The following is a 57,044-nucleotide window of genomic DNA, read 5'->3' as shown; positions in this document are numbered from 1 at the left end:
CTTCCACCAGCCTCTGGGCGTACGGGCGGTCGAGGCGGGCCCAGAGCAGCTCCACCGGCTCGAGTACGGCCCGCAGATCCGCTGGCGGACGTGGCACCGCCGACCGCCGCGCACCGCGAGTTGTCGCCCCGGCTGCTGCAGGCCGCGGCGCCGAAGGTGCTGCGGCCCGCCTATTGCCAGCGACGACCTCCGACTTCTTCGGCTTGTCCCCGCGTAGCGGGCGGCCCTTGCCGAGGACCGGAGTCAGCGGGGCACGGGCATCACCCTCCGGTGCGTGGTCTTCGCGCGCACCCGCGCGGTCCGGCAGACCACGGTCACCCCCACGGCCTGCGCCGGAAAAGCCACATCCATGTTCAGCTCGACCGGCTTGAGGTTCCACGGAAGCGTGGAGAGCGTGGTGGTGTGCAGCAGTGGCGAGGTCCGCGAACTCGCCGTCGTGGCCACCGACCTGCTCAAAATCCCCAGCTCCGCCAGCGCCTTTGAGAGGTCCGGCTGGGGAAAGATCTCTGGATGCAGTAGCAGGGAGGTCTGCGGCGACAGTCGCCGCGGCCTGGCGGTCGGTCCTGGCGCGGTGGTAAGCCACGGCAACTGGCAGGACTCGCACGCGTGACTTTCCGTGCAGCCCGGAGGCGGTCTCCTGGCGCACGACCTGCGTGACACCGTGCGACTGCAGGCGCGCGACGACCTTCGCGCCGGTTGCCGGCGAGCAGCCCAGCAGCCGCGCGACGGTCGTCGCCGGGCGTCCCCTGTCCGAATCGACGGCTCCAGGACAAAGCCGCAGCCAGCCACGGGAGTTCGACGAGAGGACCATCAGTAGCAGCGCCAGCCGGTCTGTGGCGGCCCCCCGGCCTCTGCGGCTTGCAAACAGTCCCGGCGGGATCGGCGCCCGGTCTTTCGGCGCCCACCCGGGACCGAAGAGGGACTCGCACAGGCGTAACAGCACGGCGAGTTCCGTGCGCGTCAGCGCGAGCGGGTGCCGCCGGTCGCCGGCCTGCTGCGCCCGGTACATCGGTACGACCCAGCAGTCCAAGCCGGTCGTGTGGCCGGCCGAGTTCGTCGTGGCCCTCGAGCCGACGATGCCCGCGCGGCGCAGCTCGGGCAGCACGGTGTGTGCCACGGTCGATTGGGACACGCCTAGCCAACGGCCGAGCTCGGCGGCCCAGATGGACGTCGCGTAGTTGGCGGAGGCCTTGGCCTTTGCTGTGAGGACCACGGCTGCCAGCCGGGCGGCGTCCGACGCGCCTCGAAGGGCCGGATCGGTGACGAGTTCCCTGACAGCCCCAAGCAGTCGGCCGCGCATCGTCTCGGTCAGCCGCATCGGGTTGCCGATCGGCAGGCACACCACCGGACCCGCCTCGCCCGAGTCGCGGCGCCTCGCCTGGCGGCGCTTCGGCGTGCGCGCGTTCATGGCGGCAACTCCCGCTGCGGCGCTCACTCAAGCTCCGGCTGAGGGCAGGCGGGGAGCTGACTGATGAGTCCGGTGGCCGGACTGTGGCTGTCGTGAGAAGAGGGCGGCTGAGGCGGTCGGATCGGAAGTACGCGGGCACGCCAAAGCTGGCGACCCGGGCACACGTCATGCATGATGGGGCCGTCTTCCTCTCTTGGGTGAAGGCACAGCGAAGCCCTCACACGGTGCTTCGTGGTTCTGGGCGAACCAGATGTGTGAACCGTTCGGCCGGCGGCGAACCGGTTGGACGATCCCGTCGGAGGGCTGGCGAAGCTCTCCGGTGATGGATGGGCGGCGGCCTGGGTGACGGCGAATCACCCGGGCTGCACAGCCCGAGCGGCCCCTCCTTGAGGTGCCGTCTTATGTGGCTAGGTCATGGCTCTTCCTCTCTTTCTTCAGGCCTTCTGTAGCGCGGTGGTGTAGTAGTGCGCGAGAACGGCTTCGGCGCCTGAGCCCTGGCTGGTGGCAATGCGCTGGTAGCGGGCAGACCTCAGGTCGCCTGCGATGTGGATTCGGGGGTGCTGGTGTTCGGGCGGGCAGTAGCCGTCTTCTCCGCGTGCGAGGCCCTCGAGTGCTGCCGGCTTGTTGCCCAGGTTGCTGAGCAGGGTCGTGGCCATGTAGGTCGTTCGGTCCCCCGAGCGTTGCTCGACCTCTACCAGCCAGCCGTCTCCGTACGTCGGTCGGGCGATCGCTACATGTGCCACGGGCACGATGCGAATGCGGTCGTCTCTTGCGACCTCCTCGACCTTGTAGTCATCGGTGGGAGGGCAAAGAACGTGGAGCGTCGTCGACGCCTCTGGATGGGCGCGCAGCCAGGTGCCCAAGGGTCGGTCGCCGCCGATGACGTACGTCTTCCCGGCGAGATCCTGTGGGGCGGCACGCCACAGCGATGGCGCAGAGAACTGGGCGGGGGTGCTGACCCAGTCGACGTCGGGTGGCGTCAGGGCGGCGACGCCGGTCGCAACAACGACGGCTTGTGCGGACACGAGGCCGCCGCCTTCGAGGGTGAGCTCGGCGTGGTCGTCGAGGCCGCACACGCTCACGGCGTATGCGCGAATCACGGCGCAGCGCCCCGCTTCGGTGAGACGTTCGAGGTCGGCTGTCAGGGCTTCGGCCAGTTGAGGGCCGTTCGACCAGCTTCCGGAGACGTTCTCCAGGGCCCCGATGGTGTGGAGTTTGCCGCCGACGCGGCCGGGCTCCACCACGATGGTGCGCAAGTTGAGGCTGGCTGCCATGACGGCGGCAGCGACTCCGGCCGGTCCGGCCCCGACCACGACAACGTCCGTTTCGTACTGGGGCTTACTCATGCGCGGGCCTCCTGGGTCCCGGTGAGTCGGGCCAGCACGGTGTCGCTGGTGACGAGGTGGTCGGGGCCGATGTTCCGGCCGGCGAGAAGCAGTGCCGCGTCATGGTATTCGGAGCCTCCGGTGGAGGCGCAGGCGTCGGTGACGATCCAGGGCCGGTAGCCGTGCTGGTAGGCGTCGACTGCAGAGTCGTAGACGCACGCGTCGGTGTCGATGCCGCACAGCACGAGGTCGCTCCAGCCAGCGGCGCGGATCAGCTCGGTGCCCTCAGGGGTGAAGAGCGACGACTGCCCTTTATCGAGGACGGCAGCCGCGTTGCTGATGTACGGAGCGAGCTCTGGCACGAGAGCCTGCTCTTCTGGCGTGCGGAGCTTGGTCCACCCGGTGATCGTCTCGTATGGCGAGCCCGGCTCATTGTGGAAGCGGGTCAGCACCACGGGAGCGCCGGCGGCGTGCCATCCGCTGACGAGCCGCATGACGGCTGGCAGAGCGCCGCGGCTGTGCTGGTTGACGAAGCCCTGCTGAACGTCGATGACCAGCAGCGCTGTCGAACGAGGGTCCACTCGGTCTGCCTTCCTCTACGGGTTGGTGTCTCGAAGCACGTCCTGGGCGGCGCGCAATCGATCGGGCAGTTCACTGGTCGCCAGAATGGCCTCGCGCATCATGCGGTGCTGGGCCGATTCGGTCGGGCGAGCCGTGGTGAGTCGGAAGAAGGCACTGCGCAGGTAGCGCCAGCTGTATTCGCCCGGCATCACGGGATCGTGCCCGTCCTCGATCATGTGCAGGACGTAGGCGGACAGGGCCCACAGTGCCTGTACGTCGAGCTCCAGGGCAATGATCTGCTGCATGGTCAGCGCCCGTTCGTCTGACTGCGGGTGGTAGGAGACTCCTGACCAGCCGGCCACGCCGCGGGATACCCCTCCGCCGAATGGCACCGCTTCGGGGTGTGCCCAGCCCTCTCGAAATTTCGCGTCTTCCACGCCGGTACCGAGCGGCACCACGTGAGCCGGGTTCTGCCGGTCGACGAGCACAGACGGTGTGGTGAGGAGTTGGAGGGCCGTATCGAGGCCTGCGTCCTCCCAGGCATGCTCGCGTAGTTCGTACGCGGACAGCATGTACTGCGGCACCGGGGAAGGTCCTGCGACGGGTCCCTGGCTGTGCTGCGCCATGAGCAGCGAGAGTCGTTCGCCGACCCACTTGGGTTCACGCAAGTAGGTCCGATAGCGCCATACAGCGAGCTCAGTAATCGAGTTGACGTGCTTGTGCTCTTCCAGGTGGGCCACGGCGACGCCGCATGCGTAGATGTGCAGGGTCGAAGCGTGAGCTGAACGGTGGCCGGCGGGCAGCACTCGGCGCTCCAGCCCGCCGGGACCGGTTGCCCGAGGGGCAGCAGCTGCGAACAGAGAGGCGCTCCGCTCGCCGATGTACACGGGCAGGAACTTGTGCGAGACGACCGTGCATGCTGCGGGTCGCGCAGGGACATTGCCCGCGACGGGGGCGGGTTCGCCGCGCAGTGCCGCCAAGCGCACGCGGAAGGCCTCCTGCTCCTCCGGCGTGCACTGACGTAACGTCAGGTCCAGGACCTGAGCCATAGCCGGACGGCACACCCTGCGGGGGTTCTGCTTCCACTTCGACACCGTTCGGGGATCGATCCCCAAACGACCGGCGAAGTCCCGCACCGAGTCGCGCATCACCGAGCGCAGGAGCGTCGCTTCCTCGCCTGTCCAGTTCTCCACGGCGATCACTACACACCCCCTAGGCGGTCATTCGACAGGCCGAAGTGGCCCGAGTTCCACGCTGGTTCCACACCAGTTCCACGGTCGGGCCTCTCACGAAAGCACCGCGCCCAGGAAGCTATTGGTGTTGATCAGAATCCGGACGAGCAGCCCGTTGGAAGAAGGCCATGCCCGAAGCATCTCGATCGCCCGACTACTGCATCCCGCGCGCTACGACCGCTCAGCGGACAGACGCGTCAGCTGTCCGTACTGGTCCGGTCGTGCTCGAGGCGCTCCAGTCGAGTGGTCAGGTCGGCCACCTGCTCTTCGAGTCGTTTGATGGCCTGCGTGGTCGGATCAGCGACCACTTCGGCGGCCGACTCGCGGATGTAGCTGCCGCGACCCTGGTGGGAGTAGATGATGCCGCCGGTCCGAAGCTCCGCAAGGGCACGTTGCACCGTGCCCTGCGCGACCTGGTACTTCTCCGCCAGCACACGCGTGCTCTCCAGCTTTTGGCCACCTTTAAGGTGGCCGAGCCGGATCCGATCGCGAACGTCTTGCACGATGCGCTGGTAGGGCTGGATGGACTCGTCCGTCATGAGCCACATGGTAGGTCCACCTCATCCGGATAGATACGTTGCTCAACTTGGTTGACACAGAACTAACTGTATCAGCTAACCTATGTATGCCGATGAAGTTGTAGATCGTCGGCATCGGTCTCCGACGTCGCTTTGCCAGGGCTACGAAGGCCGGAACTGCAGGGACGCAGAACAGCGGTTGCCACCGTCTCGGCGGCGGCCTGGGGTTGAGCTTTGGCTCCTCCGGTCGAGGCAGCTGTACCGAATATTGCGCACCACCGAACTACCTCTGAACAGCGCTGCTGCGCTGTCTGTCTGCCGGGCTGGCCCCTAGTTGCCGCCCGGCAGGCGGAGAAGGCAGCACCGCACCTCAACCCACGGGAGGCCGGCATGTCCAGGAACGGAACCCGCACCAAATGCACGAACGGCCGGCCGGCGCTCCTGCTCAGCACGGTGGCCGCGGAAGACTTCAACGTCCGTCCGACTGAGACCAAGTCGATCGTCTGCCCGGACTGTGGCACCTGGAGACGCATCATCGGCGACACGAGGCTGAAGATCCGGGAGCACCCCGGCTTCGGCAAGGTCACCGGGGGCGAGAAGCCCGCGAGCTGCCCTGGTAGCTATCAGCTCGTCGTCATCGACATCGACGTGCGGGCGTGGCAGGCAAGGCAGGACTGGCTGTTGCGGGACGCGATGCCAGCGGAGAATCGGCGAGCGGGACGGCAGTTCTACAAGCCGCTGTCGGACCCGGCCGTCCCGATCCATCGCATCAAAGCCCGGGTCACGCTCGACAAGGCGCGGCAGATCTACCTCGCTCACCGCACTGCGTGTGCGGCCTGCACCGGTCGGTCGCACTGCGACAGCGGATTGCAGCTCGCAGACCTCTACGTCCAGCGCCTCCAGGAGGAGCCGCAGCGCCAGGAGCACCGCGCTGGTGTGGCGCGGTACGAGCGGCAGGCGGAACGCAGCCGGACTCGGTCCTTCCCGCGACGCCGGGCGGCCGAGTGGGACCGGGTCCGATGGTCCGTCGCGGCGACGGATGCGCAGCGCGGCCAGGTACCTGACGGCACTGCGCCGGCGGAGGGCCCTGACGTGCCACTTGAGCCCCTCCGCGTCCGACGCTGAGGCACAACTGAACGAACGCCCACGGCCGCGGCCCTGCTCCTCGCATCGGGGAAGGGCCGCGGCCGTGGCTGCTCGTACGGCAGCCGGCTCCCAGCTGGGAGCCGCAGGTAAAGGCGACAGCCCCGGGGTCTGCACCCCCGGGGCTGTTCTGCAGGACCTTCTGGGAGGCCCGGTGAGCATCGTACGCACACGAACTGCCTTATCCCCCACCGCAGGTGTCACCGACGACATCGAAGCCGAGGACGACGCCCGCGGTCCCGAACCCGAGGAACACCACGGCGTCGCCGCTGACCTGATGCTGCGGATGTCGCGACAGACGGACAGCCGCATCCCGCTCGAGCGCCGGGCCCGCCGAACCCTCGGGCAGATGATGCCCGGCAGCGCCATGCTGGCGCTGCTGTCCTTCGCTACACGCTCCACGACGCCCGACATGGCGAACACGAGCGTCCGTCCGACGGGGACCGACGCTCAGCGACGGTGCACGGTGTGCAGGGGGAAGTGCGGACGCATGGCCGACACGAGCAGCGGCGGGGTCACCCGCCAGACCTGGCACCAGTGCAGCTCCTGTCGCGGATCGGGGGTCGCTCGATGAGCCCCATCGCCACCGGCGCGGCAACCATGTGCGCGCTGGGCGAGCCGCCGCCGGAACTGCCCGCGTCGAAGCCCGGCTTCTTCTTGCGCCCCCGCGCCGAGGGATTCGTCGCCCACATCACTGCATCGCCCGAAGCGCTGAAGGCCGTACGCCGTCTGACGGGAACGGTGCTGGAAGCGGTGGGCGCTGGCTCCGATGCCGCGTACACCGCGCAGCAGGTCTTGTCCGAGCTGGTTGGGAACGCCATCGCGGCCGTCGGCCCTCATGCTCCGCTGGTAGTGGAGGTGTTCCGCACGATGAGCGGCGTCGCTGTGCGGGTCCACGACCCGCTGCCCGGCCTCCCGACTCGCCGGGGTGTACCGCTGGACAGCGATGAGGCGGAGTCCGGCAGGGGGCTCGGCTTGCTGGACCTGTACGCGCCCGGCTGGTCGATCCGGAAGTCCCCGATCGGCAAGCAGATCGCCTGCCACATCCCCGCTCGCTGACGGGCGGGGGCGGAAGGTCAGCTCACGGACGTGCGCAGAACCGCACTCCCGAAGCCGGAGATCACCGCCCCCGCTCCCGCCACTCGTGCACCGCCACCGGCGAGGAGCGAACGGCACCGTGCCTGACGACCTCTACCAGCGCTACATGCGCGCCTACCAGGACGCAGACGAACACACCCGTGGGTGCGCAGCCTGCCAGCCCAACGATCACTGCCCTACGGGCAAGCCGCTGCACGACCGGCTCGCCCGCCTTCAGGAGGCCTACAACGAGCGTCTCCGGCAGCGGCGCCGCTGACTCCCCTACGCCACAGACCTTGGAGAGAACGACATGAAGAACGTCACCATCGGCCACAGGCCCGACGTACCGGCCCCCACCCCCTTCGACTGGCGCAACCTCGCGGCCTGCAGGGAAGAGGACCCCGAGCTGTTCTTCCCCATCGGCAACACCGGGCCGGCGCTGCTGCAGATCGAGGAAGCCAAGGCCGTGTGCCGCCGCCGGTGCCCCGTCATGGAGACCTGCCTCAACTGGGCCCTGGAGACGCGTCAGGAGGACGGCGTCTGGGGCGGACTGTCCCAGGACGAGCGCCGCGCCGAGAGGCGCCGGACCGCCCGGGCGCGTGCCCGCCGCGCCAACTGATCCAGCGACCTTGCCCTCATGCCCGGCACAGCCCATCGGTCCCGCCCCTCTGGTGCGGGGCCGATGGAGAGCGTCGGGATCCGCCCCGCTCTGAACCGAAGGAGACGACACACATGAACAAGAACTTCGGCGCGCCCTCGAAGGCCTCCGAGAACGACGAGGACACCACCACGCGCATCCCGCTGGACGAGGTCTAAGCCTCTTCATCGCCCGGCCCGGCTGACCCCGGGCCGGGCGACGGCAGGGAGATCAAAGCTCCGATTACAGACACGACCGCCCAGGAGAGACCCGTGCACGCTACGTTGCCCGCTCGCGAGCTTGACCCCACCGGCCGTGCCTGCCAGAACTGGCCAGAGGGCATGGTCGCCCGCTACCTCACCGTCGCTGGGGCCACCGTAGACATCACACAGCGCGCGTCGGAGGCCTACACCAGCACTCCGCCCGAGAAGCCCGAACTCATGCGCTACTACCGCGCCCACCAGGTCGTCGACCTCACCTTCACCGCTGTCTGCCAGGGCTGCCGGAAGAAGGACATCAGCGAATACGCAGAGATCGACGCCGACCGCGTGGAGACCTTCCTGGATGAGCAGGCCGACAGGTGCCGCAATCCTCAGGGTTGGGCGCAGAAGCACGCCGCACAGTGCCGGGCGCTTCCTCGGCCATAGCCGCTCCGGCCGTCAGGGCGCCCGCGGCCGGAGATCAACTGGCCGGAGACCCGGACGCTCCGACGCTCGTAGACATTCCTGCTCCCATGGCCAGTCGCCCCCAGCCGGGCGGCTGGCCTTCCGTATGTGCCCAGGGTTCGCAGCTGCGTCCGGGCATGACTTGGAGGACCCCCATGGCCAGCACCATCACTCTCGCGCACGCTCTCGACGACTCACACCTGCGCCGCTCCCTGCCTGCCGCGTCGGCCGCATCGGTCGACATCAGCGGCCACCATCACCCGCGCTTCGTCCGGTTCGAGCCGGCCGAGCGGGACGGCGGTGGCACCTACCACTTCTCCCCGTTCACCGGCTGCGAGCCCGAGCCGAAGGTTCCCGCGGCCGTCTACGCCGACCGCGCCTTACCCCGTGAACAGAAGCGGGAGCTCGAGTGGCAGTACGAGGCGGCCCGGGCGGTGTGGTCCAAGGCCCGCCTGCGGCGGCAGGCCAGCCCAGTGCTGCGCCAAGCGGTGCCGATGTGGGACGCCTGGACGAACGCGCGGGATCAGCTGCGGGCGACGTTCGACGCGTTCTGGCAGACCCCGGACGAAATGTGGCGGGCGCAGGTACTCCGCCTGACGGACGCGCAGCAGGCCGCGAAGAGCGCGGCCGAGGCGTGGGACGAGATCGCCGGCCGCCTCGCGAACCTCGCCTCCGACCAGGTGCACATCGCCGGTGAGGAGCACGAGCTGCTCCTGACCGACGTCGCGGTGGAGCTCGGCCTGGACGCGACGCACTGGTGGATCGACCACGCCTCCGCATACGCGCCGACCCCCTACTACCGGATGGACACCCCGCTGGTCGCCGACCTCACGCGGGAGATCGACCAGCAGCGCCAGCGGCTGCTCGACGTCGCACATCTCGTCGCCGACCGCGCACTGGCCCACGAACTCACCTGACACATCCGGCACGCCCCGCTTTCGAGGAGGACCAGCGTGACCAGCCCCCCGAACACCCACCCGCCCCGGGCCGCAGTGCCGGTTCAGCCGGTGCCCTTGTCGAAAGAGGAAGGAGGAGAGATGAACCCGTCGCACCACCCCGCCCCGCGGCCGTCCGCGGCGGATGAGGGCGCCCAGCACCCCGCGCTGCACTGGTCACGCGGGGAGAAGGCCCTCCTGGTCCTCGGGATCCTGTCCGGGATCGGCGTCGGCACACTGGGCCTGGCCTCGTCCTACCGGGCGCTCGAGGAGAAGGCCGCCAAGACGGCCGCCCAGGGCGGCTGGGGCTGGGGCACCTACGCCTGGATGCTGCCCGTCGGCGTGGACCTCGGCATCCTGGTCTTCTCGATCGTCAACCTGCTCCTGGTCAAGGCCGAGAAGCCCCTCGCGTGGGTCAAGTGGATCCCACGGCTGCTGACCGTGGTGACGATCGTCCTGAACTGGCAGACCGGCGCCACCCTCGAAGGCAAGCTCGGCCACGCCGCGCTCGCCGCCCTGTGGGTGGTCCTGTCCGAGATCGCCGCCCACCTGTACGCCGCGCACATCGGCCGGCTCAAAGGCCGCAGCGAGATGGAGCGCATCCGCTTCTCCCGCTGGCTCTACAGCCCGGTCGGCTCGGCCCGGGTGAACCGGCTGATGAAGACGTGGGAGATCACCTCCTACGAGACAGCACTGCAGCGGGACCGCGCGCTCATGGTCTACCGGTCGCAGATGCGGGCTGAGTTCGGCCGGCTGTGGCGCTTCAAAGCGCCGGAGGAGAAGCTTCAGCCGCTGAGGCTCGCCGCGTACGGCATGACGATCGAGGAGGCTCTCACCGAGCCGGAGCGTCAGGCCGACGCGAAGGATGAGCGGGCCCGCCGGCGACGGCTTCAGCAGGCCGAGGGCCGGGTTCAGGAAGTTGAAGCGGAATCTCAGGTGAAGGCGGCTGAGCTTCAGGCGCAGGCTGCCGAGCTTCGGGCGGCGGCTGACCTGGAGGCGGCGAAGGCCGAGTCCGAGGCGGCTGCTTCAGTGCGGGCTCAGCAGGCTGAAGCGGACCTTCAGGTGCGTCAGGCGGAGGCGGACGCCGCGATCAAGCGCCTCACGGCCGAGGCCCGGGCGCGCGTGGCGGAGCTGGAGGCCGAGGAGGTCGCCCGCCAGGACGAGCTGGCCCGCAAGCGGGAGAGGGACCAGCTCATCTGGCAGAGCGAGCGTGAGCGCCTGCTGACCGAGCAGCAGGATGAAGCACGGCGTCGGGAGGCTGAAGCCCAGCAGCAGGTGGTTGAAGCCGAGTTGAAGGAGAGCGCCGAGGCGGCCACCGCGCGCCGGATCGCAGCCCAGGAGGAGCAGGCGGCCGCGGAGGCCGAGCAGCACGCTGCTGAAGCCCGTCAACGTGCTGCTGAAGCAGAGCTGAAAGCCCAGCAGGATCTTCAGGCTGCGGCAGAAGCGGAATCCCGGACGAGGGTGCTGGAGCGTCAGGCTGCCGAAGAGGAAGCGGCTGCCGCTGAAGCCCGGTTGAAGGCCGCTGCCGACGCGCTGAAGGCTGCGGACCTGGAGGCTGAAGCCCGGCTGACGCCGATGGAGCGGGAGGCCCGCCAAGTCGCCGACATGATCCGAGACGCCGGCTACGACGTCGAGGCGGTCAAGCTCAGCCACATCGAAACTGTCCTCGGTGTGTCCCAGGGCACCGCCTCCGGCCGGCGTAAGCGGGCCGTGCAGATCCTCAGGGACAACAAAGAACTGCCCGTCACCGCCCAGGCTGCCGCCCGCGTTTGACCCGCACGAACCACCGGTCCGGCGGTTCCACCGGCCCCCGAGATGCTGACGACACCTCGGGGACGCGGTGAAGGCGCCGGAGCGCCGTACCAAGCATTGCAGCAATGCATCCCTCACCACTGTTGAACAGCCGGAAACAGTCAAGAGCCTTGCTGCCAGAACAGATCCGACCCCTATCGGAGGACCCCGTGAACACCGAAGAGACCGGTAAGCCCTTCTTCGAAGACCCGAACGCGGCGCTGCGCGAGATCGCGCAGAATCCCGCCGCCTACGCGCACTACCTCGCGGACTTCCACCGGGTCGTGCTGGACATGGCGGCCAAGCTGGAGGTTCTCCAGCTCGAGACGCGTGTGCACTGCCGCGGGACCCGGGTGGAGGGCGACAAGATGGGCCAGGCCTTTCTGCGGTCTTTCCCCGTGGAAAAGTCCCTGAATGACGTTCTCAAGAACCTCAAGAGCGTCTCTGCTGGCCTGGAAAAGAGCGCCCATAGGCGTCACGCCCACGACGAAAAGGTGAAGGAGGTCAGGAAGCAGCGAAAGGAAAGGGCGCAGCTCCAGGGGAGGAAGAACAAGCCGACACTCCAGGCCGCCCCTGAACGCTCCCCGGAGGGGGGCGAAAAGGACTCGAATGCGGGCTATGGTGGCCCCACGTCGATTTACAACCTGGACCGCAGGGAGTCGGCGTGAGTGCAGGTCGCCCGCTCACGAGAGCAGAGCGGAGGAAACTGAACCGTGCGGAACACGAGCGCAAAATAAAACAAGATATGCTCGCCATGCACGGTAATGAGCTCGGCACCTTCTACTACTGGCTCCGAATTATGAATATCCGGGGCACCCAGGCTTATCGCGACGGCGACACGGCCTTCATCCGTGACGTCGCGCTCGCCCTGGAGAACGTCTACCGCCGCCACGCCGGCTAGCTCTCCGCGTCCCGTACGAAGGGCCGCCTCCGATCCCCGGGGGCGGCCCTTCGGCGGCCCCAACGCGTGCCGCGCGTGCCGCGTGCCGCGCACGCGCGTACGCGAGGCCGGTGCCGATTGTCAAGCCCAGGAGGAGGGAGTCGCGTGTCCAACGACACCGACAGCAACGTGGTTCACCTCCCCACTCGGGGCAGTGATTCCGGCGGCATGCCGGACGCTCCCGATGGTGGGGATCTCTTTTATTCGGAACCGTCCGACAGCGGTGCGGGCGGCGGCGTCCCCCCGGAGTCCCCAGCGGAGACGACAATAGAACTCCCGCCTGTGCGCGGCCCTATTTCCCCGGAAACGGTTTTGCGGGAAACAGGAATTCCCGGCCCTCCGGAATGTGACGACGGAGAATATGAGGAAGGCGAATACGTTCAGCCTCGCTCTCTCGCAGATCGGCTCGGTGACTGGCTGGAATACAGGCTGGAACTGGCGCGGGATCGGCACGCCGGAGAAGCGCCGTTCCGTGAGGCGGAAATAGCATGCAAGGCGGCACTCTTGGAGGCCCGCACCGCTCAAGAAGTCGCAGCGATGGAGCAGAACAGCAAGCTCCACACGGCGATGATGAAAGCGAAGGCCGACAAGACGGCGGCACGCGGCAAGGCCGACGCCGACCGCTCGCGGTCCTCCAGCTCCGGCATGGGCACCGACAAGGGCCGCGCGAAGGCCGGCGGCGGGGGCGGCGGTAACTCCGGCGGCTCAGGCCGGGGCGGCACCGGCGGCGGCCGGGGTTCGGGAACGAACAGGTCCGGCGGCACCGGGCGTGGCTCCAGCGGCGGCAATTCCCCCAAGGGCACCGGGAGGGGCTCTGATCGCTCCGCTGGCGGCCGTGGGGGCGGCTCGAAGGGCAATGAGTCGGCCGGGGGCTCCAAAGGCCGCCAGAACGGCTCTGGAGGCTCCGGCAAGTCTGGTACTGGCAAGGGCAGTTCGGGCGGCTCCGGCGGCAAGAACGGCTCGGGCAGTTCGGGCTCTGGCAAGGGTTCGAAGGGCGATGGCGGCAGGACGCAGAACTCGCCGGCCGTCAGCCCCCGGGCCGAACGGGCCCGCGGCCGCCAGGAACGCGCCGCCGCCCGCCAAGCCGCCCGGCACCAGCGGCGCAGTGCCAACCAGGCTGCCAACCTCGCCGACCGCAGCAAGGACCGCGACCAGGACCGTGCCAACCGGCAGGCGGCGCGGGAGGAACGCCGCGAGGCGAAAACCGAGCGGAAGGCCGAGAGGAAGGCGAAGCGGGAGGCCGCCAAGGCCGCCGACGACCGCACCACCCTCGGTGAGGCCGTGGCGGAGGAAGCGCAGCGCCGCTGGGACAAGCGCCGCCCGGCGGAGAAGGACAAAGCCGCGAAGGACGACGGCAAGGCCAAGGACTCCACCAGCGACAAGGACTCCGAGGCCACCACCAAGAAGATGTCCAAGGACGGCCCTGGACCGGCCGCTGACGACCCGAAGGACGACTCCGCGACCAAGGAGCCGGACGACGGCAGGAAGACCGGCGAGAAGCCGTCTGACGGCACCAACACGGATCCGAAGGACGACACCGGGACGGACGACGGCCCCAGGCCCGACGACGTCAAGGACCCGCCGAGCGCTGACGACAGCGGCAACGGGCGCTCCTTCAATGAGCGGCTCAAGGACTTCTTCGCGACGGCCGGCGAGGACACCACCCCGCCCGGGCCGGAGGAGCCCTCAAGGCTTCGACCCGAAGACCTCAAGGTCACGGTGGACCGCCCTGACCGGCCGACCCGGTCCCCGAAGTCCGAGCCGGTTGAGGAAGAGATCCCGGACGCGGTCATCGTCGACGACCCGTCCGACCCCTTCGGGGCGCACGTCCGGGGCCCGGCGGGCCTCCCCCGGGCCCCGGAGCCCCACACCCAGCGTCCCGGCACCACCCGACCCACTGCACAGGAGGACCCCGTGGCATCGGAGGTCAGGAAGCCCGCGTCTGGCCAGGCCCGGATGGCGGCCCAGCACCGCACCGACATCACCTTCGGCGAGTACCTGATGGAGATGGTGAACATCGCGATCGCCGCCGCAGCCGACAAGGACCGCGCTCAGGAACTGGCGGTCGCGCTCGGCAAGGTCGCCGACGCCCTGCGGGACATGGCGGCTGATCTGGTCGGTGACCACAACGTCGCCACCGAGGTCGTCGACCAGATCACGGACCTGGCCGACGCCGCGACGCGCATGAAGCAGCTGGCCGAACGGTGTGCCACCGAATGCGGGATCGCCTCGGAGGCCGCCCGGCTCGCCGCCATGGCGGTCGGCCGGACCTACGGCGAGGACATCAAGGCCATGGACGACGCGGGCCTGGCCCACGCCTCCTCCGCCGCCCACCACGACTAGGAAAGGAGTTCGCTGTGAGCGACCTCGCGCCCCGCACCAGGGGCGGTGCTGCCGCCCAGACCGACGGCGACAACCGGTACAAGGCCGTCCAGAACAAGCTCAAGACGCTGGGCACGGCCATGGACCTGGCCGGCAACGAACTCGAGGCGCTGCTGCGCGGGATGCGCATGAACGCCCAGCGTGCAGAGCGCCTGACCGTGACCACCGCCAACGCCGAACTGGACCCCAAGTTCGTCGAGATGACGAACCAGGTGTCCATCGCCCTGGGCGGCGCCGCCGTCGAAGTCCGCAAGCTCCACGAGACGGCCCAGGAGGTGTCCGGCCTCGCCCACGACGCGCGACATACGCACGCGCGGCTGTACGAGGCCCTGGACACCATCCGCTCCGGCCGCCCCGAGCGCACCCCCAAGCCGGGTTTCTTCGCCCACTGACCCCGACCCACCGAAACCCCTGTGGGCGGCCCCCGCCACCAACGGGGCCGCCCAACCTCATTTCCCGAAGGAGAAGAACCCGTGTCCGTGCCGCGCAGCGTCGCCCAGGAGCGCGCCCTGTACACCCTGGCCGCCCCGGTCCTCGCCGCGGCCCCGAACCTCTCCCCCGACAGCCCCGTCAACACAGTCGTACAGCTGGCGGGTGCCGCCGGCATCGGCGGCTGGGTCCTCGCCTACAAGAGCGACGAGCCCGGTGCGGGACGCAAGTTCCTGCGCTGGTCCCCGCTCGTGTTCGCCGCCGCCGTCGACGTCGCCGCGAAGAACACCATCGGCTGGGGCCCATGGTGCATGGACGGCCTGCTCGCCGCCGGATGGGCGGCGGCCGGGCTGCTGGTGATGCCGTTCTCCCGACACACCCGCCGCCACCACCGGCCCGCGCTCGCCGCCCCGGCCCCCGCACCGCAACTGCAGCCCGCCGCGCCCGAGCCGTCCCCGGCACAGCCGGACGACGGCGCGGACCAGTTCACCCGGCAGGTCCGCTGGCTGTGGGAGAACCGCGGCCTGCCCGGCCGCACGATCGTCGTCAAGGCCACCCCGCACGACGGCATGCCCAACGACCTGTCGCTGCTGCTGCGCGCCTCCGAGGCCGGACGGCCGATCTCCGGTCTGACCGATGAGGACGTCGCCGCCGCGTTCGGTGTCGACGTCACCGACGTGCGCATCGAGGCGGTGACCCGGCAGCACGGGCGCGAGGGCGGCCCCGGCTGGAAGGAGGTCCACGTCACCCCCGACGCGAACGAGCGGCGCCGCAAGGCCCCCACCGCCCACGAGTGGTGGGCCGACCGGATCGGCACCGCCGGCGGGCCCGTGCCCGGCTCGGAGTTCGTCCAGGAGGTCCGCGACCACGCCCGCCGGGTCACCCACTACATCGCCCAGGTCCCCGACGAAATGGGCGAGCCGCGCGTCAACCAGCACGCCCTGGCGGCCGCGCTGCAGACCAAGTACGACGAAGGCCGGCTGTTCGTCACCGTCGACGGCAGCCAAATCCTGGTCTCCCTGTGGGACAGCTCGCCGCTCGCCCAGGTCTTCCCCGCAACGCGGCAGCTGCTGACCCCGGACAAGGACGGCCGCTGGGTGACCGGGTACCTCGGCAACGGCCAGCCCGCCCGCAACCGCGTCCACACCGACCGCGGCGCGGCCCACGGCCTGTTCGTCGCCCCGTCCGGCGGCGGCAAGACCCAGCTGATGGGCCTGCACGTCGCGGCCGACGCCCTGTTCGGGGCCGTGGTCATGCTGGCCACCGAGGCCCCGGACGAGAAGACAGCCGCACTGGGCAGGCACACCGCCCGCTACGGCGTCGGCGCGCTCTACATGATCCGGCTCCTGCGGGTCCTGGTCGCGCTGATGGAGATCCGCGGCGAGATGCCGTGGGAAGACGGCCAGGTCCACGAGTGGGACCCGACACGCCCGGGCTGCCCCTACCGGATGCTGTCCGCGTACCTGGACGAGTTCCTCTCCGCCGCCCGCAACGGCGACTACGGCGCGGAGATCATGGACCTCGCGGAGCTCGTGTCCGTCAAGGGCCGCAAGTACGGGGTCGGCCTGAAGGTGGCAGGCCAGTCCATCTACGTCCAGGACGGATTCACGCAGCTGCTGTGCGAGAACCTGCGCGACAACTGCATTCCGGTCGTGCTGAAGGTGGCGCCCAAGAAGGTCACCGAGATGTTCAAGGCCCTCGGCGTCCCGTCCGAGTACATCCCCGACCCCCTCCCCCGCTCCTTCTCCCCCGCGGAGAAGGGCCGGATCGAGCGGGTGATGGCCGGCGAGCCCGAGCCGCCCTCCGACTCCAACACCGGCGGCGCCGGATGGATCATCGAGAGCAAGGAGCCCGACGTCCTGCGCACGCTGTTCATGGACTTCAAAGCCGGCATCGACGGCTACTTCCCCGACACCATCGCCACCCTGACCGAGCACGAGATCCGTGAACTCGAAGCGCGGGACCTGTGGTTCGACTGGACCGAACCGCCCCGGCCCGGCGAGTTCGGCCCCGAGCCCGATGACGAGGAAGGCGACGACGACGCGCCCCGAAAGGGCGGCGGCGAGCGCCGCGAAGCGGTCACCTCCCCCCGCCAGGCGCTGGAGGCCATCAAGAACCTCTCCGGCGTCTGACCCACCCCGCACCCAGCCCGCAGGGCCCGGCCGCACCGGCCGGGCCCTGCTCACACCCGGAAGGACACACCGCTCATGGCCGTATCCATCTCCGCCGTCGTCCTGCTCGCCATCGTCGTCTTCATCCTCATCCGGAACGGCTCCCTACGGATCTGGCCCGCCCTGCCCTGCGCCGGATTCGGCTTCTTCCTCGCCTCCACCAGCGCTGCGCCCGTCATCACCGACGCGATCAGCACCGTCACCGGCTGGATCTCCAGCATCTGACAACGCCCCGGCCGCCGGCGTCGAAGGCCGCCACCGACCCCCGCCTTCGACACCCCAGGGAGCCCGGATGCCTCAGACTCACCCCTCCCCCGCCACAGACCACTCCGCCCAGACCACCGAGGTTCTCGCGTCGCCAGCGGAACTGAGCCTCGAGGAACGCCTGACGTTCATCAACGCGGCGATGACCGTACGGCTGGACGAAGCCAAGGTCGCCTACGAGGTCAACACGGCGCACATCTCAACCGAGCCGGTCGACCTGGGCGACGTAGTCACCGTCCCGCTGACCCCGGCCCTCAAGCCGATGCCGGACCACTGCTCGACCCCAGTGGCCACGCTCCTGCAGCGCGCCCACCACCGCCTGCTCACCGGCGGCTGGTGCACTGGTGCCCTGGTCGACGAGCAGGGCGCCCGCTGCCTCTACGGCGTGATCCGCGCCGAAGCCACCGGCAACAGCGGCCTGGAAGCCGACGCCGTATCCGTCCTCCTGGACGCCATCCGCCGCGCCTTCGGCTCAGACGTCACTTCGGTGCCGTCGTTCAACGACGGCTGGAGCAACAGCCGCGTGCCCCTGCGGATGCTGGACGAGGCAGCGTTCCTGGCCGATGCCCGCGGCCTGTAGATCACTCGGGCACCGGCGCGGGGGCCGGTCAGTCGTCGAGAGCGCTACGAAGCCAGCCGCTCTCGTCGCCATGCATTCAAGATCCGCCCGTCGACGATCAACGCGTCGACCACGACCTCAACGTCCTCGAGTCCACAGCGCGCCATCCCCGTCGGTGAAGGCCGGCCAGATCTGCCCTTCGGTGTCGACCACCGCGTCGGAGCCGATCTCCGGCTCGCCGCCCTGGAGTATGCGGGCAGCCCGGCCTGCAGCATGGTCTGCCGCCGAACGCGCATCCACACCCAGCTGCCCGTAGACATCGATCAACAACCTCAACAACCTCGTTCCCGACCGTGACACCCTTCGCCGCCTCGCTCGGCCCCTCATCCAGGACGCTGAGAGTGACCAACAGCGCGAGCCAGCTCCCGCAGCGCCGCCAACTCCCCGTCGGCACCGCCCTGACCAGCACCACTCCCGCGTTTCCCACCGACGTATCGTTCCGGCGCCGATATCCGCATCACCGCGTTCTCACGTGACGCCGCTGAATCGCCCGGGGCGGCCGTCGGCATCGGGCCCGGCCGCCCCGGAGCACGCCCCCTCCCCTCCCAGAGCGCAACTGACAGAAGAAGGAGCACGCTCATCATGAACGCTTCCGTACGCCGCGTCGCCGCAGGTATCGCCGACGCGGTGATCGAGGGCTCGAGCATGGCGGTCACGCTGCTCGGCGGAATCCTCGGCACCTACGTCAGCTACAGCTACTCCCCCGACAGCTGGCCCATCGACCACCGCCTCGCCATCGCGGGAGCCGTCGCCGTCATCAGCGCCGTCTCCCTCTACAGCCTCACCGAACTGATCCTCGCCCCACTGCGCGGCCTGACCGTCAAGACCTGCACGACGACCGATCACGGTCCAAGGCCGCCCCCGCCGCCCCTCACACCCTGAACGAGGCGCTCGCCCAGGTCGCCTCGGCCACCGCGGACGACGCCGCCCACCGCGCCGCGAACGCCGCTTTCACCCTGGACCAGGGCGACAACTTCCTCCGGGACAGCGGCCGGTGGCGCGGCTACGAGAACGGTGAGGCAACCTTCTACCTCGCGCCCGGCATCGTGCTCCACCAGCGCAGCTGGCGGGACCAGTACGGCCCCAAGCACGCGTTCACTCTCCTGTCCGGCGACAGCGAGCAGCCGGTGCCCGTCACCAGCATGAACGAGATCCGCCATCACCTCGCCGCCTGCGGTCTGCCGATGCCCCGTGCCGCCTCAACCCCGGTTGGGACGGTGCGGAGGACCGGACAGCCCATCCTGCACCGCCTCACAGACAGGAATGACACGCATGCCGCATCGCAACGCCGCCACCTTCGCCGCTCTGCTCGGCCTGACCCGTGCCGCCTCGGCCGCTGGGGACTTCTGGTTGCAGAGTGATTTCTGCGCCCGGGTCAAGGGCGCGTCTGACGAGGCACCAGTGACCTACGAGGACCCGGAGACCGGGGAGAGGACGACGCACGGCACCGCGGACGGCAGGAAGGCATGCCTCCAGCACGCCGCTTCTGTTGGGCTGGTGACTTAGAAGCCCTTCCCTCGGTAGGCATCTGTGCTGGTCAAAGTCTCAAGGACCGGTGCAACGGTGGTCGACAGATGTCGTGCATGGCATACGAGATCATGGGCGCGGACCAGTCGGGGAAGACACAGGGGGTAGGGGAATCATGGTGGCGTTCCACGCATCCGCGCTGGACGGAGTGGCCCGAAATCCGGCGCTGCCGACGCCGCTGCTGCTGCGCCTGCTCGCCTTCGGGGCAGACGGTGACCGTCCGCCCCGTGACGTTCTTCACCGGGCCGGACTCCCCGAGTCGGCCGTCGCGTTGATCCTGGCCCATCCGAACCCGGGGGCCCGGATCGATTTCGCCATGAGTGCCAGAGCGGAGCCTGCGCAGCGGGCTCGGCTCGCGGACGATCCTTCTCCCAAGGTGCGGGCAGCTCTCGCATATGGACCCGAGGTGTACGACCCGCGCGCAAAGGTCGCGCCGCTCCCGGATGCCGTGTGCGCCCGCCTGCTCGACGACCCGGATCCTTCCGTACGCGCGGCCCTGCTGGAGTCGCCCCATCTGGCGCCAAGGTTCGTGGCATCGATGGCCACTCATCACCGTGCGGCAGCGCGCCGGGAAGCGGTGCGTGCATGGGAGGCCCTGTCGGCGGGCGACCGGTCGGCACTGCTGGCCGACCCCGACACCGAGGTGCGGCGGGCCGCCGAGCTGCAGCAGTGCCGGCGGGACGCCCGCGTGACCGCCGAACTCCTCCGCGACCCGAAGTCCGCCGCCGAGGCGCTGCGCCGCGGGCTCCTCGACCGTGTCGACGCCGAGCGGTGCGTCGCCGAGCGGACGCACCTGACCTCCCTTGCCGCGACCCCGTCGCTGCCCGCCGACCTCGTAGAGCGGCTCGCCGTGGACCCCGACGAGGCCGTACGGCTCGCCGTCTCCCTGCGGCCCGAGCTGGACGAGACGCGGCGCATGGCCATCGACTTCACGGCCGGGGACCTCGACAGGGGCGACGGCGTGTGGTGGGTACGGGACGGGCTCGCCGACCCCGAGGTAATGCGCCGGGCCGCGACCTCCGCTCACCCGCTGCTCCAGCGCGCCGCCGCCCGGAGCCCTCACCTGCCGCCCGACCTGCTGCGCCTGCTCGCACGCGTCGAGGACCCGGTGGTGGAGAACCTCCTGGGCATTCACCACCCCGACGCTCCGGAGGAGGTCCTGATGCGGGTGTTTGCGCGGCTGGGTGGGACGTTCTCCGCCTGGATGGCGGAGACGCACCCTCGTTTTCCCCGCGAGGGCCTCGCCACTAGCTACGCGAACCACCCCGACGGGAACTACCGCCGGCTGGCCGTACGGGATCCGGCCGCCAAGCCGGAGCTGATCGAACGGCTCAGCCACGACCCCGTCGTCTGGACGCGTCAGGCGGCGGCCCGCGACCCGCGCCTCCCGCTCCACCGGCTCCGCGAGGCCCTCCTCGTCCCCGAACTGGCATCCAGCGCGGGTGCCAACCCGGCGCTCCCCGAGGACGAGATGGCTGCCGTCCTGGACCGGGCTGGCGTTCCCGCCTGACCGCCGGGCGGAACCGACTTGCTCGCACCCCAAAGTGAAGGCTGCGATCCACCGACCAGCGCTTGGTATCTGGGTTCGCAGGTCAGCGGGGGCGGTGAGGGGTGCTGTTGAGCTGTGTCATCAACTCGCGGTTCGTGGCTCGGGATGTCTGGAGGTCTTCTGCGCGTTCGGAGAGCTGGTCACGGAGTCCGAAGCTCCGCACCCCCGAGGCCGCGGACCGGTGGACCTGGCTGGTCATCGCGGCCCACACCCAACTTCGCCTCGCCCGGCCGCTGGCCGCTGACCTCCGTCGCCCCTGGGAGAAGCCGGCCGAGCCCGGCCGGCTCACGCCCGCCCGGGTCCGCCGGGGGTTCAGGAACCTCCGCCCGAACTTGCCCTGACCAGCCCGGGCACCGAAACCCAACCGGCCCGGTCCCGGCAGGCCGCTCGGCTCGAAGAACCGTCACCCCGCCACCCGATACGACGTGAGCAAAACAGTCAGACCGCCCGAGACCATTGCCGAACGTGACCAGGCCAGACCATAAAGAACAAGATGAGTGCCTGTTTCTGATCCCAGGTTTTGAGTAGCTTCGGGGCCTGGGCTGGCCGCGTGTCCGATGGCGCCGGGACCGCCCGGAGAGCGGGTGTGCGGGGGCTGCGGTGAACGGCTGAGGCCGGAAGCACAGCCGCGCTGCGGATGAACGTCCTCAGCTGCCAGGCCCCGTCCAGCGGGCCTTGCTCCGTGCCGAATTCGCGCGACATGACGCGATGGCTCTGAAGCGCTGCGATCCTGCGGCCTGGATACGAACAACCTGTGTTGGCATTGGATTGGTGATCGATGCGTTTCACGCTTGAGGGACCGGTTCCGGAAGGCACGCTGGTGCGCCTGGAGCCACTTGATCATCGCCATGCGGCGGACTTGGCGGTGGCGGCGGAAGAGGACCGAAGCTCGTATCGGTTCACCTGGGTGCCTACGGCGGCCGAGGTCGAGCAGTACATCGAAGCCCAGTTCGCCCGTGCCGCTGCCGGGAAGCTGTCCCCGTATGCGCAGGTCGAGCAGTCCTCGGGGCGCGCAGTCGGGGCCACGGCCTACTGGGATCCGCGGCTATGGCCGGCAGGAGACAGTCTGTGCGCGGTCGAGGTCGGCTTCACCTGGCTCGCGGCTTCGGCCCAAGGCACGGAGGTGAACACCGAAGCCAAGTACTTGTTGTTCCGTCACGCCTTCGAGAACTGGGGGGTCGCACGCCTCGACTTGAAGACGGACGCGCGTAACAGCCGTTCGCGGGCCGCGGTCGAAGGGGTGGGAGCACGCTTCGAGGGCGTGCTGCGGAACTGGTCCCGGTCGAGGGCACCGGGCGAGGACGGCCAGCTCCGTGACTCTGCGATCTTCTCGATCACCGCAGCGGAGTGGCCGGACTGCCAGACGAGGCTCAAACAGCGAATCGCTCGCAGCCTCGAACGCAGGCGCCCGAAAGCAGATCTCGCCGCCTCAAGCTGAGCTCGATTGCACGACGAACGCGATCGAGTCCGTGAACGCGCGGATCCGGCGGGCGGTCAAAGCCCGCGGGCACTTCCCCAGCGAGCAGGCGGCGTTGAAGTGTGTCTACATGGCGATCATGTCGCTCGACCCCACCGGCAGGGGCCAGGACCGCTGGACCAGCCGCTGGAAGACCGCCCTGAACGCCTTCGACATCACCTTCGACGGCCGCCTGACGGCGGCTCGTCAGTAACCCAAACCACCCTGGTCACACCGTTCGATTGACCCCAGGCCGGGGAGGTTGGAGGGCGGGTTGTGGCCCATGCGTCGCTGGCGCTTCGCATCCACAGCTGGCGCCCGGCGATTGGTCGGTTACGGCGCCGGCGGGATTCGAACCCGCGGACGGAGCGGGGCAGGACCGCCCCAAACTCAATCAATCGGCGTGCAGGGGGCCTCCCCCACGACGATCGTATTGGGCCGCTCTGCCACGGCTCCGCAACCTACGGGACTGCGCGATCCCGCTGCGACGAGCGTAGATGGACTCTGAACGCGACCAGATAATTACGGCGTCGACCCGGCCCCGCCCGGTGCGACCCGTCCGTCCACGGCCGTCAGCAGCAGCGCCACACCGATCATCAGGCCCTGCACGGTGAATGCGGCGGACACCCCGACCTGGTCGGAGAGGGCGCCCAGAGCCAGCGGGGCGGCCATGATCGCGGAACTCACCACGAGTTGATTGCGTGCGGAGGCGAGATCGGAGCGGTCCGGTACGGCGGCGATCGCTTGCGAGAAGCTGAGCGGGAAGAGGTTGGCCACCCCCGCTCCCGCCACTAGGAGTGCGCCGCCGGACAGCATGAGCGTGTGGGAGAGCCACAGGACTCCCAGGCCCGTCGCGGCGAGCAGCAGCGAACCGGCCAGAAGGCGGCGCGCCCGGCCCGGGGAGCTCACCAACCGGCTTCCGGCCAGCCGCCCTGCCAGGATCCCCACTGCGAACAGCGTCATCAGGGTGGCCGCGTGGCTGACGCTGATCCCCAGCCTGTCCACCAGCAGGGGCGCTCCGTAGAACACCGTGCCGAACTCGATTCCGGCGACGGTCCCCAGAGCGGCGGCGCGCAACCAGAAGCGGCCGGTCAGCCGCCCGGTGCTCCGGGCGGTGGCGGCGGTCCCCTGCCCGGACAGGGACGTGCCCCGGCCCAGCAGCGCGAGGACCATGAGGGCGATCACCGGCAGCGCCATCCCGGCCCGCCAGCCGCCGTCGAAGCCGCCCAGGGAGCCGATCACCGCGGGGGCGAGCACCGCGGCCAGGCTCGCCGCCGCATTGGCCTCCACCAGGGCCCGGTCCCGGTGCGCGACGTGGTGGGCGGAGAGTAGCGCCATGGTGGAGGTCTGCAGCATCGGTCCGGTCACACCCAGCACGGCGGCCGCGGGAAGGGTGAGCGCGACCGTCGGGCCGAGCGCGAGCAGCACGGCGCCACCCGCCGTGCCGGCTACCGAGCCCCAGAACAGCCGGTGCCGTCCCAGCCGGCGCAGCGCCTGGGGGAAGAGCAGCCCCGACAGCAGACTGGCGGCCGCGAACGTGGTCGAGTGCAGGGACACGACCAGGTAGCTGAAGCCCAGGTCACGCCGCAGGAGTGTGAGGAAGGGCGCGAGGGCGTAGAGGCAGTAGGCGTATGCCGCCAGGCTCGTGTACCCAAGAGCGGTGATCCGGTCGCGTCGGAACTCCGGGGCCGGCGGACGGGCTTCGCTGTCGGACGAGGCGACCGTCCCGCGAGGGACGGTGGGTTCGTGTCGTCGCGGGACGGTCATCGGTCAACAGCCTCCGGCGACGGCCGGGATGATGGTGACGCTCGATCCATCGGGGGTGGCCGTCTGCAGGTCTTCGGCGCCTCGTATGTCGTCGTCCTCCACGTACACGTTGATGAACCGGCGCAGCTTTCCTTCGGTGTCCAGGATGCGTGAGCAGATTCCCGGGAAACGGCCTTCCAGCGCGGTGAACGCTTCGCCGACCGTGCCGGAGGACAACGACACTTCTGCCGCGCCGGCGGTGTACGAGCGGAGGATGGTGGGAATCCGGACGGTCACCGCCATGGCGATCCTCCTTCTGTCGATTCTTCGGTGGCCGCCGCCACCGGGCGGTGGCGCGCGGTGGAGCGCAGGTGGAACTCCTCGGTGTCCGCCACGGTGAGCACCGCACCGGCCGGGTCGCCACGGAAGGACACCGCCTCGAAGCCCGGCACGGCGTGGCACGCGCCGCTGCTGCGCAGGGCCCCCCGATCGCCGCGGCTCACTCCGAGGCAGGTGGCACCGGCAGCGGTTGCCGCTCGCACCCCGCTGGGGGTGTCCTCGAAGACCAGGCACTTGGCGGCCGGCAGGCCCAGGCGGCGCGCGGCGAGCAGATAGCAGTCCGGCGCGGGCTTGCCGCGGGCCGCCTCGCCCCAGGTCACCGTGGTGTCGAACAGGCCTGCCAGCCCCAGTGTGTCCAGCGCCCGTGAGGCACGGACCGTCGAGGCGCCGGTGACCAGGGCCAGCGGGACGTTCGCGGCGGCCAGTGCCCGCACCAGATCGGTGGCGTGTGGAACCGGTTCACACGCCAGGTCCGGCTCGGCCGCACGCACCCGTGCCAGCACCTCGGCCCGGTCCCGCTCCGCGAGCGGAGCGAAGAGCGTCTCCACGGTGTGCTCGGGGACACAGCCGAACGCATGAGCCGCCAAGTCGCCGTCGCTGAGTACCAGTCCGGAGTCCGAGGCCAACCGGTGCCACAGGTCGGCGATGGCCCGGTCGGTGTCGACGAGGACACCGTCCATGTCGAACAGCACGGCAGAGAACTGCACGGGTGGTACCTCCGTTTGCCTTTTTGCTTACTTGTCGAGCGGACCGACCAGGCCCTGGTCGGCCGCGAGCCGCCCCGCCTCCACTGCCAGCCGCATGGACGCCGCGAGCCTGGCGGGCTCGGGAGCCTGTGCGACCGCGGTGTTGACCAGCACGGCGTCAGCGCCGAGTTCCATCGCCCGGACGACCTGAGCGGGAGTGCCCAGACCGCCTTCCAGGATCACCGGAACCGACACGGCAGCCATGGTCTCGCGCACCGCACGCTCGTCCACCACCCCCTCGGCGCTGGCCACCGGCGAACACATGATCCGTACGGCGCAACAGCCGGCCTCCTCCAGCGCGCTGGCCGTAGCGGGGTCGGGCAGGATGAACGGGAGGACGTCGAACCCCTCCGCTATCAGTTCCGCCGCTGCCGTGACCGTCTGGGCATTATGCGGCAGATTGTCCGAGGGCCTGACGTCGAGCTTCATGATATCGATCCCGTAGGACTCGCGCAGTCGGCGTGCGGTGAGCAGCGCGTCCTTCTGGGAGCGGGCGAAAGACGTAGTCCCGATCCATACGTAGTCGTCAAGCCCCACCGCCTCGTCCAGGTCCGACATCAGCAGGCTCGGCTTGGTCTGCTCCAGATCGAAGGTGGTGATGAAGACGTCGCACGAGCCGGCCCGCAGGACATCGCTGACCAGAGCGGGGTCGGTGTACTGCTCGATACCGAGGATGAGGCGGGAGTGGAATTCACGGCCGCGGAGGGAGAGCCAGGGCTCGGTGGTCACAGCGGTGTTGACGGCAGACGTGGTCATGGCAGTTGTCCTTCGTTTCAGGGGGAGAGTGGTGAGGTGCGGTGGTGGTTCTTTATACCTTCGGAATTCCGTCGGCGAATGCGCTGGCGGATTCATCGGACCCGCGCTTCGCAGGGCAAAATGTCCGCGTGTAGCAGTCGACTTCTGGATCTTGGTCGCAGACAGCCCAACTGTCAACCTCAGTCGGGTACTTGTATATTTAAATTAGCCGTCGCTGTGGGCGGTTTCGCGCACGCTCTTAGTGCTCTGGTAAACATGGACCTCCACCCTGGAGGGTAAGGGGCTGGTGAACGCAAAACCGTCCTGCTTGAATGTTGCGGTGCGCTCCAGTCGAGTCGCGGCCAAAGGAAACCCTTTCTCGTCAGTCGATTTCGGGCGCGCCAACTCATCCGGCCAATGCTTTACAGGGAGGCGGACGCGCGGCGGAAACCGTCAGTTCAGGTGCCCTTGAAGGGGGGGAGGCGGTTCTGCAACCAGCATGTGCTACGGGGACGCCCGGTCGAAGTGGGAGGCAGGACGGTCGACCTCTGCTTCGGAACGCCAAAGCCAAGATCAGAATTATTTCATCTGCCCGTTTCCAAGGGCGATGCGGTCTGGCGACACAGAATAACGCTTGGCCAGCGCATCGATTAGGTCGGCATGCCTAGGATCGGGGTACAGATTAATTGCGAGCGGCTACCCCTTTACCGTTTCGAATGCTTGCGGACTCTCCCCCCAGGGGTTCTCGCCGAGATGGAATCTCATCTGATTAGGCGTGATCGTCCGAGAGTCGTTGAGGTCATGATTTTTCGGTAAGCGTGGAAACGTCAGGCCTTCCCGAACTCTAGACGATAGTGAGCCCCGCTGCGGTCAACGTGAGGCCAATTGCTCGGCATATACGCCAAGCAATTGCTCCTTGATCAAGTTACAGGTGGCTCACGATGGTTGCACAGCACTTTTGCGCCAAGCTTGCCATCCCCCTTTACAAGCCGCGAGCTGTCCGGTTGACCACTGCATCGGCGCTAGATTTTTCTCCTAAGTCGCCAGTCAACCTTCATTCATCCGACTACTACGCTTTTCGCTCGAAGTGTCTAGCGTGAAAGTTGGCCAAGTGACATATGGCGGGTTGTGTAGCTTTAAAATGACATTCCATCTGGCCGGTAGCGCGCTTCAAGGCTCTAGTACTACAGCCGGTGGTTTCACGGTGAGTGAGCTCGTGCGGCTCGGGCATGGTAGTGGCTGGCTCGGGCCCGGACTTGGTGGCGGTGCGTCAGCGGTGCCAGTGCATGGCCAGCCAGGTCCGTGCGGCGCGAGCGGGGGCGAGGACGATCCGGTCGTACATGCGGCGGATCTCGTTCACGGTCGGAGGTCGGGTGTCGGTGACTGACGGGGCATTAGGTCGTTGAACGGCTGGTGCCGGACGAGTTGTGGGAGCTGTTCCAGGGGGTGGTTCCGGAGGCGCCGATGCGGTCTCAGGGCGGTGGCCGACGGCACCACGGTGACCGGGAAAGCTCCATGCCGACAAGGGCTACGACTACTCTCACCTGCGGCGATGGTTACGCGAGCGCGGAATCACCCACCGCATCGCCCGCAAGGGCATCGAGACCTCGATGCGACTGGGTCGTCACCGCTGGACCATCGAACGCACCATGGCCTGGCTCGCCTCGGCCAGGGGCGAGCCCACGGGCACGCTTCTGCGCCGCATCCGCTTCCTGGCTCCCGGACCGCTCATCACCGGTCGAGCGTGGTGGGAGTCTCTCGTGCGGCCTCGGGTGGAGTCGGCTGTGAGGTCTGGCGTGTGGGGCGGTGGTGCCAGGCGGCGTAGAGGCCTGCCAGAGCGGTGGTGTAGCCGGCCAGTGCCTGAGGGGTCACGTGTCCGACAAGGACAAGGATGCAGCCGGTGGCCAGGGTCGCCAGAAAGACGACCAGATCAACAGGAAACGGGCCACGAGGGGCGGGACGACTCGGCATGATAGTGCTCCTTGGCGCATAGAGGACTTGTGGACGCCACGCCGCTGCTGGCGCTGTGCCCAGGGGTTCCCCGGGGGGCGTGTCGTTTTGAGAGTGACGGCCCGGCAGGTGGGTGCGCCAAGGGGAACGATCTTCTTTCCTTGACTGTCAAATTGGGGGGATGACCATGGCGAACGTTGCCAGGGAGGGAACCGGCGGTGACGGTCAGGCCGTGCCGGCTCGCCGGGGTCTGGGGCAGCTGAGATCGCAGCCGTTCGAGGGACGGCCCCGGAAACTGGCGCTCGTGCAGCAGCTCAGAGCTCTCGTCACCGTCAGCGGTCGGACCAGCAAGGTGATCGCCGCGCAGCTGAACGTCAGCCCCTCCCTGCTGTCGAAGTTCCTGTCGGGGGAACGGCTCCCGGACCGCTCCACGGTGGAGGCGCTCGTCCAGGCGTGCGAGGTGACCGACGAGGTCCGCGCCCAGTTACTGCGTCTGCCCACCGCCGCGCTCGCAGAGGCCCATCCCCAGTTGATCGCCCGCTCGACGGTGTTGCGTTTCTTGTAGCGCTCCTCGTCGAAGCCGGGTGGCCGTCCGCCGCGTGAGCCTTTGCGCAGGCGGGCGGCCTGGCTGTCGGTCTTCTCCGGCATGGTGTGCCGGATACGTAGGTACTCACGGCAAGGCCCGTTGCTGTATGCCTTGTCCGCCGCGAGGCTGTCGGGCTTCTTTCGCGGTCCGCCTGGTCCGGTCCGCGGGACGCGGATCTTCTCCACGACCGGCTTGAACTGGGTGCAGTCCGCTCGGTGACCTGGTGTGACGATCAGGGACAGCGGGCGGCAGCGGCCGTCAGCGCTCAGGTGCAGCTTGCTGGTGAACCCGGCCCAGGCCCTCACCTCCAGCACCACCTAGGAGCAGCTGCAGCCCCCTGGCGGCACCGTGCGCTTCAGCGATCCGATGCCACAGGGCCCTCGGTACCTTTGAGCAGCTCCGCATAGGAGTGCGCCGCATCTGTCACATGCCGTCGAGGGGTTGTGCCCTGACCTGCACTGTCATTGCCTTGAGTGCCGCCTTGGCTGGGCCCGAGCACCGACCCATGCGATCACGCTGCCCACAGCCGTGGCGCCAGCACCTATCAGCGCCCCCTTGGTCGTCGGATCGACGCTCTCCTTCCCCCTTGGGCGGCCGAGTTCCTCATTCTTGCGATCTACTCCCGGTTCTTGGAAGGCCTTCGTCGTTTCCGCCCCAGGTTGCGTGCGCCTCGGCATGATGGGCGCTCTCATCCGCGATGTCCTTGGGAGACCCATGCGCACCCGCATCACCCCAGCCGCTGTGCTGCTCCTTGCTGCCCTCACTGCCTGCGGACCCACCGACTCCGGCGCCCAAACAGCACCGAGCGGCGACGACAAGGCGTCGGCCAGCACGGAGAAGCCCTCGGCCGAGTCGGCCGCCCTCCCCAACTTGGTAGGCAAGGGGCTGCAGAGCGCGCAGGACGAGGCGCAGGAGTCCGGCTTCTACACGCTCACGTCACACGACGCCCTCGGCCGGGGCCGTAATCAGGTTCTAGACCGAGGCTGGAAGGTCTGCTCCCAGACCCCGGCGCCCGGCCAGCACCCGACCGACACGAAGGTCGACTTCAGCACGGTCAAGCTGGAGGAGGACTGCCCATCAGGCGGGGATCAGGCCGAGCTCGAGGAGGCCGACGGAGCCATGCCGAACTTCGTAGGCAAGTCGGTTAAGGTCGCCCGCCAGTCTCTCGACAGCTCGACAAGCATCACGGTGAAGGACGTATCGGGACAGGACCGCATGGTGCTCGTCGAGTCGAACTGGCAGGTCTGCTCCACGGATCCAACTGCTGGCGCAAAGCTTAACGGGCAGCCCGTGCAGATCAGCGCAGTGAAGTTTGGCGAGAACTGCTGACCTGCGCAACGTGGTCGAACGCTATTTCGAGGGTGCGGGGCGCGTGCGGGGAGCAGCCCGGCTCGCGGCCGAGCGGTCCGTCCCCCGGGACCATCCCCGCGCGTGCGGGGAGCAGACGGAAGAGCTCGCGCGCATACGCCATCGCGAGGGACCATCCCCGCGCGTGGCGCGCTCCTCGGCCTGATGCAGCGCGGAGCGGATCACCGTGCTGATCTGGTCAGCTGTGGGCGGTTCGATCCGCTTCTCGCGCATGTGCTTGAGCAGTTCGGCGCGGATGGCCTGCTCGCGCCGCTCGTCGTGCCAGATCTCATCGACCAGCCATGACGTCAACCCGAACACGGACCACAGCTCTCGACCAGCGTCGGCAAGACCGCCGAGCGGATCGGGGAGGCCCGCCCGCTCGGGTCAGTCGCGGACGACGAGATCGGCGAGGCTGATGGGGCTCGTTGAAAATGGTTCTGGCCGGAGTTCCGTGAATGATCTTTAGGGAGTTGCGGGCTCAGTGTGCCGCCGCCCGGGGGGCCCGCTGAGGTCGAGCAGCTTGTGAAGGCGTTTAGCCGGCAGGTTCGGGTTGGCTGCGGCTCCTTCGGCATGCTCCGGGGCGTTCAGGAGCGATGCGATCAGGTCGACGGGAAGGAGCGGGTTGGCGGCCGCGGCTCGACGAACGCGCGACTCGGGGTCGGCAAGCAGGCGGACGGGTGGCCGGGCCAGGCTGGTGTCCGCAGCGGCGAGGGCACGGACGTCGGGGTCGTCGTGGTCGAGGAGGTGGTGCAGACCGGTGCGGGGCAGGCGGGGAAGCGTGAGCAGGCAGGGGCGTTGGCGTGGCGTTGCGATGAAGGCGTCGAGGATGATCCTGGGCGGCGCGAGCGGGTGGTTGCAGGCCAGCAGGTGGCGCACGTCGCAGTCGGGGTCGGGGTCGGCGGCAGCTGGGGGCAGGTAGCGGCAATTCGGCGCAGCAGAGGATGCGTGGATGCGGCGCACGATTCGTACCAGCTCGTCTCCGGCTCGACGAGCATCTCGCCGATAGGGCCGATGTTCTCAGCCGCGTGGCCGATGATCCGATCGATGGCACCACGTTCCGACCAGGCACGCGAAAGTGGGTGCAGCACGGCTCGGGTGCGCACGGAATCATCCGGGTCCTGGGTCAGCTCTGCCAGCAGCCCGGGGTCCAGATCAGCCCGGGCGGCCACTCGTTCACGTACGTGCGGGTCACGGTCGCGCGCAAGGCGGGCGACGGCATCGCTGGGCGTGTGGGGGTTGTGGGCAAGCGCCCACAGGTCGCGCCGGTCCGCAAGGCACTGCTCGGCCACGGTGCGCGAGAGGGCGGGGGACCGAGAGGGCGCCGAGGCCATGGCCCGTCAGGCCGCCGACGCGGGCGACACCTGCGGGCTGCGGTACCTGGCCGCGATGCGGGAGAGGGCGGGAGACCGAGAAAGTGCTGAGGCCCTTTACCGCCCGGCCGTTGACGCTGGCGACACCCGCAAGCTGACGCTGCACGTGACGCGGTTCAGGGCCGAAGGGCGGTGGCCTTACGGGCTGGACCCAGACGGCACCCCTACATCCCCCTGGCAGTAATCCCGCTCCCCGGCGGCCACGATGGCTGCCCCCAGCCCACCACCCGTGCCCCACTCGCCCTGCCGAATACAAGTGCCGATGGGTCGTTTCCCCGCGGCTCGGAGGCCCGCGAAGTCTGCGGAGATCAATCTAACCGGCATTTCCTGCACCCCGCCCCCGCGTACGGTTACGGCGGCAGGTCCGGCCACACATCAGCGCCGCCGCCCTGCCACTCGATCATGTCCGGCGATTCGAAGTCGATAGCACCCGGATCGAGCCCGGCCCGGTGAAAAAGTCCAGCCAGCACGGTGACCCCGCCGCCGGCCTCGTCGAGGCAACAGCCCGTAAGAAGGGCGGGAAAGGCCTGATTGCCGATCTCGACCAACTGGTCGTGCTCCGCAACAAGATCCGGCACGCCGCAGGCCCACGCACACGGGCCGAGTTGGAAAAGAGCCTTGGGCGCATCGAATCGCTGATGCTCAGCAGCCTGTCGCGATGCGCGTTCCTCGCCCACACCCGATGGGTACACACCGACCGGCTCCAATGGATGCCTGATGCCGGGAAGTTCCGCGTATCAGGCCTGGCCCTGATGGGAGACCACCCCGACTTCGCAACGGTCTCTTTCGGCACGGCACACCCTCTGGCAAACGACCAGCTCTACCTCATCCCCCCAAACGACGGACCCCTCCCCCTCTCGCCGTTCTGCCTCCTGAGCGACTGCCCCGCCTGCCTGGCACCCGAGCTGTACTACCCCGACCGCGTGACGAGTTCCACGGCTCTCCTCAAGAGTCTGGATCGAGGCCACGAGCTGGACAGCGGCTCTGTTTTCAAGGCGCTGCGCGAGTGGGGCACCTCGTGAACCTACAGCCAGTTCCTCCACGGACCAGCAGCGAGACTGGCGCTACCGCCTGGCTTCTCAGGGCTCAGCGGCCGGTGGGGGTGGAGTGCTTGGTTGCCCCCACCGGTGCACACATCGCTTGTACTTGCGGCCGCTGCCGCACGGGCATGCGTCACTGCGCTGGGGTGGCTGGTCGCTGCCGCCAGCATAGGAGAGACGGTTGAGGCCGTAGATCTCTGCCGTCAGGCCGATGTCGTCCATGTTCCACTTCACGAGCGAAAGACTGGTGTGGACCACATCGGCGGCAAGGACGAGCGCGTCGGCAGCGGCGTGGGCGACGGTCGGCTGCATGACGTAGCCGGAGGCGGCGAGCGGCTTCAGGGGGCGGCGTGCGTAGTGCTCGATGGCATGGGTTTTGGGCCGGTCCGAGGCCCGCAGCACGGTGTGAGTGGTGGCGGAGCCGAAGCTTGGGTGGACTGCGTCGCACAGCCATTCGTACAGGTCGAGCACGCCGACGGTGGTGGTGTTCTTGGCCAGTTTGTTGATGTAGGTCATCACGTTAGTGCTCTGGAGCACGGGAGGCTGGCCGGCGCTTTGTCCGACGCGTGAGGCGTACTGGACTTTTGCCAGGCGGTTGTTGAGGTCAGCACTGAACCGGGTGAGGGAGTCGGTGGTGGGCGGGCCGGCTTTCTTGAACGTGTCCCATGCCTCGTGGAGGAGGGTTGTTTCGTGGTTGAGGGCGGCCGCGCCCTCCAGCAGGGAGCGGGAGCATGCGGCCGCGACGAGCAGCCGCCAGCGGCCCAGGGCGTCCACGGTCTGCTCGGCCAGTTCGGTGGCGCGCCACAGCTGGGTCAGCCGCCAGGCCGCCATTCTCATGTGGAGGTCGGACAGGGCGAAGTGAGCAATCCAGTCCCGTGAGCCGAGCGCGGTGGTGTCCTGCATGAACGGGCTCGCCTTGCCCGACCACGTGCCGTCGGGATGGGAGACGGTGACGAACGTCCAGGTCTCCTCCGGTGCGGCCGCGTTGAGCAGGTTGGCGAGCTCGGTTGTCGCGTCGTGGGCGTTGTGTGCGTGCAGCGGTACATTGATGTGAACCACGGCCTGCGTGCTTTGGGCCTCGTCGTCGGCCCGCGTCATCAACTGCCGGGCTGCCGCCTGAACACGGTCGGCCCGTTCCCTGCCCAGGGCACGAACGACTCGTTCCTCAAAGCTCACACATCCCTCCACTGCCCGCTCCATTGGTGGGCGTCACGCGCCCAGACTACCGGTGCACTTTAGATGCAGGACCGTTGGTCAATGACCGGATGCCGAGCGTGCAAGCCGTTCGTTTCCTGCGTCCTGGCGCTGCGGACGACCATCGTTGATTCGTGGCAGAACGAACGAAGCGATGGGCGAGAGAAACTTCTTGGCTCCTGTCATGGGAAGCACTGATACTTTGACGAATGACGACCGAGTCACCCCGCTACGGAATACGCGCCATTGCGTGGAGCACCGTCCAGGCCCACCGACACCCTCACCACCCAGACACCGCGCCCTGGGACGGAACCGAGGCCTTGGAACTGAACCGGCTCCGGGGCCTGGTGGTGGTCCAAGCCGCAGAAACCGAGGCAGTGCTCGGCATGATCCTCTCGCGCCTCGACCTGGCTGCCCGCACCGACCAGCCCGCGGGACGGCTGCTGCAGAACATACGACAGAAGATCGGCGGCTTCTGCGACACCGAATGCCCGCCAGCGCTTGACCACATCGATGCCGCCGTCAAGCGGCGCAACAGAGTGGTCCACGACAGTCCCGTGATCGGCAGGGTCTGGCGCGAGTATGCAACCGGTGGTGGCGAATGCGTTCACGTCCTGACAGAGCTTGGTGACGACGAATGCGACACCACGTCCCTCGTGGGTGACCTGGCACTTCAGCAGGACGCGACCGCCGCCGCTGTGGAGCTTCTCAACTGCCTGACCGTCCCGGCACAGTCATCCTGACGCCTCCGGGCTTGGGGGACGGTGGCAGAACAGCGCCGTGCACCTCGGCCGGGAGCGGAGCGCCGTCTCCAGTACGGGTATCGGCTGCCATCCGGGCCGTCGGCGCCGTCTCACATTTCGCCGCGCGGGCAGGAGAGTCAGCCGCGCGGCATGCAATGCCCCGCATGAGGGCTGGAACGGTGACAACGGGGCCCTCACGCCCCTGACCAGCGCAAACTCTGCACCTGCTATAGCAGTCGGCGTGAGAATAACCTGGCCTTTCGTCACTCACGTCAGCAACAGGTGAGCACCACCCGTCAGTGACAACCACCAGGTCACTGAGGCTGCGCCACTGGTACTCAGATGACGAAGTTCAACTGACCGTCTCCCGCAGACCGTCACTCAGGGATTCGCCAACGACCACGCCGCGCCGCTCGCTACCGGTGTCCGGGCAGGTCCAGGCGACCCATGAGGGGGTGCGGAACGGTGCCGTACGCGGCTGCGGGACGGCACCGCCGGTGAGTTCGCGGCGGAGCTTGTCCAGCAGGCTGGGACGGCCTTGATCTTGGCGAGGTCGACGACGGTGCCGCGTTCGTTGACGGCCCGGCGGAAGCGGTCGCCGGCGAGCACGCGGTCGCCGGCGAGCACGCGGCCGCCGGTGCGGGGCAGGCCGCCGATCCACTCCTCGCGTACGGCGTCGAAGCCGGAGCCGATCAGCAGCACACGCGTGCTGTAGCGGCCGTGACGCAGGCGGATGCGGTGGTCCTCGATGTGCCAGCTCATGGGGACGCCTGAGGTCTCCAGCCGCTCGTACGCCCACTTCAGGACCAGCACCTTGACGGGTGTGCGGGCGAGCTCGTAGAACACGCCGCTGCGGTCGAACACATACCAGCGCTCGGCCTGCTGGTAGTCCCGGTGGGGCTCGGAGAGCCAGCCCATCTGGTTGCACCCGTCGTGGTGCCCCGCCTCGGCCGCCCTCGGGTACCAGTTGGTCGCGCAACGTGGGCCTGCGCAGCGACCCGTACAGCTCCGCAAGGTCTCCTCCGGGTCGCCGACCAACGCGGCGGGTTCGATCCACCGGACCAGGTGGCGGTCGCCCGCGCCGGCCAGTCGCCGAGGATCTTCCCGTACGCGTACGAGGCGTGGACGTCACCCGCCTCCGCACGCCCGCAGAGCTCGGGCAGGCGGCGCAGGTCCTTGCCGGGGGCGATCGTGCCGCCCTCGCGGATCGCGGCGATCCGGTCGAGCTGCGCGACGACGTCCTCGTCGTCCTCCCCGACCTGACGGAAGCAGCGTTCGGCCTCCTCGTACCGCCGCTGCCGCTTGCAGAGGAGGCCGAAGTTCCACTGGGCGGCCTGGTGCCCGGTCCCGGCCGCAAGGCCGTACCCGTGCTCGGCGTCAGCGAGGTCGCCGCGCTACTTATGCAGGACTCCGAGGACGTCGCGGCGCCTTCGTAACCCTCCTCGGGGGTCTGGACCAAGAGGCCGGGCGCCTCGGGCCAGCACGCGTCGCCGGTGGTCTCCGTCAGGAATACGGCATGGTCCATGCGGGCTGAGGCGCTGAGCGAGGAGGCCCTGCGGTAGTAGCCCGCGGCCTCGGTGGTCAGACCGGGACTGGAGCACAACTTGGTGGGTCAGTTGATCGGGACCTTCTGTCCGGTTGGTTGGAGTCTTGAATCAGGCACCGGGCACCCCCGTCCGTCTGATCACAATGGGCTCTTCGATGAGCCGCACCGTCGGCAGCGTCTTGGGCACCGGCCGCAGCCACGCGGCCGGGGTGTCGACAACCTCGTCGAGGAGCCAGTCCCGGCAGGTGGCGTCGAGCGCCAGCGGGTACAGGGTGAGGGTGCCGTCCGGTGCGAGGTGCATCCGCACGAATCCCTTGCGGTCGTCGATGGACTGCCCGGACATCTGCCACTCGGCGACCAGGCCCCGGTCCGTCCACAGCACCCACAGGGCGAAGAGCTGGGAGCCGAGGAACGCGCCCATCACAGCAGCGACGACCAGCAGTATCGCCAGGCGCCAGAACCCGTTCCATGAGGATGGGATGGACCGGGCCACGACGACAGTGACGGACAGTGCCGCGACGGTGACCGCCAACTGAAACAGCACGGCGACGATCGCACCGGACGGTGCCCTGGGCCACCGTCCGCGCAGCAGCCCGTTCCCCCAGCCGAACACGAAGGGCAGAACGAAGAGGGCGACACTCGTGCAGAGCAGGCCGAGCAGGTCGCCGGTGCCGGCCCTGCGCAGGGCGTCGACGGGATTGAGTCTGCCTTCGGCCAGCGCAAACGCGCCACTCGCCAGCAAGACGAGTACCAGCTGCAGCGCCCCGGCCAGTACGGCGAACCCGGGGTTGCGCCGCGGGAGCCAGTACCGCGACCACGGCTTGGCGATCGCGCGAGCAAGCGAGCGGGACTCCTCCGCGTCGGGGTACGTGTGTTGTGCGAGGGCGAATGCCGGCGGCGGGTCGTCCTTCTCCCGCATCCGCGAGGTGGCCGGCGGCAGCGGCAGAGCTTTCGGGAGCCTGTGTGTGGCTGCCAGGAACGCGCCGCCCAGGCCGCACGTCACCATCTGGCGCCGCCGGGGTTCCGGAGGCAGGGCGTCGTCGGATCCGGGCCGGTCATCGGGCAACCGTTCCGCGTAGCGGGCGTAATGGTGCCTGTCGCCGGTCAGCCACAGTCGGATGGACGCGCCTGTGTCCTCTCGTTTCCGGGTCGCCGGGTTGAAGCGGGTCCGAATGATGTTTCGGTCGAACCAGTGCAGGGAGTTGAAGGCGTTGGGCTCCTCGTTGCTCTTCACCCATGTGGGCGTGGCGGAGCAGACGATCACGCTGTCACCCGGCAGCAGTCGCGGCGAGAGATAGGACTCGAAGTAGCGCCGCTGCGGATCGTCGAAGTAGGAGCCGAGTTGGCTGTCCAGCCCGACGAGCCACCAGCGCTGGGGCAGCTGCACGGCGAAGTAGCTCCGGGTCTGCCGGGTCTGCCAGCCGCCGATGGGCCTTCCTTGGGCGAACACCCGTAGGAACGCGGTGAGTCCGTCGTACCAGTCGTGGTTACCCGGCAGCACAAGCATGAGCGGTTCGTCCGGTGCAGACGGGAGCGCGGCGCGGTAGGGCCCCTTCATCCTGTCCTCGTACGCTGTCGTGGATGCCACCGGGTACACCTGGTCCCCTCCGAGGACGAGCAGCGAGCCACGAGGGAGCGAGTCGGGCCCGGTGACGGCGAGCCGGGCCGCTGCCAGTGCGGATGCCACCGAGTATGTCGCCTCGAAGCCGTCGCCGAGGTCGGCGACGAAGTCGATCCAGATCTCCTCGGCGCCCGGATTCGCCAAGGGTGCCCGCAGGAGATCGGCCTGCAGCGCGCCCTGGATCTCGCGCTTGTCCGAGTAGTCGGCGAATACGGCGGCCAGCCCGACTTTGACCGCCGTACGAGCCAGTTCCTTCGGTGCCAGCCAGCGCACCGGTTCCTGCGGGGTGAACCGTAGCGCCGCCGCGTGCTTGCGCAACTCATGGACGTCCACGATGGCTCCTCCGTTGGCCCTGATCCCTCACGGGACGTGTCGTCGCCGTTCGGCGTCACGTGGCAGCATGGCCATCGGTCACAGTGGTGACCAGGGCAAGAGGTTCTGCGCGTACACATCCCACAGCTTGCCGAAGAAGAACTGCCCGAAGCGTCCCAGCGTGGACGCCTTGCCGGGGAGCGTTGCCGCTTCGACCCGGAAGGTGGTGAGTTGCTTCAGGAAGTCGGTCGGGCGGATGCGCACGGCTCCCGAGGCCACCAACTCGGCTTCGGACTCTTCGTCGGCATCGACATGGCCACGAACAATGCGCGTGTAGAGGACGGACGTGTCCTTCCAGATCCCCCGACGAGAGTCCTCGCTGACGTTCTTGTATCCACTGAGTGTGAGCCGATGACCGGCTCGGTCGGTGAAGAACAAGCGATAACGCATCCGAAGGTGTTCCGGGTCGGAGTGTTCCACGAACAGCTGGAAGGTTCCTCGCTCGACCGGAAGGCGTCCGCCCAGTTCCTGGCAGACGATCTCTCCCTGCAGTGAGGCTTCATGGTCCGGACTGACGATGAAGCGGTCCACACCCTGGATGTCGATGGTCAGGTGCAAGGCCATGTCAGCGGCTGCTCCACCTTCCGACGAGGCCCCCTTCCGGTAGTCGTTCTCGCCGAAGGTGACGCGGCCGACCATGCGTTCGGTAAATCGAATGCGTGTCGGGTCGGCGGGGCGGTCCGGAGCGGCGCTGGGCTTCCAGGGAATGCCCTGGGCCGTGCACCACTGGCGAGCACGACGGACTCCGAGTTCCACGGCCTGTGTGAAACGGTCCCTGCTGAGGTTGATCAGGTAGTTCAGTGGGACCTCGGCGCTCAGCAGCCTGACATCGATCAGGCGTCCGAACTCTCCGTGGTCTCCTCTGCGGATGGCCGCGTTGCTGACCTCGATCCGACGCAGCCAGTGCCCCAACTGACCGTTGGCCACCGTTTCAATGATGTGGAAATAGTTGGCCAGAAAGCCGTCCCGCCAGCGCTGCCGTCGGCTGACCGTCCAGATGATCCACAGTTCTTCGCAGCCTCGCCGAATCGCCTCCTCGACGTTTCCATCGGTCAGATAGACCGGGTCGATGTAGGTCTGCCCGTCGATGACGACCGGAGGGAACCACATGGGCAGCGACACCCCGCCACAGAAGCGATCCTCGTCCATGCGGTCAGCGGTCACTGCCTCCAGTTCATTGGCGCTGAAGTTGTAGAGGTTGAAGGTGGCTTCCCGATCGGTGGCCCGGATTCTCTCCCAGTCCAGCCCCCAGTCCGGGAAGACGCGACCCCGATAGCCGTCCAGCGTGAACAGGGAACGGGCGTACGGCCCCTTCGGCAACTCACGCCAGTTCGGGGTGACGCCCTTCAAAGGAGAGAGACCGCGCCAATTGTCCGCAATCTCGCGCCCGGACATCCCCTGGCAGTACATTGCGAGGTTGAAAACGCCTCCGCTGGCGCCGTCGACATGGTCGAATTCCAGCTCGGCCTCGTCCAGCAGGACCTGGAGGACCCCCGCCTGGAAGGCCACCTTCAGCCCGCCGCCGGCGAGGATGAGAGATCTGCGCGGGGATCCGCTGCGGGGCTCGCTGCCCTGTCCAGTCGTCATGACGGCCTCGTAGGGTTCTTCCGGTGATCCTCGATGATGCGGTCGGCCGACCGGTCGGCCAGCGCCGCGATGGTGAGTGAAGGATTCGGGCCCACGGGACCGGGCATCACCGAGCCGTCGGCGATCGACAACCCCGGACAGCCGTACACACGCCCGAAGGAGTCCACCACGCCTTCCTGCGCAGTGCGCCCCATTGGCGCGCCACCCAAGGGATGCACGGTGATGAGGCGGTTGAGCCACCACAGGGGATTCGAGGCGTAGCGCCCGCCCAGATCGTGTGACACGCGCTCCATGGTCTCGTTCATCTGGTCGAAGTATTGATCGGAGGCGGCCAGATGCCAGTCGAGGTCCAGATGCCCGTCCCGGAGAAACATCCGGCCGTTGGGGACGTCCCTGCCCATGCCGAGCAACGGTAGGGACGTCGCTGTGAACAGCCCCTTGCCCATGGCCTCACCGAGCTGTCGACCGACACGGCTTTTGGCGGTTCCGGTCAGCCGCGACCAGCCTCGCCGCAGCAGGAACCTCGCGACCCGGTTGGACACGGTGAGGACGTTGTGCTCGACGAGCCAGTTGAGCAATTCCGGGTAACCGGCATCCTCGATGTAGAAACCCCGGGCTGTCTCGCCGTGCGCCTTGCGGTCCATGCGCATCGCACTCGTGATGACCGGGCCGAAACTCGGTTCCAGTATGCGAGGAATCGTCTTCCCCGGCCGGTCCTGACGCCTTTCGCGTGCTTTGAGCACCAGCCCGAGAAAGTCCCCGTTTCCGGAGAAACGATTACCCAGCATCGGGCTGAGTGCAGGAAAGGCGCTGCGGTTCCTCAGCAGCAGATAGGTGGTGCCGAGGGTACCGGCGGAGAGAATCAGCCGTCTGGCCTTCACGGTGCGCCGCTCGGGAGCCGCGTGCGGATCTCCGCCCCCGGCGGCGCCATGCGCGATGTACGAGACCAGGAACCCCCCTCGGATCGGTTCGAACGAGCGGACCTCACAGCAGGGCCGGATATCCACCCCGAGCCGGTCCGCGGCGCTGAGGTAGGTGAAATCCAGGCTGTTCTTGCTGCCGAAGTTGCAACCCAGGTCGCATTCACCGACAAGTCTGCACGTATAGCGTGGGCTGTGGTGCAGATTGTTCTCACCGCCCTCGATGGGAACGCCGGGCACCGGGGGGTCTCCGAAGGAGACGGCCAGCGGTGGAAGCTCCCACGGAAGACCCAGCCGCGAGGCCGCCTGCTGCATGGCGGCGGTCTTGGGTGTGTCCTGGTAAGGCTTCTCATGGAACGGGTACCGCTGCGCCCCCAGCATGGTCTCGACGCGATCGTAGTGAGGATCGAGGTCCTCACGTGTGACGGGCCAGTTCTCGTAGCCGCCGTCGAACGACTCGTGTACGAACCAGCTTTCCGGCTTGCGAATCAGTACATTCGCATAGATCAACGAGCCTCCGCCGAGCCCGCTGGACACAAGGGCGTCGAGCTTCGAGAAGCTCCACATGTCGTACATCCCGTACAGGTGGGAATCCGGATCCCAGAAGTTCTTGGCCGTGTCGTGGGGGCTACGTGGAAAAGACCCGGGCGGGAACGACTTTCCTCTTTCCAGAATGCATACGCGCAGGTCTGCCTCGGCCAGGCGAAAAGCGGTCACGGACCCGCCGAAACCCGATCCGACGACGACGGCATCGAAATCGTCCACGCTCGCCACCTCTAGAAGTCCAAGCCCAAGTTTGACTTCGCCCGCATACGGCTGCTGAACGCACGACCTCTTTCAATGGTTCACCCACGTGTGGTGGCGCGCACGTCGTAGCGTCGGCCCGCAGCCTCGAGCGCCGCGCAGCCAACGCAACGCGGCGAGTGGCAGGACGCCTTCCGGGCCAAATCCCAGGTCAGGCGCACTGCTCCGCCGCCGCTAGAAGAAGCGGAGCTTCTTCGGGGAGTACGACACCAGCAGGTTCTTCGTCTGCTGGTAGTGGTCGAGCATCATCTTGTGCGTCTCGCGCCCGATGCTCGGCTGCTTGTAGCCGCCGAACACGGCATGTGCCGGGTAGGCGTGGTAGCAGTTCGCCCGCACCCGGCCCACCTGGATCGCCCGGCCCGCCCGGTACGCCGTGCTGCCGTCCCTCATCCAGACGCCGGCGCCCAGGCCGTGCAGCGTGTCGTTCGCCGTGGCGATCGCGTCGTCGAAGTCCGTGAAGGAAGTGACCGCGACGACCGGACCGAAGATCTCCTCCTGAGCAGGCTCCGGAGGAGACCGGCAGGCGCGTCGCTCAGCGGTGTCCGAGGTCAGGAGCATCCTGGAGCGGTTGAGCCATTGGGGCGTGCCAGCGGGCGAACAGCGGAAGCTCATTGCTTCGCTGGCGACGGCGATAGAAACCGCTGGGACCTCGCTCCCCCAACGACAACGACGCGAAGCCACAAAGTGGACTTAAAGTCTCGCCACTCGGCAGGAAATCCGGGGAAAGGCGGGACTGCAGTCTCACGTCCTGCGGCATCGAGCCAGGGCGGGCAGCGGCCTCCCGGACGCGGCGCAGCGCTTCCTGGTAGCCGCATCCCCGACCACAGCAGCCCGTCCCGGTCCGCCCACGAAGCAGCCCAGCACCTGCTGCGCAGGCTCGCAACCGAGCCGCTGCCCGACCGTCAGCCGCTGCCTCTGCAGTTCCAGACAGACGACGAGATCGACCGGCGACGCGGTCACCTGGTCAAAGCTGCGCAAGCCGCCGACACCGCCAGTCGGCAAGCGGAGAAGCACATGGACGGGCCTGGTCCAGCAGATGGCAGCCCAAGGAACCCCGCCCGAGACAGTGAACCGGGCGCGCGAGTCCGCGCGCGAAGACCAGCAGCACGCCCACCAGCAGACTGCTCAGATCAAGCAGCAGCTGGGGCTGATCGATGGTGAGCAGAACCGGCGCCGAGAGCTTCCTCCGGCGCACCAGCAAGCCGAAGCAATCGACCGTGCCCAACTGCACACGGCACGTGCCGCCCTGGTGGCCAGGGAGGCGACCCGGCAGACTGCACCGGGGCCCCGTCTCGACGGCCTGCAGCGTCCCCGCCCGCAGCGGGGGCTCAGCCGGTAGTCCCCTACGGAGCCGGCGAATCCGTCAGTTCGCGGGCTCCTGCCTCACCGGCGTCCCGGCGCAGCCGCGCTGTGCGGCCGACGGCCCGGTCCCGCTGCTGCTGCGCGTAGTGCTGATCCTCCTGGAGCGCCCGGCGTGCCCGGTCGACAGCCTCCGGCGGGGCTCCCTGCTCGATGAGCCTCTGTACGACGTCGAACGTCTGGCTTCGTTGATTTCTAGGAACAGCGGTCGTTGACCGGTTCCGGAGGCAGAAATGACGGCACTGATGGGGGTGTTGCGGGGATGAGCCCAAGAGCCCCAATAGTTGATCTTGACCAGCGTTTCCGGCGGACGCAGGGTCGCGTTCGGCGGCGTGCTCCGGGGAAGGTCCTCAGCCCTACTGGTCGGCGGGGTGAGAGGACTGTGTCTGGCTCCAGATGTGGTGGGAGTCCGGCACGGGATAGGCGGTGTCGGCAGGGGTGGTGTCCCAGATGTGTGTGGTGCGGAGGTGGGTGTCGAAGGGTGGCCAGCCTGGGTCGCCGGTGGTGGCGAAGGATGTCCATGCGGTGCGGATCTGGTGGGACAGGGCGGCGAAGCCGACGGGAGGCGGGGTGCCGAGGAAGCGGGCGGCGTAGCGGGTGTGGGGGAGGCCGAAGACGAACGGGATGTCGATGCCGTGGGCGGCGCCGATCGGGCCTTGCCAGGCGAAGTCGTACAACCAGGTGCGGCCGCCCGTCCGGGCGTGTGCTTCGGCGGTGAAGGTCGTCGGCATGCGGACCAGTGCGTCGGACATGAGCGTGGTGAACAGTTCGGCGGCGGTGCTGTCGGGGTAGGCGGCGCGGTAGGCCAGGGCCGCGTTGGGCGCGAGGCCGAACTGGGTGGCAGCGGCCGCCAGGTCGATCCGTGCAGGGTCGGCCGTGGGCGGGAAGCCGCGGTGTTCGTCGTGGGTAAAGCCGCAGAGCATGTCGACGTGGCGGGCCCGCCCGTCGGCGAGGGCCTGCCAGGGAGGTCCTGTGACCAGGTCCCCGTCGATGACCGGGGCGAATGCGCCGCCTGGGCACCCGCCGGTCAGCTGCCTGTCCGGCACCTCCACGAGGGCTTGAGGGGGCAGTTCGGCCAGCCCGTCCCGGGTAGGGGCGGTGCCGGTGACTGCCGCGAGCCGTTCGGTGACCTGCTGGGCTTCGGCTGCGCTGAAGTAGCCGGCCGGAAGGCTTTGCACGATGCACCGCCGGAACAGGTCGGCTGCTGCGGGCGCGGCGGCGAGCAGGGCGGCGGAGGCACCGCCTGCGGAGGAGCCGAAAACGGTGACATTGCCGGGGTCGCCGCCGAAGACGGCAATGTTGTCCTGGATCCAGGTCAGTGCAGCGATTTGGTCCAGCAGGCCACGGTTGTTGGGGATGCCGGGCAGGCGGCCGAAGCCTTCGAAGCCGGTTCGGTAGTTGAAGGTCACTACGACCACACCGGATCCGGCCAGGACGGAACCGTCGTAGTGCGGCATCGACGAGGCGCCGTAGGTCCACTGGCCGCCGTAGATCCATACCATCACGGGCAGGGCAGCGTCCACAGGTGTCGGGGTCCAGACGTTCACCGTCAGGCAGTCCAGGCCGTCGCCAGGCCGCCACACCGCCGGGACCCCCGGCGCCGGCGGTCGTTGCGGCGGCGCGCTGCCGAAGGCATCGGCTTTCCGCACCCCGTCCCAGGAGGCTGCCGGCTGGGGTGGCAGGAAACGTCTCAGGCCATCGGGTGCGGCGGCGTACGGGATGCCCTTGAACGAGACGATGCCGTCGTGGGTGCGGCCGCGGACCAGGCCTTGCTGGGTCTTGACCGTGTCGTGCATGCGTTCCTCCTGGTAAGAGCCCTTAGCGCCGGCCAACCCCGGTGTTTGGCGTTGTTAGGGCGTTTCACATCAGCGCAGGGACTGCCAGGGGCCGGCCGGCCCGTCCTTGGCGAGCTTGGTGAGCAGGCCGTGCAGAATCTGCTGCTCCTGGGGGGTGAGCGGGTCGAAAAACTCGGCGGAGGCTTGCTCGCTGAGCCGCTCGACTTCCCTGACCTTGGCCAGGCCGGCAGGAAGAATGTGCACCTCGATGGCACGGCGGTCGATGGCGTGCGGCCGACGCTCTGCCAGGGCCATCGCCTCCAGCTCGTTCACCAGGGTGACCATGACGGGCTTGAACACCCTCAGCCGGTCACTCAGCCGTGCCTGAATCATCGGGCCGTGCTGAATCTGGGTCAGAACGCCCAGGTGCTGCGGTTTCAGCCCGACCTGCGCCACGACCTGCTCATAAGCCTCACGGGCGTGGGCTGCGACCCAGTTCAACAGGAAGCCGGTCCACCTGGCCAGCGCCTCGGGGGGCCCTTCCCGACCTTCACTCCAGGATTCGTTAATACTCATAACGTTAAGCAACGTAACGTTATGTGGCGAGTGGAGTCAACCGTGCACTGCTCACTATCCCGTTGAGCTGCGCAAGCGCGCGGTCCGCTTGGTCGCCGAGGTGCGGCCCGAGTACGACACCGAGTGGGCCGCGATGAAGGCAGTCGCCGCCAAGCTGGGGATCGGGACGACCGAGACGCTGCGCAAATGGGTCCGCCAGGACCAGATCGACAACGGTGCCAGGCGGCCTGTTGGAGTGTCAGGGTGCTGTACCGGCTGGCCAGTCGTAGCAGCTGCTCTCTTCCTCGGTGCGCTGCCAGCCGTCGCCGCGGGCCTCGCCCGTTCCCGCGTCCGCCAGCGGCGCTCCGCCCGCTCCCGGTAGACCCCCGTCGCCCTCGTCTCCACTGCCTCTCCCTCTCCCTGTAGTTGGCGCGCAGCCGCGTACATCGCCGTGACGCGAAAGGGAGCCTGACCGGCAAAGAGGACCCTGGCCCGGACGGGAGTCGTCCACCGCCTGGCGGATGACTTGATGGAGAACTCGGCGGCGAACACCGGCCGGTGCGGCACGTCTTGTGGGGCGTCGCGTTTCCCGGCCCTCCGGCAACGGCAGCAACCGGAGTGACGCAGCGAAGGGGAGGGGTGCCGTGCAGGACGAATTAACTGGTCGTGGCGACCTGGAGACCCGTTGGGAGGTACACGTCGCGGAGCGGCCGCCGGAGCACTGGAAGCGGCTTGGGTACGGAGGCACAGGCCAGCTGGTGTGCTTCTACTGCTTCCACGGCTTCGAGGCCCCGGTGGGCACCCGGGTGGCGTTGCGGCCGTTCCGCCAGCGTTTGCCGGTCCCGGGTTGATTCCAACGATCCGGCACGCTTCACAGCTGGTCAGGCCCTGGTACATGAGCCGGAAGTATCCGCTCACGGACCAGGGCCCTGGGACCTCCATCTAGCACCCCTTTGAACAGGGGTGTTGCGACGACCACTAGAACCTGAGACTGGGGTCAGGGGCCACCGCGTGTGCGGGGAGCGTCGCGGTCCTGTGAGGCGGAACGGTCACCGAATCGCTGGTTACGACTGCGACGAGGAGGCGAGGTTCGGCCGGGCAGGCTCATGCCCCTGTCGGCGACATCGGCAGGATGTGGATGTCGCGCTGGCCGGGCAGTCCTCGTCGGGTGTCGGGCCTGCCGTGGTCGTGCTGCCTGCAGAGTGTGGCAGTGGAGGGCAGGTAGGTGTCGTCACCGGCGAAGGTGGCGGTGTAGCAGATTTCCTTGCCCTGCTTGCCGCGGACCTTGCAGGTCGCCTTGCCCTTGTCGTTGGTGGTGGCGGTGCACAGCGTGGTGGTGTCGGTGGTGAAGGTGACGGTCTCGCCCTCCAGGGGCTCACCCTCAGCGGTCAGCCGGGCGATCAGTTCGACGCCGTTCCTGCCCTTTGATTCCTTTGAATCCTTCCCCTTCTTGTCCTTCTCCGCCTTCAGCCTCAGCCGCGTCGGGATCCGCTCTTCGACGGTCCCGATCGCCACACCGCGCGGCGCGTCGCCGACGGTGACCGTGTCGATGACGGTGTTGGAGGCCGTCTCGATGACCGACACAGCGTCATCGTCGGCGGTGGTGACGTACACGCGGGAACCGTCCGGAGTGACCGCCACATCGGACGGGAAATCGCCGACTGTGACGGTGTCGATGACAGTGTTGGTGGCCGTCTCGATCACCGACACGCTGTCATCATTCTGGTTGGCGACGTAGACACGGGAACCGTCCGGAGTGACCGCCAACGCGATGGGGCCGTCGCCGACGGTGACCGTGTCCACGACGGTGTTGGTGGCCGTCTCGATCACCGACACAGCGTCATCGTTGAATTTGGCCACGTACACACGGAGACCGTCCGGGCTCACGGCCAATCCGGTCGGACCGTCACCGTCGGCGATGGTGTCGATGACGGTGTTGGTGACTGTGTCGATCACCGACACGTTGTCATCGTCGAGGTTGGTGACGTAGACGCGGGAACCGTCCGGAGTGACCGCCACCCCAAAGGGCGTGTTGCCGACGGCGATGGTGGCCACGATGGTGTTGGTGTCGGTATCGATGACCAACACAGTGTTGTCGAGATTGGTGACGTAGACGCGGGAACCGTCCGGAGTGACCGCCAACGCAAACGGAGCGCTGAAACCGGTGATGGTAGCGATGACCGTATTGGTGGCGGTCTCGATCACCGACACAGTGGAATCCGCGACGTTCGTGACGTAGACGCGGGAGTTGTCCGGGGTGACCGCCGCGTCCCTGGGGCTGTCGCCGACGGCGATGGTGGCCACAACGGTGTTGGTGGCGGTGTCGATCACCGACACATCGTCCGTGCCCTCGTTGGCGACATAGGCGAGGGTTCGGGTCTGCGTCGCCGTGGCGGGCGCGGCCAGGGCGATCGGGACGGCCAAACCCGCCAGCACCGCTACCCCCGCCACCCAGGCCCGCACCGCTACCCACCACGAGCCCCCACCCCCGCGGCTTCGCCCCGTATTCCGCCGCTCCAACGCGCCCCGTAGCGCGATACCCGCCATGCCGACCTCCTGCAGTGCACCACACCGAAGTGCGTTCGAGTGCTTCGAATGAAATCGGCGACTGATGCCCCGTCATGGACGTGCGGGCTCGCCGTGGCGCAGAAGAGCGCCGCAGCCGACGCTAGGTGGCCAGATCGCCCGTTCCCCGGCGCAGGCGCCTGGCTGCGGCCGTACGGACGACCCGAATCCCCCTTCCGGCCCCGCGGGGTGCGGGGAGCAGCGGTTCGTCATGAAGGTTATCCACGGTCAGTCAACGGCGGCACGAGGCGCGGACTGCGACGTCGCAGATCATAGCGCCGAGAGCCAAGACGACCAGGGACCACACCAGCGGTGAGTTTCGGCGGCACGGTGACGGTGGCCAGCAGGGCAGTGACGGAGCCGGTCATGACCCCCGCGCACGTCTGACCGGTGCCCCGGGCGCCGCCAGAGCCGGTCAAGGCGCGGGATCCGGCAGCGGCAGGAGGCGTTCGGCGATTCCGCGCTTTGGACGGCCGACAGCTGCTCCAGATCCAGCGGCCTGCCGTCGAACTCGCACCGGGCGGCGCGGACGGTGCCCCGCCCCCGGGGAGAAAGCACTGCGCAGCGCCCATGATGCTGCGCGCGGCCGACCACTGCACCCAGACTCCCCGCAGGCCCGCCGCAGGTGCCGGCGGCCCCGGCGAGACTCCGGCCGGCCCCTCCCCCACCCGGCGACCGAGCAAAGGCCGAAGAGACAAAGGGGCACAGTCGAATGGCTGCGCCCCAGTGGTCAGTTCTCCCTACGTTGTTGACTGGTTTGAGCGAGCCATTCGTAGGGTTGGCTCACCCAGGGGTGCCGGGTGTGGCTTTCAGTTCTCTGCCGTGTCCGTGGCTTCAGACGATTCGCCGCCCGGCGCCCCACGACGACTCGGCTGCTCATTAGGAATTGCGGCACTGATCCCTCAGTAGGGACTCGACAGCGAGGTCGTCCGTGGTGCACATCAGCAAGCGACCCGTGGAGAAGCGAGTGACAGAGATCCGGGCTCCGGTATCGATGCCGGGAAGACCCATCACCACTGCGTGGTGATCGACGACACCGGTAAGCGGCTCCTGTCCCGCAGGGTGGTCAACGACGAGACGGAACTGCTCCAGCTCCTGGCCGACGTCCTCGCGCTGGGCGAGGTCGCCGCCTGGGGCATCGACCTGGCCGATGGCGGGGCCGCACTGGTGATCGCGGTTCTGCTCAACCATGGCCAGCACATGCTCTACATCCCCGGACGGGCCGTCAACCGGGCTTCCGAGGGCTACCGGGGCGACGGCAAGACGGACGCCAAGGACGCCACGATCATCGCCGATCAGGCCCGCGTCCGCCGCGACCTGACGCCTCTGCGGCCTGGCGAGGAGCTGGTCACCGAGTTGAAAGTCCTCATCGGCCACCGCCGCGACCTGGCGGACGACCGAACCCGGACGATCAACCGGTTCCGCGGCCACCTCACGGGATCTTCCCCGGCCTGGAACGCGAACTCGACCTTGGCAACGTCGGCCCCCTGGTGCTGCTGACCGGCCACCAGACCCCGGCCGCCATCCGCCGCATCGGCGCCCGTCGCCTGACCACATGGCTACGCAACCGCAACGTCCGCGGCACCGAGCAGCTTGCCGCCAAGGCCGTCCAGGCCGCCGGGGGCCAGCACACCCATCTTGCCGAAGGCCCCGGATGACATCCCCGCGGGATAGAGAGCCGCCAGCCCGGCGGGAGCACCGGCCGACCAGGTCTCGGATCCCCAGCTGCCGAAGTGGCTGCTTGGTCGGGCAGTCCGCCCGCATAGGACGCCTGCCCCGCCGGAGCACCGCGAGCCGACGCCGACGACCCGACGGGCCGAACCTGCCGCTCAGACCGCTCTGGCGGTCGGCGTGTTCAGGGCTTCGGCACGTTCACCCTAATCAGCGCATTCACGCCATAACGGGTGGCGAAAACCGTAAGTGAGGGAATCCATAGGCCGGTCTGTCCGACTGGCAGGCACCCACGGCGTTCCTCGCTCACGAAAGGTTCACAGCATGTCACTCATTGGCGGTAAAGCCTTCAAGGCCTCAGTCGTCCCCGTCGCCGCTCTCGCCATCACGCTGGGCGCGTCCTCCACCGCTCCGGCCGCGGCCATCGCGACGCCTGCCGCCGCTTCGGCCGAGCAGCGGGTCGTCACACCACTCGAAGCGGCCATCGCGGCTGACGTGGAAGCCGTTCTCGAGGAGAGCCTCGACGTGAACGTCACAGTGGGTGCCGTCGCGCGGGCCGGCCTGGGCGGCAGCGTCGACATCCGGCTGACCGTCGTCACCAACGCGCAAGTGGAGGCAGACGCCGCACTCGAGGCTGCTATCGCCGCTGAGATCGAATCCAGGATCGAAGCCACCCTCAAAAAGCGCCTCGCCCTCGCTTCGGACCTCGATGTCGCCGTCCGCGTCGACGGCGACATCAGCGTGGACATCGCGACCCTCTGACGCTTCTGCGGTCATGACGTTCGTTCGCCTCCGTCAGAGCCCGGTGCTCGTCGAAGGATGAAAGCGGCGGCGCTCGTGCCGCATCGGCTCTCGCCCGATGGGCGCGAAGCAAGAGGGTTGTGGTGTCGCTCGACCGAACGAGCGGCTGGGTCGCTGGACTGCTGGATGCGCACCCGGACGCTGCCATGGAGGAGGAACCAGGTGAGCGGCCGCTGAGGGATCACATGGAGTCGCGGGCCTGTCGGCGGGCTTCGTCAGCTACCTGCTGCCCCGATGCGCGGGTCTGCTCGGCGACCTGCCCTGCCTGGTCGCCGGCCTCCTCCTTGGTGTTCCTCGCGGCCTCGGCGGCGGTTGCCTTAACCTCCTGGGCTGCCTGCTGGGCAGCCTGAGTGGCGTCCTCTTTCAGTTGTTGCGCGGACTCGATGGCTGTCTGCTTGACCGGCTCGAGTGCTTCGCCGGCCTGCTCGCTGATCCGGGAGGCTGCCTGTTCCTCGGCCTGGGAGGTCGGAAGGAGAGAGGCGGTCAGTAGCCCGGCGCCGAAGGCGATCAGGCCTGCGGCCAGGGGGTTGCCCTGGGCCCGCCGCTTCCCTGCCCAGGGGCCTGCCGGACCGCTTCGCCGGCCTGGCGGCGACCTGCCGGGCGGTGTCAGTGGCCTGCCGGGCGAAGGCGGTGGCCTCCTCGGCCGCCTCCCGCGCAACGTCCGTCGCCTGCGCGGCGCCCTGCTGCACCGACTGCGCGGCCTGTTGCGTCCGGTCCCTGGCTTGCCCCGCCGCATCCGAAGCGGTGCCCATGACCCGCTCCCGAACCCCCGACATCGCGCCGCGGACCCGGGCCGTGCGCCGACGTACCGCACGGCGGGGACTGGCCAGGTCGGCCAGCCGGTCCACGTCCTGGGACAGCTTCTCGCGGGTCGACTCGATGCCGGCCCCCACTTGGTCGGGTGACGTGCCCATTGCGCATCCTCCTTCAGCCTCTCCACGGTCTGCTCCGGCTTCGGCGAAACTTCCCGCATCCACGAGCGGCCCATGACGTAGAGCACCGCTCCGATCACCGCCCACACCGCGGCGACGATCAGCGCGGCCCAGCCGGCGTCCATCACGTTGGCCAGGCCGAACAACGCTGCCAGCGACACAAAAAGGGCCACCATGTACCTGGAGAAGCCGGCCCCTCCGTACATTCCGGCGGCCTTGCCCGCCTTGGTGGCCTCCTGGCGGACCTCGGCCTTGGCCAGCTCCACCTCCTGCCGGAACAGCTCCTGAACATCCGAAGTCACCTTCGACAGCAATTCGCCGACCGACTGGCCGCGGCCCGCTACCGAGATCGCGCCAGCGTTCTTTCGGGATATGGGTTGCGCGCCTCTCACGCGCTGGTGTGGCTGCTAGGCGCCACGGCCGCCACTGCGCTGGCGCTGATGTTGTGGGGTCTGCCCGCCGATGACCCGAAGCCGATCACCACTGGCCACCAAGTCGAAGCCGGACAAAAGATCATTTTAACCACCGATGCTCCCGACCCGCACAATCTCACCGAGTCGTACTACGAGCGCCTGTCGAGTGAGCGGTTCGAGAAAGCCGTACGCGTAGTGATCAATTCAGTATTCTTCCGGTCCTCCGGCCAGGACCTGACTACCGCTGGCACCTACATCGAGATGGCCTCCCGCTTCACCGAACCCGCCCTCCTCGGTCTGGCGATCCTGGCCGTGCGTAACCGTGTCAAACGCTGATCGCGGCCATGAGGCCGGGGCTCAGTGAGCTTCTTCGAGGTGGCCACCGATCAGGTGACGGTCCGCGAGCCGCAACGAGCGAGGCCCCCGGGCTGTTGATCGAGAAGTCTGACGTCTCAATCACGCTGCTCGGGGGCCTCGTTGGTCATCTATCCTGCCGCACTCGACCTGCCTCATGCGCTCGTGGAGTGGGTCACGATGCTCATCGTCCCCGTGAGGGGGACCGGCGCTGCAAGCTCCGCCCGTCTCAGCGCGCGATGGTGGCACTGGTGTACCTGCGCGAGCACGTCACCCTGGCGAAGATCGCTGCCGGGTTCGGGATCAGCGAGTCCACCGCCCACGCCTACACCAGCGCGGTCATCCACCTGCTCGCCGAACGAGCACCGGGTCTGCTGAAGGTCCTGCGCGAGGCCGACCCCGACTTCGTCCTGCTGGACGGCACCCTCGCCGAGTGCGACCGGGTCGGCGACTCACGCGCGGACTACTCGCACAAGCACCGCCGGCACGGAGTGAACGTGCAGCTGGTCACCGATCCGCACGGCCGCCTGCTGTGGCTCTCACCCGCACTGCCGGGCCGATCTCACGATCTGACCGCCGCCCGCACCCACCGGATCATCCGTATCTGCGAGCGGCAAGGCGTCCCCATCCTGGCCGATCTCGCCTACCAGGGCGGCGGCCCCTGGCTGACGACGGGCATCAAACGCAAGCCCCTGCAGGAACTCACCCCCACCGAGAAGACCGTCAACCGAGCCCTGGCCGCGGCACGGGCACCGGTCGAACGCGGCGTCGCCCGCTTGAAGTCCTGGCGGATCTTCCGCAGATCCCGATGCAGTCCGAACCGCATGACGTCAATCGCCAAGGCCATCCTCACACTGGAGCGGCAACGCTGAAGAAGCTCAGTAAGTGATTAGCCAGCGGGTACTGAAATGACCGGTACGCTCACACCGCCTTGAACCACCCGCAATGCAAGGTTTCAGTGGGCATGTCACAACCCTGCCCACTGAAATCTTTCATGCCGTCCGACAGCCCCGCAATCAGGTGATTCGCCCGACACGCCGGGTTCGGAAATGGCCCGGACACCCCGGACGACCCCCGCCACCTTCCGGCGCGACCCGCGCGCCCTGCGGCCCGAGCACGCGCGCGAGGCCCTGCACCAGGGATACGCCACGGACAAGGCAGTCAGCGCGAAACTCCTCCTCCCACTGAGTGGGGGGAAGCCACGTGGAGAACGACTTGGCCCCAGCCGTGTCGATGGCAGACAGGTTGGATCCCAACCCCCGCCAGGCGCCCCTCGGCCCGGCCACGGCCGGTAGGCAGTCCGCGCGCCCGCGCCGCTGGCCGCCCATGCCCGCGGCGCTCCCGGCGTTCCCGGTGGGCGCGCGGTCGGCGTCGCTCGTGATCGGGGGATCACCGGGTTGCCCCTTGCCGTTTTCCGCCGTGATGTCCGAACAGCGGGGGGCGGGCAGAATTGCAGTTGAGGCCCAGGCGCCTTGGGCGGGCGTACTCGGCCCAGTGTGTTGCGGTGCCTGAAAGGGGGCCCATGGTGCCAGTGGACAGGCCGGGGGGAGGTCAGCCGTCCGGCTCGCTGCGCTCGGAGCCGGGAACCCTGCTGGAGAACGTCTCGGTGGCCGTGCTCGGCATCGACGAGGACAACCGGATCTGCTACTGGGGACCCGGTGCACAGAGCCTCTTCGGCCATGACTCCGCGGCGGTGCTGTCCCGGCCCGCCGCGCTGCTTTTCCCGCAGGAGACGGGCGGCGGACCCGGCGCGGCCGTGCGGCTGACGGAACGCGGCCGGACCCTGGGCTACTGGCGGGTCCGGATGCCGGCGGTGCACGCGGACGGCTCGGTCTTCGACTGCGGATTCCGCGTTTTCCCCCTGACCGGGGAGGACGGCCGGTCCGTGGTCATGGGGCTCGCGAGCAGCGGCGACGAACTGGACCGGGTGAAGACCAACCTGACGTTCCTCGACGCCCTCTTCGAGACGTGCCCCATCGGCCTGGTGATGCTCGACGAGGACCTGCGCTACGTCCACCTCAACCAGGCACTCGCCGACATGGACGGACTGCCGATCGAGGATCACATCGGGCGGCGCATGGTCGAGCTCATGGTCACCTCCGACGAAGGTGCGTACGGGCGAATGCTGCGCTCCGTCGCCGACGAAGGCCGTCCGGTCGTCGGCGCCCTCGTAGGGCTGCGCACGCCGGGCCGCCCGGACCGGGACCAGGTCCGGTCGGTGAGCCTATTCCCCCTCAGCGGGGCGGGCGACACACGCCGCGGAGTGGGCGGCCTGCTGGTCGACGTGACCGAACGCGAGCAGGCCATCGTCGAGGCGACCGCAGGGCGCCGGCGGCTGGCGCTGCTCGACCGGGCCGCCGCAAGTATCGGCACCACCCTGGACGTGAAGGTCACCGCCCGTGAACTCGTCGAGGCCGCGGTCCCCGACTTCTCCGACGCGTCCGTCGTGGAGGTCGTGGACTGGATGGACGAGCCGGAGGTCTTCGACCCGCGGCTGCCGCTGGTCACCCGCCGGATCGCGGCCGGAACCACCCTGCCGCCGCCCGCGCCGGAGCTCGTGGGCGGCCTCGAGAACGTGGTCTACCCGCCCGGATCCACCATCCACGCCATGATGCAGACCGGCCGGCCCGTCGCCGTCCCCGTGAACGACGAGTTCATGTCGCGGACCGTCATCCACCAGGCCCGCGCGCAGCTGCTGATCGACAGCGGCCTGACCTGCCTGCTCATCGCCCCCCTCATCGCGCGGGGGACGGTGCAAGGGCTCACGATGTTCGGCCGGTCCGCCGCACGCCCGGCCTTCGACGAGCAGGACATCAGCCTCGCCGGCGAGCTGGCCTCTCGCGCCGCTCTGTGCCTGGACAACGCCCGCCTCTACAGCCGTGTCCGGCGCATCGCCCTCACCTTGCAACGTGCGCTGCTCCCCACCGCCCTCGGGAGCAGCCCCCACGTCGACATCGCCCACCGGTATCTGCCCGCGAGCCAGGTCACGGAGGTCGGCGGCGACTGGTACGACGTGATCAACCTGCCCGGCGACCGGGTGGCGCTCGTCGTGGGCGATGTGATGGGACACGGGGTCCGGGCCGCGGCGGCGATGGGCCGGCTGCGCATCACCGCCAAAGCCGTGGCCCGCCACACGTGGGAACCCGGTGACGTCCTCACGGAGCTCGACGCCTGCGCCCAGGAGGCCGGCATCGAACTGGCGACGTGCCTCTACCTCCTCTACGACCCGGCGACCGGCCGCGCCCGCATGGCCAACGCAGGCCACCCGCCGCCGCTGGTGCGCAATCCGGACGGCACGGTGGTGACCTTCGACGACGTGCTGGGCATCCCGCTCGGAGTCGGCGGCTTCCCCTTCCGTACGGCCGAGATCGAACTCGCCGAGGGCGCCACCGTGGTCCTGTATACCGACGGCCTGGTCGAGGCCCGCGGCCACGACATCGAGGAGCGCATGGAGGCGCTCCGCGGCCATCTGGGCGGCGCGACCGGGTCACTTGAGGCGACGGCGGACCGCATTCTCGCGAGCCTGCTGCCCGATGTGCCGATGGACGACGCAGTGATCGTCCTGGCCCAGGTCCACCGCGCTCCCGGGCCCGGTCAGGGCCTCATCCTGTGACACCGCGCAGAGTAGCCGATGAGGGCGGCGGCTATGCCAACGAAGGCGAGGAAGTGTTCGGCCTTGCGCTCGTAGCGGCGGTGCAGGCGTCGGCAGTCGGAGCGGTCAGGGCCTCGCGGTCACCCGCCCGGCGCCGACCTACGCCCTGTGGACGCTTCACGTCCGTCGGCGGCACCACTCGTCGGAACAGCACCCACTACTCGTCCGGCACCAGCCGCTCAACCAGCCGCTCAACCAGGTCTGTCATGACCCGTTCAACGAGCAGCAGACACCAAAAGAAACCATGCCTAGTAGTGCTTCGTTAGGTTCTGGGCTGTCTGCGGCTGCTCCGAGGTCTGGGCAGGGGGCGTCCGCAGGTGGTGCAGGTACCGGTCCAGCACCTCAGCAGGTCCTGAAGGACGTCGAGGACCTGGTAGAGGGTCAGGCCGGTGTGCGGACTTTTGGGTCGAGCCGCCGCAGGGTGAGGAAGGCCTGGGCGGCGGTGACGAGGGTGACGTGGTGGTGCCAGCCGCGCCAGGTGCGGCCCTCGAAGTGGTCCAGCCCGAGGCCATGCTTGAGCTCGCGGTAGTCGTGTTCGATCCGCCAGCGCATCTTCGCCCACCGCACCAGGTCAGCGACCGGGGTGGTGGCGGGCAGGTTCGATATCCAGTAGTCCGTCGGAGTGTCCTGGCCGTCCGGCCATTCGACGAGGAGTGTCTGGACGGGCAGGACGCCGTCCCAACGGTTGCGGCCGCCGCCCGCCTCCTGAGCTGCGGCCAGGGACTGCTTGCCCGCAGGCCGCACTGTCAGCACCGCGAACCGTGAGGTCATCGCGCCTTTGCTGCCCTGCCTCCAGGTCACCTCGGTGAACCGCTCCGCACCCGCCTGCGCTGCGAGGACGCAGACGGCTCGCGGTGGGGTGCGGTAGCGGGGAAGGGTGGGCGGTCCGAGCCCGCCGTAAGCCGGCTGGTGCGGCTCGACGTCCTCCGGGTGGGCGACTTCTTTCCCGTTCAGGGCCAGGACATAGGACAGTCCTCGCTCCTGGAGACCGAGCCGGAAGGGGGTACTGACGCCGTAGCCAGCGTCGGCGACCACGACCGGCGCCTTCAACTGCCACTCGGCGAGTGTGTCCAGCAGGCCGAGCGCGAGACGCCACTTCTCCTTGTGCACCACGTCGTCGGGGACTCCTACCCTGCGGCATCGGTCCGGCTCGTCCGTCCACTCACGCGGCAGATACAACTGCCACTGCAGTGGGCACGAGGCGGTGTCGGTGGCGGCATGGACACTGACCGCGACCTGGCAGTTCGCCCGTTTCCCGACCGCTCCGCAGTACTGGCGGGCCACCCCGGCCGACGCCTTGCCGCACTTGGGGAACGACACGTCGTCGATCACCCACACCTCAGGAGTGAACACCTCGGACAGCCGCTCGGCGACCCGCTGTCTGACCGGCAGCGGATCCCACGGCGACTGATTCACGAACTGCTGCAGGGCCTGCATGTTCCCGTCCGGCAGACGCTCGGCCATCGGCTGGACCGACTTGCGCCGGCCATCCAGCATCAGGCCCCGCAGATAACACTCGCCCCACCGCCGCTGATCCCGCCGCGGCACCGAGGCGAACACATCGGCAACGAACTCCGATAACTCACCCCGGAGTCGTTCCACTTCCCCCAGCCTCATGCCAAGAAGATGCCCAACACCACGCGAGATCACCCGACGTAACGAAGCACTACTAGTGTCCTGCGCCAGTAG

Annotated in this window: 52 protein-coding genes and 9 pseudogenes (1 of these 61 running past the window's edge); 33 read left to right on the top strand and 28 right to left on the bottom strand. The window is 68.5% G+C overall.

Translation table 11 applies throughout. The features are described from left to right. A protein-coding gene (locus tag J7E88_RS36585; RefSeq protein ID WP_251023566.1) for a hypothetical protein crosses the window boundary here: on the bottom strand, positions 1-97 show its 5' portion. The gene continues 767 nt to the left of window position 1, outside the view; only the first 97 of its 864 coding nucleotides appear in the window; it begins with the start codon at positions 95-97; its stop codon lies beyond the left edge, outside the window. A gap of 177 nt (positions 98-274) precedes the next feature. On the opposite strand from J7E88_RS36585, the gene J7E88_RS36580 reads away from it, so the two are divergent. Next, positions 275-610, top strand: a complete 336-nt coding sequence (locus tag J7E88_RS36580) for a hypothetical protein (protein WP_251023565.1) — start codon at positions 275-277, stop codon at positions 608-610. Positions 611-1,842: 1,232 nt separating this feature from the next. Here J7E88_RS36580 and J7E88_RS33090 read toward each other — a convergent pair. From J7E88_RS33090 to J7E88_RS33075, 4 genes are all read right to left on the bottom strand, one after another. Beyond that, positions 1,843-2,754 carry an FAD-dependent oxidoreductase gene (locus J7E88_RS33090; protein ID WP_215187159.1) on the bottom strand — a complete coding sequence of 304 codons (912 nt, stop codon included), beginning with the start codon at positions 2,752-2,754 and terminating at the stop codon, positions 1,843-1,845. Then, positions 2,751-3,314 carry an isochorismatase family cysteine hydrolase gene (locus tag J7E88_RS33085; protein ID WP_215187158.1) on the bottom strand — a complete coding sequence of 188 codons (564 nt, stop codon included), beginning with the start codon at positions 3,312-3,314 and terminating at the stop codon, positions 2,751-2,753. The genes J7E88_RS33090 and J7E88_RS33085 overlap by 4 nt, the downstream gene beginning before the upstream one ends. A 15-nt stretch (positions 3,315-3,329) precedes the next feature. After that, positions 3,330-4,496 (bottom strand): XRE family transcriptional regulator, encoded by a 1,167-nt coding sequence (locus tag J7E88_RS33080; protein WP_215187157.1) that lies wholly within the window; start codon positions 4,494-4,496, stop codon positions 3,330-3,332. Positions 4,497-4,723: 227 nt separating this feature from the next. Continuing rightward, entirely contained in the window at positions 4,724-5,065 is a 342-nt protein-coding gene (locus tag J7E88_RS33075; RefSeq protein WP_215187156.1) for a GntR family transcriptional regulator, read from the bottom strand. Between the two features lie 369 nt (positions 5,066-5,434). On the opposite strand from J7E88_RS33075, the gene J7E88_RS33070 reads away from it, so the two are divergent. From J7E88_RS33070 to J7E88_RS33000, 15 genes are all read left to right on the top strand, one after another. Beyond that, on the top strand, positions 5,435-6,169 hold the full coding sequence (locus J7E88_RS33070; protein WP_215187155.1) for a hypothetical protein: 735 nt from the start codon (positions 5,435-5,437) through the stop codon (positions 6,167-6,169). A gap of 172 nt (positions 6,170-6,341) precedes the next feature. After that, complete coding sequence (locus tag J7E88_RS33065) at positions 6,342-6,761, top strand: hypothetical protein (protein ID WP_215187154.1); 420 nt, start codon at positions 6,342-6,344, stop codon at positions 6,759-6,761. Next, the gene (locus J7E88_RS33060) at positions 6,758-7,246 is read left to right on the top strand and encodes an ATP-binding protein (RefSeq protein WP_251023564.1); all 489 of its coding nucleotides are present in this window, start codon (positions 6,758-6,760) and stop codon (positions 7,244-7,246) included. The genes J7E88_RS33065 and J7E88_RS33060 overlap by 4 nt, the downstream gene beginning before the upstream one ends. 118 nt (positions 7,247-7,364) lie before the next feature. Then, positions 7,365-7,541: a hypothetical protein gene (locus tag J7E88_RS33055; RefSeq protein ID WP_215187165.1), complete on the top strand. Its 177-nt coding sequence runs from the start codon at positions 7,365-7,367 to the stop codon at positions 7,539-7,541. A 33-nt stretch (positions 7,542-7,574) separates the two neighbouring features. Continuing rightward, a complete protein-coding gene (locus J7E88_RS33050; RefSeq protein WP_215187153.1) occupies positions 7,575-7,883 on the top strand; it encodes a WhiB family transcriptional regulator in 309 nt (102 codons plus the stop codon). 290 nt (positions 7,884-8,173) lie between these two features. After that, positions 8,174-8,548, top strand: coding sequence for a hypothetical protein (locus J7E88_RS33045; RefSeq protein WP_308307700.1), 375 nt, complete (start codon positions 8,174-8,176; stop codon positions 8,546-8,548). A gap of 173 nt (positions 8,549-8,721) precedes the next feature. Then, on the top strand, positions 8,722-9,483 hold the full coding sequence (locus tag J7E88_RS33040; protein WP_215187152.1) for a hypothetical protein: 762 nt from the start codon (positions 8,722-8,724) through the stop codon (positions 9,481-9,483). Positions 9,484-9,603: 120 nt separating this feature from the next. Beyond that, positions 9,604-11,274, top strand: coding sequence for a DUF2637 domain-containing protein (locus J7E88_RS33035; RefSeq protein WP_215187151.1), 1,671 nt, complete (start codon positions 9,604-9,606; stop codon positions 11,272-11,274). Positions 11,275-11,462: 188 nt separating this feature from the next. Then, positions 11,463-11,960 (top strand): hypothetical protein, encoded by a 498-nt coding sequence (locus J7E88_RS33030; protein ID WP_215187150.1) that lies wholly within the window; start codon positions 11,463-11,465, stop codon positions 11,958-11,960. Next, positions 11,957-12,193 (top strand): hypothetical protein, encoded by a 237-nt coding sequence (locus tag J7E88_RS33025; protein ID WP_215187149.1) that lies wholly within the window; start codon positions 11,957-11,959, stop codon positions 12,191-12,193. Before J7E88_RS33030 ends, J7E88_RS33025 begins: the two co-directional genes overlap by 4 nt. A gap of 576 nt (positions 12,194-12,769) precedes the next feature. Then, entirely contained in the window at positions 12,770-14,575 is a 1,806-nt protein-coding gene (locus J7E88_RS33020; protein WP_215187148.1) for an ATP/GTP-binding protein, read from the top strand. Between the two features lie 14 nt (positions 14,576-14,589). Beyond that, complete coding sequence (locus J7E88_RS33015; RefSeq protein ID WP_215187147.1) at positions 14,590-15,006, top strand: conjugal transfer protein TraB; 417 nt, start codon at positions 14,590-14,592, stop codon at positions 15,004-15,006. Between the two features lie 81 nt (positions 15,007-15,087). Then, positions 15,088-17,175: a chromosome segregation protein ParM gene (locus tag J7E88_RS33010; protein WP_215187146.1), complete on the top strand. Its 2,088-nt coding sequence runs from the start codon at positions 15,088-15,090 to the stop codon at positions 17,173-17,175. Positions 17,176-17,250: 75 nt separating this feature from the next. Beyond that, the gene (locus tag J7E88_RS33005; RefSeq protein ID WP_215187145.1) at positions 17,251-17,439 is read left to right on the top strand and encodes a hypothetical protein; all 189 of its coding nucleotides are present in this window, start codon (positions 17,251-17,253) and stop codon (positions 17,437-17,439) included. A 67-nt stretch (positions 17,440-17,506) separates the two neighbouring features. After that, complete coding sequence (locus J7E88_RS33000) at positions 17,507-18,058, top strand: hypothetical protein (protein WP_215187144.1); 552 nt, start codon at positions 17,507-17,509, stop codon at positions 18,056-18,058. A gap of 117 nt (positions 18,059-18,175) precedes the next feature. On the opposite strand, the gene J7E88_RS32995 is transcribed toward J7E88_RS33000, so the two are convergent. Further along, complete coding sequence (locus tag J7E88_RS32995; RefSeq protein ID WP_215187143.1) at positions 18,176-18,364, bottom strand: hypothetical protein; 189 nt, start codon at positions 18,362-18,364, stop codon at positions 18,176-18,178. Between the two features lie 315 nt (positions 18,365-18,679). On the opposite strand from J7E88_RS32995, the gene J7E88_RS32990 reads away from it, so the two are divergent. From J7E88_RS32990 to J7E88_RS32970, 6 genes and pseudogenes are all read left to right on the top strand, one after another. Next, the gene (locus tag J7E88_RS32990; RefSeq protein ID WP_215187142.1) at positions 18,680-18,979 is read left to right on the top strand and encodes a hypothetical protein; all 300 of its coding nucleotides are present in this window, start codon (positions 18,680-18,682) and stop codon (positions 18,977-18,979) included. Between the two features lie 390 nt (positions 18,980-19,369). Next, positions 19,370-19,603 (top strand): hypothetical protein, encoded by a 234-nt coding sequence (locus J7E88_RS32985; RefSeq protein WP_251023563.1) that lies wholly within the window; start codon positions 19,370-19,372, stop codon positions 19,601-19,603. A 136-nt stretch (positions 19,604-19,739) separates the two neighbouring features. Further along, the gene (locus J7E88_RS32980) at positions 19,740-21,134 is read left to right on the top strand and encodes a Mucin-2 (RefSeq protein WP_215187141.1); all 1,395 of its coding nucleotides are present in this window, start codon (positions 19,740-19,742) and stop codon (positions 21,132-21,134) included. A 176-nt stretch (positions 21,135-21,310) separates the two neighbouring features. Then, positions 21,311-21,658, top strand: a pseudogene (locus tag J7E88_RS36575) (transposase); the annotation flags it as partial. 293 nt (positions 21,659-21,951) lie between these two features. After that, complete coding sequence (locus tag J7E88_RS32975; RefSeq protein ID WP_215187140.1) at positions 21,952-22,611, top strand: GNAT family N-acetyltransferase; 660 nt, start codon at positions 21,952-21,954, stop codon at positions 22,609-22,611. Positions 22,612-22,618: 7 nt separating this feature from the next. After that, positions 22,619-22,843: pseudogene (locus tag J7E88_RS32970) on the top strand (transposase); the annotation flags it as partial. A 308-nt stretch (positions 22,844-23,151) separates the two neighbouring features. Here the strand turns inward: J7E88_RS32970 and J7E88_RS32965 are convergent. Genes J7E88_RS32965 through J7E88_RS32950 form a run of 4 tightly spaced genes read right to left on the bottom strand, consistent with a single transcriptional unit; the run spans position 23,152 to position 26,216 of the window. Next, positions 23,152-24,396: a sugar MFS transporter gene (locus tag J7E88_RS32965; RefSeq protein ID WP_215187139.1), complete on the bottom strand. Its 1,245-nt coding sequence runs from the start codon at positions 24,394-24,396 to the stop codon at positions 23,152-23,154. A 3-nt stretch (positions 24,397-24,399) separates the two neighbouring features. Then, on the bottom strand, positions 24,400-24,678 hold the full coding sequence (locus J7E88_RS32960; protein ID WP_215187138.1) for a MoaD/ThiS family protein: 279 nt from the start codon (positions 24,676-24,678) through the stop codon (positions 24,400-24,402). Then, positions 24,669-25,421 carry an HAD family phosphatase gene (locus J7E88_RS32955; RefSeq protein WP_215187137.1) on the bottom strand — a complete coding sequence of 251 codons (753 nt, stop codon included), beginning with the start codon at positions 25,419-25,421 and terminating at the stop codon, positions 24,669-24,671. The genes J7E88_RS32960 and J7E88_RS32955 overlap by 10 nt, the downstream gene beginning before the upstream one ends. A gap of 27 nt (positions 25,422-25,448) precedes the next feature. Next, positions 25,449-26,216 (bottom strand): HisA/HisF-related TIM barrel protein, encoded by a 768-nt coding sequence (locus tag J7E88_RS32950; protein WP_215187136.1) that lies wholly within the window; start codon positions 26,214-26,216, stop codon positions 25,449-25,451. Positions 26,217-27,697: 1,481 nt separating this feature from the next. Between J7E88_RS32950 and J7E88_RS32945 the strand changes: the two are divergent. Further along, positions 27,698-27,868, top strand: a pseudogene (locus J7E88_RS32945) (IS5/IS1182 family transposase); the annotation flags it as partial. 58 nt (positions 27,869-27,926) lie between these two features. Here J7E88_RS32945 and J7E88_RS32940 read toward each other — a convergent pair. Continuing rightward, the gene (locus tag J7E88_RS32940) at positions 27,927-28,166 is read right to left on the bottom strand and encodes a hypothetical protein (protein WP_215187135.1); all 240 of its coding nucleotides are present in this window, start codon (positions 28,164-28,166) and stop codon (positions 27,927-27,929) included. A 283-nt stretch (positions 28,167-28,449) separates the two neighbouring features. Between J7E88_RS32940 and J7E88_RS32935 the strand changes: the two genes are divergently transcribed. Continuing rightward, a complete protein-coding gene (locus J7E88_RS32935) occupies positions 28,450-28,710 on the top strand; it encodes a helix-turn-helix transcriptional regulator (protein WP_215187134.1) in 261 nt (86 codons plus the stop codon). Positions 28,711-28,730: 20 nt separating this feature from the next. Here the strand turns inward: J7E88_RS32935 and J7E88_RS37580 are convergent. Then, positions 28,731-29,036: pseudogene (locus J7E88_RS37580) on the bottom strand (transposase); the annotation flags it as partial. A 409-nt stretch (positions 29,037-29,445) separates the two neighbouring features. Between J7E88_RS37580 and J7E88_RS32925 the strand changes: the two are divergent. Beyond that, positions 29,446-30,060, top strand: a complete 615-nt coding sequence (locus tag J7E88_RS32925; RefSeq protein ID WP_215187133.1) for a PASTA domain-containing protein — start codon at positions 29,446-29,448, stop codon at positions 30,058-30,060. Between the two features lie 21 nt (positions 30,061-30,081). Here the strand turns inward: J7E88_RS32925 and J7E88_RS32920 are convergent, their stop codons facing one another. From J7E88_RS32920 to J7E88_RS37195, 4 genes are all read right to left on the bottom strand, one after another. Beyond that, positions 30,082-30,399 carry a hypothetical protein gene (locus J7E88_RS32920; protein ID WP_215187132.1) on the bottom strand — a complete coding sequence of 106 codons (318 nt, stop codon included), beginning with the start codon at positions 30,397-30,399 and terminating at the stop codon, positions 30,082-30,084. A gap of 144 nt (positions 30,400-30,543) precedes the next feature. Beyond that, positions 30,544-31,041, bottom strand: coding sequence for a hypothetical protein (locus J7E88_RS32915; protein ID WP_215187131.1), 498 nt, complete (start codon positions 31,039-31,041; stop codon positions 30,544-30,546). Between the two features lie 760 nt (positions 31,042-31,801). After that, positions 31,802-32,128 carry a hypothetical protein gene (locus J7E88_RS32910; RefSeq protein WP_215187130.1) on the bottom strand — a complete coding sequence of 109 codons (327 nt, stop codon included), beginning with the start codon at positions 32,126-32,128 and terminating at the stop codon, positions 31,802-31,804. Between the two features lie 402 nt (positions 32,129-32,530). Continuing rightward, positions 32,531-33,667: a YecA family protein gene (locus J7E88_RS37195; RefSeq protein ID WP_215187129.1), complete on the bottom strand. Its 1,137-nt coding sequence runs from the start codon at positions 33,665-33,667 to the stop codon at positions 32,531-32,533. 338 nt (positions 33,668-34,005) lie between these two features. Here J7E88_RS37195 and J7E88_RS32900 point away from each other — a divergent pair, with 338 nt between their 5' ends. Beyond that, entirely contained in the window at positions 34,006-34,428 is a 423-nt protein-coding gene (locus J7E88_RS32900) for a hypothetical protein (RefSeq protein ID WP_215187128.1), read from the top strand. A 381-nt stretch (positions 34,429-34,809) separates the two neighbouring features. On the opposite strand, the gene J7E88_RS32895 is transcribed toward J7E88_RS32900, so the two are convergent. Continuing rightward, complete coding sequence (locus J7E88_RS32895; RefSeq protein WP_215187127.1) at positions 34,810-35,346, bottom strand: hypothetical protein; 537 nt, start codon at positions 35,344-35,346, stop codon at positions 34,810-34,812. Positions 35,347-35,549: 203 nt separating this feature from the next. Between J7E88_RS32895 and J7E88_RS32890 the strand changes: the two genes are divergently transcribed. After that, positions 35,550-35,864 (top strand): hypothetical protein, encoded by a 315-nt coding sequence (locus J7E88_RS32890; RefSeq protein ID WP_215187126.1) that lies wholly within the window; start codon positions 35,550-35,552, stop codon positions 35,862-35,864. A gap of 219 nt (positions 35,865-36,083) precedes the next feature. Here J7E88_RS32890 and J7E88_RS32885 read toward each other — a convergent pair whose 3' ends face one another. The 7 genes and pseudogenes from J7E88_RS32885 to J7E88_RS36890 all read right to left on the bottom strand — a co-directional run bounded on the left by J7E88_RS32885 (position 36,084) and on the right by J7E88_RS36890 (position 44,868). Continuing rightward, entirely contained in the window at positions 36,084-37,928 is a 1,845-nt protein-coding gene (locus J7E88_RS32885) for a hypothetical protein (RefSeq protein ID WP_215187125.1), read from the bottom strand. Positions 37,929-38,006: 78 nt separating this feature from the next. Next, entirely contained in the window at positions 38,007-39,554 is a 1,548-nt protein-coding gene (locus J7E88_RS32880; protein WP_215187124.1) for a patatin-like phospholipase family protein, read from the bottom strand. Further along, a complete protein-coding gene (locus J7E88_RS37190; RefSeq protein ID WP_215187123.1) occupies positions 39,551-41,239 on the bottom strand; it encodes a GMC oxidoreductase in 1,689 nt (562 codons plus the stop codon). The genes J7E88_RS32880 and J7E88_RS37190 overlap by 4 nt, the downstream gene beginning before the upstream one ends. 213 nt (positions 41,240-41,452) lie before the next feature. Continuing rightward, positions 41,453-41,776: pseudogene (locus J7E88_RS32870) on the bottom strand (aldehyde dehydrogenase family protein); the annotation flags it as partial. 466 nt (positions 41,777-42,242) lie between these two features. Then, positions 42,243-42,503: a hypothetical protein gene (locus J7E88_RS32865; RefSeq protein WP_215187122.1), complete on the bottom strand. Its 261-nt coding sequence runs from the start codon at positions 42,501-42,503 to the stop codon at positions 42,243-42,245. A gap of 490 nt (positions 42,504-42,993) precedes the next feature. Then, entirely contained in the window at positions 42,994-44,433 is a 1,440-nt protein-coding gene (locus tag J7E88_RS32860) for a carboxylesterase/lipase family protein (RefSeq protein ID WP_215187121.1), read from the bottom strand. Between the two features lie 69 nt (positions 44,434-44,502). Beyond that, on the bottom strand, positions 44,503-44,868 hold the full coding sequence (locus J7E88_RS36890) for a MarR family transcriptional regulator (RefSeq protein ID WP_308307699.1): 366 nt from the start codon (positions 44,866-44,868) through the stop codon (positions 44,503-44,505). Between the two features lie 187 nt (positions 44,869-45,055). Between J7E88_RS36890 and J7E88_RS36550 the strand changes: the two are divergent. After that, positions 45,056-45,205, top strand: a pseudogene (locus tag J7E88_RS36550) (IS3 family transposase); the annotation flags it as partial. 866 nt (positions 45,206-46,071) lie between these two features. On the opposite strand, the gene J7E88_RS32845 reads toward J7E88_RS36550, so the two are convergent. Further along, entirely contained in the window at positions 46,072-47,418 is a 1,347-nt protein-coding gene (locus tag J7E88_RS32845; RefSeq protein ID WP_308307698.1) for a YncE family protein, read from the bottom strand. Between the two features lie 1,104 nt (positions 47,419-48,522). Between J7E88_RS32845 and J7E88_RS32840 the strand changes: the two are divergent. Together J7E88_RS32840 and J7E88_RS32835 are read left to right on the top strand one after the other, a co-directional pair. Further along, a pseudogene (locus tag J7E88_RS32840) lies at positions 48,523-49,172 on the top strand (IS110 family transposase); the annotation flags it as partial. A 355-nt stretch (positions 49,173-49,527) separates the two neighbouring features. Next, on the top strand, positions 49,528-49,965 hold the full coding sequence (locus tag J7E88_RS32835; protein ID WP_215187118.1) for a hypothetical protein: 438 nt from the start codon (positions 49,528-49,530) through the stop codon (positions 49,963-49,965). 356 nt (positions 49,966-50,321) lie between these two features. Here the strand turns inward: J7E88_RS32835 and J7E88_RS32830 are convergent, their stop codons facing one another. Both J7E88_RS32830 and J7E88_RS32825 read right to left on the bottom strand, forming a co-directional pair. Continuing rightward, the gene (locus J7E88_RS32830) at positions 50,322-50,918 is read right to left on the bottom strand and encodes a DUF3618 domain-containing protein (protein WP_215187160.1); all 597 of its coding nucleotides are present in this window, start codon (positions 50,916-50,918) and stop codon (positions 50,322-50,324) included. A gap of 50 nt (positions 50,919-50,968) precedes the next feature. Then, a pseudogene (locus J7E88_RS32825) lies at positions 50,969-51,202 on the bottom strand (phage holin family protein); the annotation flags it as partial. Positions 51,203-51,313: 111 nt separating this feature from the next. Between J7E88_RS32825 and J7E88_RS32820 the strand changes: the two are divergent. The 3 genes and pseudogenes from J7E88_RS32820 to J7E88_RS32810 all read left to right on the top strand — a co-directional run bounded on the left by J7E88_RS32820 (position 51,314) and on the right by J7E88_RS32810 (position 55,316). Further along, positions 51,314-51,685, top strand: coding sequence for a hypothetical protein (locus J7E88_RS32820; RefSeq protein WP_215187117.1), 372 nt, complete (start codon positions 51,314-51,316; stop codon positions 51,683-51,685). Between the two features lie 141 nt (positions 51,686-51,826). Then, positions 51,827-52,575, top strand: a pseudogene (locus J7E88_RS32815) (transposase family protein). A gap of 650 nt (positions 52,576-53,225) precedes the next feature. Next, complete coding sequence (locus tag J7E88_RS32810; RefSeq protein ID WP_215187116.1) at positions 53,226-55,316, top strand: SpoIIE family protein phosphatase; 2,091 nt, start codon at positions 53,226-53,228, stop codon at positions 55,314-55,316. A gap of 420 nt (positions 55,317-55,736) precedes the next feature. Here the strand turns inward: J7E88_RS32810 and J7E88_RS32805 are convergent, their stop codons facing one another. Further along, positions 55,737-56,972 carry an IS701 family transposase gene (locus J7E88_RS32805; RefSeq protein ID WP_215187115.1) on the bottom strand — a complete coding sequence of 412 codons (1,236 nt, stop codon included), beginning with the start codon at positions 56,970-56,972 and terminating at the stop codon, positions 55,737-55,739. Between the last annotated feature and the right edge of the window lie 72 nt (positions 56,973-57,044).

Source organism: Streptomyces sp. ISL-10 (assembly GCF_018614575.1).
Taxonomy (GTDB): domain Bacteria; phylum Actinomycetota; class Actinomycetes; order Streptomycetales; family Streptomycetaceae; genus Streptomyces.
This window is presented reverse-complemented; position numbering and strand designations above follow the sequence as displayed.

What these genes read in the sequence shown, in the direction of transcription:
- J7E88_RS32985 (WP_251023563.1), top strand. Translation starts at nt 19,370, where the DNA reads ATGCCGCATCGCAACGCCGCCACCTTCGCCGCTCTGCTCGGCCTGACC.
- J7E88_RS32860 (WP_215187121.1), bottom strand. Translation starts at nt 44,433, where the DNA reads ATGCACGACACGGTCAAGACCCAGCAAGGCCTGGTCCGCGGCCGCACC.
- J7E88_RS33070 (WP_215187155.1), top strand. Translation starts at nt 5,435, where the DNA reads ATGTCCAGGAACGGAACCCGCACCAAATGCACGAACGGCCGGCCGGCG.
- J7E88_RS32810 (WP_215187116.1), top strand. Translation starts at nt 53,226, where the DNA reads ATGGTGCCAGTGGACAGGCCGGGGGGAGGTCAGCCGTCCGGCTCGCTG.
- J7E88_RS32835 (WP_215187118.1), top strand. Translation starts at nt 49,528, where the DNA reads ATGTCACTCATTGGCGGTAAAGCCTTCAAGGCCTCAGTCGTCCCCGTC.
- J7E88_RS33000 (WP_215187144.1), top strand. Translation starts at nt 17,507, where the DNA reads ATGCCTCAGACTCACCCCTCCCCCGCCACAGACCACTCCGCCCAGACC.
- J7E88_RS32950 (WP_215187136.1), bottom strand. Translation starts at nt 26,216, where the DNA reads ATGACCACGTCTGCCGTCAACACCGCTGTGACCACCGAGCCCTGGCTC.
- J7E88_RS33090 (WP_215187159.1), bottom strand. Translation starts at nt 2,754, where the DNA reads ATGAGTAAGCCCCAGTACGAAACGGACGTTGTCGTGGTCGGGGCCGGA.
- J7E88_RS32980 (WP_215187141.1), top strand. Translation starts at nt 19,740, where the DNA reads ATGGTGGCGTTCCACGCATCCGCGCTGGACGGAGTGGCCCGAAATCCG.
- J7E88_RS33050 (WP_215187153.1), top strand. Translation starts at nt 7,575, where the DNA reads ATGAAGAACGTCACCATCGGCCACAGGCCCGACGTACCGGCCCCCACC.
- J7E88_RS32965 (WP_215187139.1), bottom strand. Translation starts at nt 24,396, where the DNA reads ATGACCGTCCCGCGACGACACGAACCCACCGTCCCTCGCGGGACGGTC.
- J7E88_RS32975 (WP_215187140.1), top strand. Translation starts at nt 21,952, where the DNA reads ATGCGTTTCACGCTTGAGGGACCGGTTCCGGAAGGCACGCTGGTGCGC.
- J7E88_RS33005 (WP_215187145.1), top strand. Translation starts at nt 17,251, where the DNA reads ATGGCCGTATCCATCTCCGCCGTCGTCCTGCTCGCCATCGTCGTCTTC.
- J7E88_RS32830 (WP_215187160.1), bottom strand. Translation starts at nt 50,918, where the DNA reads ATGGGCACGTCACCCGACCAAGTGGGGGCCGGCATCGAGTCGACCCGC.
- J7E88_RS33060 (WP_251023564.1), top strand. Translation starts at nt 6,758, where the DNA reads ATGAGCCCCATCGCCACCGGCGCGGCAACCATGTGCGCGCTGGGCGAG.
- J7E88_RS32880 (WP_215187124.1), bottom strand. Translation starts at nt 39,554, where the DNA reads ATGACGACTGGACAGGGCAGCGAGCCCCGCAGCGGATCCCCGCGCAGA.
- J7E88_RS32805 (WP_215187115.1), bottom strand. Translation starts at nt 56,972, where the DNA reads ATGAGGCTGGGGGAAGTGGAACGACTCCGGGGTGAGTTATCGGAGTTC.
- J7E88_RS32990 (WP_215187142.1), top strand. Translation starts at nt 18,680, where the DNA reads ATGAACGCTTCCGTACGCCGCGTCGCCGCAGGTATCGCCGACGCGGTG.
- J7E88_RS32925 (WP_215187133.1), top strand. Translation starts at nt 29,446, where the DNA reads ATGCGCACCCGCATCACCCCAGCCGCTGTGCTGCTCCTTGCTGCCCTC.
- J7E88_RS32940 (WP_215187135.1), bottom strand. Translation starts at nt 28,166, where the DNA reads ATGCCGAGTCGTCCCGCCCCTCGTGGCCCGTTTCCTGTTGATCTGGTC.
- J7E88_RS33035 (WP_215187151.1), top strand. Translation starts at nt 9,604, where the DNA reads ATGAACCCGTCGCACCACCCCGCCCCGCGGCCGTCCGCGGCGGATGAG.
- J7E88_RS33020 (WP_215187148.1), top strand. Translation starts at nt 12,770, where the DNA reads ATGGAGCAGAACAGCAAGCTCCACACGGCGATGATGAAAGCGAAGGCC.
- J7E88_RS32960 (WP_215187138.1), bottom strand. Translation starts at nt 24,678, where the DNA reads ATGGCGGTGACCGTCCGGATTCCCACCATCCTCCGCTCGTACACCGCC.
- J7E88_RS33040 (WP_215187152.1), top strand. Translation starts at nt 8,722, where the DNA reads ATGGCCAGCACCATCACTCTCGCGCACGCTCTCGACGACTCACACCTG.
- J7E88_RS33075 (WP_215187156.1), bottom strand. Translation starts at nt 5,065, where the DNA reads ATGACGGACGAGTCCATCCAGCCCTACCAGCGCATCGTGCAAGACGTT.
- J7E88_RS32895 (WP_215187127.1), bottom strand. Translation starts at nt 35,346, where the DNA reads ATGGGCTGGCTCTCCGAGCCCCACCGGGACTACCAGCAGGCCGAGCGC.